Source organism: Streptomyces sp. NPDC088706, assembly GCF_044752765.1.
Classification (GTDB): Bacteria; Actinomycetota; Actinomycetes; order Streptomycetales; family Streptomycetaceae; genus Streptomyces.
The window spans coordinates 57,672-114,996 of record NZ_JBIVLW010000010.1 but is presented as its reverse complement, the minus strand read 5'-3'; the positions used below and the strand labels follow the sequence as shown (position 1 = coordinate 114,996).

Genomic DNA, 57,325 nt, shown 5'->3' with positions numbered 1-57,325 from the left:
AGGAGCCCTCGTACCCCTGGCTGCGCCCGACCATCCGGATACGGCTCACGCTGCTCTACGGCGGGATGTTCCTGATCGCGGGCATCCTGCTGCTCTCGATCATCTACATGCTGGCCGCGCAGGCCCTCCAGGTGGGCAGCAAACTGCCCTTCGAGATCGTGAGCGGACGGGTCGCCAGCGACATCTGCGACCTGCCGAACGGACCCTCCCCGGAGGCCTTCAACGCCGCGATGAACGCCTGCGTCAACGAGCAGCGCAGGCAGGCGCTGGAGACCCTGCTGAACCGCTCGCTGCTGGCCCTGGTCGGGCTCAGCATCATCGCGTTCGCCTTCGGCTACGCCATGGCCGGACGCGTCCTGTCCCCGCTCGGCCGGATCACCCGGACCGCGCGCAGGGTGGCGGGCACGGACCTCACCCGCCGGATCGAGCTGGACGGCCCCGACGACGAGCTCAAGGAGCTCGCGGACACCTTCGACGACATGCTGGACCGGCTGGAGCGGGCGTTCACCGCGCAGCAGCGGTTCGTCGGCAACGCCTCGCACGAACTGCGCACCCCGCTGGCGATCAACCGCACGCTGCTGGAGGTCCACCTCTCCGATCCGCAGGCCCCGCCCGAACTCCAGCAGCTCGGGAAGACGCTGCTGGCCACCAATGAACGCAGCGAGCAGCTGGTCGAGGGGCTGCTGCTGCTCGCCCGCAGTGACAACCAGATCGTGGAGCGCAAACCGGTCGACCTGGCCGAGGTCGCCGACCGCGCCATCGACCAGATCCGGGCGGAGGCGGTGGAGCGGAAGGTCGAGATCCGCGGCGAGCGGGCCGCCGCCGTCGTCCAGGGCAACGGCGTCCTGCTGGAGCGGATCGCCCTGAACCTCGTACAGAACGCCGTGCGGTACAACGTGGCCGAGGACGGCTGGGTGGAGGTCGCCACCTCCGTGCAGCCCGGCCAGGCCCTGTTGGTCGTCTCGAACACGGGCCCTGTGGTGCCGGCGTACGAGATCGACAACCTCTTCGAGCCGTTCCGACGGCTGCGTACGGAGCGCACCGGCAGCGACAAGGGGGTCGGACTCGGCCTGTCGATCGCGCGCTCCGTCGCGCGGGCCCACGGAGGCCGTATCATCGCGGAGCCCCGCGAAGGCGGCGGTCTCCTGATGCGCGTCACCCTGCCGGTCTGAGAGGCTGCACGGTGTGACTCCGCACCGAATCTTCATGTTCGCTTTGGGCGGAATTTTCAGGACCCGCGCTCGGGCGGTTCGTGTGTGATCGATCACAGAGGCCGTTTCCGGGCCATCTACTCTCCGTGATCACATCCCGTTCGGAAAGCCGGTAATCGTCCGGGTTTTCGGAGGGGGTTATCACGGGAAGTACACGGGGTGGCGCCTGTGAACTGCGCAGCCGGGACCGTGTACGGTCCCCATCGCCACCCAAGCCGAGCCTCGCCGAGGCGGCCGGGCGGGTGTCGATTGAGTAACAGACCTTGATGTGAGGCAAAATCTCCGCCTCAGGTCGGGCACAAGTCCGGCCTCTCACGCGTTACGTGCGCTGAGACACCCGCAGACACCCAAGAGGGGGAGAGCGACATGGCAACGGATTACGACACCCCACGCAAGACCGACGACGACGTGGACCAGGACAGCCTCGAAGAGCTCAAGGCTCGTCGGAGCGACAAGACGGCATCCGCCGTCGACGTCGACGAATTCGACGCGGCCGAAGGCCTCGAGCTGCCCGGTGCCGACCTCTCCAACGAGGAGCTGGCCGTCCGGGTCCTGCCCAAGCAGGCCGACGAGTTCACCTGCATGAGCTGCTTCCTGGTGCACCACCGCAGCCAGCTGGCCCGCGAGAAGAACGGCCAGCCCATCTGCCGCGACTGCGACTGAGGTCGGGTCGGCGTGGCAGGCGACACACCGTTCCGGAAGCGGCGCCCCTGGCGCCGGCACGGACCGGAGGCGAATCAGGGCGGCACAGGCCCGGCGGCAGGCGTCAGCCCGTCTGCCGAGCGGTCCGCCGCCCTGCCGGACCCCTCCGGTGTCTCCAAGACCGGTGATTCCGGCACGTCCTCCGGTACCTCCGACGACGAGCGGGGCCGTTCGGCCTCGCTCGAAGTGGCGGGTCCGGCAGACCTGCCGGAGCGGAGCGGAGAGACGGACCAGGCGGAGCCCACGACCGGGGCAGGCCGCCTGCACGCAGTGAAACGGGGGGTGCGCAGGAGCGGGGAGAGCGCCCGTGCCCTGGCCGGCCAGCTGGCCGACCGGATCATCGAAACGGCTCCCCGCGTCCCGGTGCGCGATCTCGCCACCTTGCGCAAGCAGTTCCCCGGGCTGGGGCCCGAGGAACTCGCCGACAAGCTCGTGGCCGGCGCGAGCCGGGCCAGCGCCACCGTCGGCGCGGGCATCGGCGCGGCCGCCATGATGCCCGTACCGCCCGCCATGCTCGCCGAGCTGGCGGCGGAGGTCACCGGCGTCGCCGCGATCGAGATGAAGCTCGTCGCCGAGCTCCACGAGGTCTACGGCCGCCGCCCGCCGGGCAATCTGGGCCAGCGCAGCAGCGCGTATCTGACGTCGTGGACGGAGGAGCGCGGCATCGACGTCACCCGCCCCACCACCCTCAACGCGGCCCTGGGCGGCCAGATGAAGCGCGAGCTGCGCCAGCAGATCATGAAGCGCATGGCCCGCACCCTGCCCAACCTGATCCCGTTCATGATCGGCGCCGCCGTCGGCGCCACGATGAACCGCCGCGACACCCGCAAGCTCGCCGACCGGATCAGGGAAGACCTGCGCAAGCAGCAGATCCCCTGGGACCGGCTGGCCGAGCTGCCCCCGTTGGAGCGGCCCGCCGTGCCGGTCGTGCTGCCCAAGGAGATCGAGGGGGGCTGACCTCGCGGGAACGGATCAGGCCGCCGGAACGGCCGTCAGCGCCGCCGCCAGGCCCCGTGGGTCCCGGGTGGAGAGGAAGACGTACGGAGTCGGGTCGTCCGGATCCGTGATCTCCACCCGCACCGCCGTCCCCACATAGCTGCGCAGCAGCATGAACGCGCGCGCGTCCGCCTTGTGCGTGCGCCAGGCGCGCGCCTCCTCGGCGTCCAGCACCTCGGGCTCCCCGAGCGCGGAGAGCGGGATACGGGCGTCACCCGCCACCAGCGCCCCGGCCACCACCCGGATCCGGGCGGAGCCGTAACTGCTCACCGCGGCCGCGGCGGCGGCCGTGCCGCCGACCAGCCCCGCGAGCAGCGGCAGGGTGCCGAGCGGCAGAAGCATCAGCGCGCAGGCGACACCGACCCCGAAGGCGATGAACCACCAGGAACGGGGCGCGGTGAGACGTTCGTCGTAGGGCGGTGCGGAAGGCTGCATGGAACCAAGCTTGGCACGGCGAGACCGGCGTGCCGCCGCGCGGGTAAGGTCTGCGCCTGTGAGTGGAACATCAGCAGCTCTGACACCCCCGGCCGACGCCGTCGCGCCGGTCCGGCACCCTGACGCCCCCGCCCCCGGGGAGCTCCTCGGCGCGCACTACGAGCACTGTTTCGGCTGCGGTGAGGGACAGCCGCACGGCCTGCACCTGATGGCGCGGGCCGGCGAGGGCGTGAGCGTGAGCGCCGAGTTCACCGTCAAGCCCGCCCACCAGGGCGCCCCCGGCCTCGCCCACGGCGGTGTGCTCGCTACGGCGCTGGACGAGACGCTCGGCTCGCTGAACTGGCTGCTGCGCACGATCGCGGTGACCGGACGGCTGGAGACCGACTTCGTGCGCCCCGTCCCCGTGGACACCGTGCTGCACCTCGACGCCCGCATCACCGCCGTGCACGGCCGGAAGATCTACTCCACGGCCACCGGCCGGATCGGCGGTCCCGAGGGCCCCGTCGCGGTCCGCGCCGACGCCCTGTTCATCGAGGTCAAGGTGGACCACTTCATCGAGAACGGGCGGCCCGCCGAGATCCAGGCGGCCATGGCCGACCCGGACCAGGTCAAGCGCGCCCGAGCCTTCGAGGTGAACCCCTGATGCGCGGCCCCGTCGACGTACTGATCCGCCTGCTCGACCCGGACGTACCGATTCCGGCGTACGGACACCCGGGGGACGCCGGGACCGACCTGGTGACCACCGAGGCCGCCGAACTGGCCCCCGGCGAGCGCGCGGTGCTGCCCACCGGGGTCTCCATCGCCCTGCCCGACGGGTACGCCGCCTTCGTACACCCCCGCTCGGGCCTCGCGGCCCGCTGCGGAGTGGCTCTCGTGAATGCCCCGGGGACGGTGGATGCCGGGTACCGTGGGGAGATCAAGGTGATCGTGGTCAACCTCGATCCGCGCGAGAGCGTGCGGTTCGAACGGTTCGACCGGATTGCCCAACTGGTCGTCCAGCAGGTCGAGAAGGTGCGCTTCCACGAGGTGGCGGAACTTCCCGGCTCGGCGCGGGCCGAAGGGGGCTTCGGGTCCACCGGCGGTCACGCGTCGGTGGACGTCGCCGAGGGCGGGATCACCCACGGTGGGAACAGCTACGCTTCGGTCGTATCCGACCGGGAAGGACAGTGACGTGTTCGGACGTCGCAAGAAGAGTGGTTCCGCCGAGGACGCGGCGGACGAGGTGCGCGAGGCCGAGCAGGTCGCCGACGAGAGCACCGGCGGGGCCGCACCGAGCGCCCGGCGGACGAATCTTCCGCCGGCCCCCCGGCCGGACGGACCCTGGGACAGCACCGAGGTCTCCCAGCCCGGCGAGGGCCGGGTCGACCTGGGCGGCATCTTCGTGCCCGGCGTCGAGGGCATGGAGCTGCGCGTGGAGGTGGCCGGGGACGCGATCGTCGCCGCCACCGTGGTGCTGCGCGACAGCGCGGTCCAGCTGCAGGCCTTCGCGGCCCCCAAGCGGGAGGGCATCTGGGGCGAGGTCCGCGAGGAGATCGCCTCCGGCATCACCCAGCAGGGCGGCGTCATCGACGAGGTCGAGGGCCCGCTGGGCTGGGAGCTGCGCGCCCAGGTCCCCGTACAGCTGCCGGACGGGGCCAACGGTGTCCAGCTGGTGCGCTTCGTCGGCGTCGACGGCCCCCGCTGGTTCCTGCGCGGTGTCATCTCCGGCCAGGGCGCCGTCCAGCCGGAGGCCGCCGGGCTGCTGGAGACGATCTTCCGGGACACCGTGGTGGTCCGCGGGGAGGGCCCGATGGCTCCGCGCGACCCGATCGTCCTGAAGCTCCCCAACGACGCCCAGATGGTGCCCGAGGGTGTCCAGCAGGAGGACCAGGAGGGCTCGAAGTTCTCCGGCGGCATGGGCCAGCTCCAGCGCGGACCGGAGATCACCGAGGTCCGCTAGCCAGGACCCGTACGAGCGAATCGGCCGGTGGGCCGCACCCCTGTCCCGGGGTGCGGCCCACCGGCCGATTCCGCGCTTCACCCCTTTCACGGGGTGCGGTCACCGGCCTGCTCCGCGCTTCCACCGGCCCTGGGGCACGCGTCCGGCCGCCGAGCATTGCCCGGCCGTGTGCCGCACGCACATACTGGCGGCCGAAGGCGCGGGCCACATACGTACGGGGGAGCAGCATGACCGAGAGCACCAGCGGGAAGTCCGGCACGGTTGTCGCCGAGGACCCGGCCCGTACGGTCATGGTCAGGGTCGAGGACCTGCACCGCTCGTACGGGAACGGAGCGGCCGCCGTGCACGCCCTGCGCGGGGTCTCCTTCGACATCCCGCGCGGTGAGCTGGTCGCCCTCAAGGGCCGTTCCGGCTCGGGCAAGACCACTCTGCTCAACCTGGTCGGCGGCCTGGACACCCCGGACAGCGGCCGGATCACCGTCGACTCCACCGAGCTGGCGGGTCTCGGCGAGAAGGGCCTGCTGGAGCTGCGCCGGGAGCGGGTCGGCTTCATCTTCCAGTCCTTCGGCCTCATCCCGATCCTGACCGCCGCCGAGAACGTCGGCGTTCCGCTGCGGCTGCGCAAGGCCGACCCGGCCGAGCGCGAGGAGCGCGTAGCGCTGCTGCTCTCCCTGGTCGGCCTCGCCGACCACGCCGAGCAGCGCCCCGGCGAGCTCTCCGGCGGCCAGCAGCAGCGCGTCGCCATCGCCCGCGCCCTCGCCAACCGCCCCGCCCTCCTGATCGCCGACGAGCCCACCGGACAGCTGGACGCCGAGACCGGGCTGGCCGTGATGGAACTGCTCCGCGCGGTCGTGCGCAGCGAGAACGTCACCGCCCTCGTCGCCACCCACGACCCCCAGCTGCTCGGCCTCGCCGACCGGGTCCTGGAGCTGAGCGACGGCCACATCGTCGAACACGCCTGACGCACCCCCTCCCCACCAGGCCCTTCCCCCGGCGCTGCGAACATCAGAGTTCCGTCAATACGCGTCCCGCCCCCGCTCCCGGCCCCGGATGCCCACCCCGCGCGGAGTAGCGTCGAGGGCGGCAGCCGCACCGGGCGCCACCGGCCGTGGACAGAGACGGCCGGACGGAAGAAGACAATGGGGTCATGGGACGCGGCACACTCCGGATCTACCTGGGCGCGGCACCGGGCGTCGGCAAGACGTACGCGATGCTCTCCGAGGCCCACCGCAGGGTCGAGCGCGGCACCGACTGCGTGGTGGCCTTCGTGGAGCACCACGGCCGGCCGCGTACCGAGGTGCTGCTGCACGGCCTGGAGCAGGTCCCGCGCAGCGAGATCACCTACCGCTCGGCCTCCTCCACCGAGATGGACGTCGACGCCGTCCTGCAGCGCGCCCCCGCCGTCGCCCTGGTGGACGAGCTGGCCCACGCCAACGTGCCCGGGTCCCGCAACGCCAAGCGCTGGCAGGACGTCGAGGAGCTCCTCAAGGCCGGGATCGACGTCATATCGACGGTCAACATCCAGCACCTGGAGTCACTCGGCGACGTCGTCGAGTCGATCACCGGGGTACGCCAGCAGGAGACGGTCCCCGACGAGGTGGTGCGCCGGGCCGACCAGATCGAGCTGGTCGACATGTCGCCCCAGGCGCTGCGCCGCCGGATGGCGCACGGCAACATCTACCAGCCCGACGAGCTGGACGCCGCCCTGTCGAACTACTTCCGCCCCGGCAACCTCACCGCCCTGCGCGAGCTGGCCCTGCTGTGGACCGCGGACCGGGTGGACGAGTACCTCCAGCAGTACCGGGGCGAGCACAACATCCGCACCACCTGGCAGGCCCGGGAACGCATCGTCGTCGGCCTCACCGGCGGGCCCGAGGGCCGCACCCTCATCCGCCGCGCCTCCCGGATGGCCGCCAAGGGTTCGGGCAGCGAGATCCTCGCCGTCTACATCGCGCGCAGCGACGGGCTGACCTCCGCGTCGCCCAAGGAGCTCGCCGTCCAGCGCACCCTGGTCGAGGACGTCGGCGGAACGTTCCACCACGTCATCGGCGACGACATACCCGCCGCCCTCCTGGAGTTCGCCCGCGGGGTCAACGCCACCCAGATCGTGCTGGGCTCCAGCCGCCGCAAGACCTGGCAGTACATCTACGGCCCCGGGGTCGGCGCCACCGTCGCCCGGGAGTCCGGACCCGACCTGGACGTCCACATCGTCACCCACGAAGAGGTAGCCAAGGGCCGCGGGCTGCCCATCGCCCGCGGCGGCCGGCTCGGGCGGGTCCGGATCATCTGGGGCTGGCTCGTCGGCGTCGTCGGCTCCGTCCTGCTCTCCGTGCTGCTGCGGAGCCTGGAGAACGGCCCCGGCCTCGCCAACGACGTCCTGCTCTTCCTCTCCCTGACCGTCGCCGCGGCCCTCCTCGGGGGCCTGCGACCCGCTCTCGCCTCAGCCGCCGTCGGCGTCATGCTCCTGAACTACTGGTTCACCCCGCCGACCCGGACCCTCACCGTCCAGGACCCGGAGAACTTCGTCGCCATCGTGATCTTCTTCGCGGTGGCGGTGGCGGTCTCCTCGGTGGTGGACCTGGCGGCCCGGCGCACCCACCAGGCCGCCCGGCTGCGCGCCGAGTCGGAGATCCTCTCCTTCCTGGCGGGCAGCGTGCTGCGCGGCGAGACCGCCCTGGACGCCCTGCTGGAACGGGTCCGCGAGACCTTCGCCATGGAGTCCGTCGCCCTGCTGGAGCGTGCCGGCGACGTCGAGCCGTGGACCTGTGCCGGATCGGTCGGGCCCGCGCCGGTCGCCCGCCCCGATGACGCGGACGTGGACATGCCGGTCGGCGACAACATGGCGCTCGCGCTGTCGGGCCGGGTGCTGCCCGCCGAGGACCGCCGGGTGCTCGGTGCCTTCGCGGCCCAGGCGGCCGTCGTGCTGGACCGCCAGCGCCTGGTCTGGGAGGCCGAGCAGGCCCGCAGGCTGGCCGAGGGCAACCGGATCAGGACCGCGCTGCTCGCCGCCGTCAGCCACGACCTGCGGACCCCGCTCGCCGGGATCAAGGCCGCCGTCAGCTCGCTGCGCTCGGACGACGTCGCCTGGTCGCCCGAGGACGAGGCGGAGCTCCTCGAAGGCATCGAGGACGGCGCCGACCGGCTCGACCACCTGGTGGGCAACCTGCTGGACATGTCCCGCCTCCAGACCGGCACCGTCACGCCGCTGATCCGCGAGATCGACCTTGACGAAGTGGTGCCGATGGCGCTCGGCGGGGTCCCCGAGGGCAGCGTCGACCTGGACATCCCCGAGACGCTGCCCATGGTCGCCGTCGACCCCGGGCTGCTGGAGCGGGTCGTCGCCAACGTCGTCGAGAACGCCGTCAAGTACAGCCCCGGCGGGGAGCCCATCGTGGTGGCCGCCAGCGCGCTCGGCGGACGCGTCGAGCTGCGGGTCGTCGACCGCGGGCGCGGTGTCCCCGACGAGGCCAAGGAGCGGATCTTCGAGCCCTTCCAGCGGTACGGTGACGCCCCGTGCGGCGCCGGGGTGGGCCTCGGCCTCGCCGTCTCCCGGGGCTTCGCCGAGGCCATGGGCGGCACCCTGGACGCGGAGGACACCCCCGGCGGCGGGCTGACCATGGTCCTGACGCTCGCAGCGGCCCCGGGACGGGCCGAGGCCCGGGCGGCGCTCCCGGCCGAGGCCGCCTCATGACGGACCCGCCGGCCCCGTCCCCGTACGAAGACGTGCACCCCGCCCACGTGCACCCCACCCACTCCCCGTACAGCCAGCACAGTCAGCACAGCCAGCACAGCCCGTACAGCAGAAAGGCAGGTCCGCGATGACCCGGGTGCTTGTGGTCGACGACGAGCCGCAGATCGTACGCGCCCTCGTGATCAACCTGAAGGCGCGCAAGTACGAGGTCGACGCGGCGCCCGACGGGGCGACCGCCCTCCAGCTCGCCGCGGCCCTCCACCCCGACGTCGTCGTGCTCGACCTCGGGCTGCCCGACATGGACGGGGTCGAGGTGATCAAGGGCCTGCGCGGCTGGACCCGGGTCCCGATCCTCGTCCTCTCCGCGCGCCACACCTCCGACGAGAAGGTGGAGGCGCTGGACGCGGGCGCCGACGACTACGTCACCAAGCCGTTCGGCATGGACGAGCTGCTGGCCCGGCTGCGCGCCTCGGTACGCCGCTCGGAACCGGTCGGGCAGGACGTCACCGCGGACGTGGCGATCGTGGAGACGGCCGGCTTCACCGTCGACCTGGCGGCGAAGAAGGTGCACCGCGGAGGCCGTGACGTACGGCTCACCCCCACGGAGTGGCACCTGCTGGAGGTCCTCGTCCGCAACGGCGGCCGCCTGGTCGGCCAGAAACAGCTCCTCCAGGAGGTCTGGGGCCCCTCCTACGGCACCGAGACCAACTATCTGCGGGTCTACATGGCCCAGCTGCGCCGCAAGCTGGAGGCGGACCCCTCACACCCCCGGCACTTCGTCACCGAGCCGGGCATGGGCTACCGCTTCGAGCGCGGCTAGGACGCGCCCGGCCGCGTGCCGCCCGCCCGGCGCGTCATCCTTTCGAGTGGTCCTCCGGGACCTCCGTCAGCGCCGCCGACGACCGGTACCCTTCGGGTATGAGTGCTGTTCCTCGACACGAGAAGGCCGGCAGGGCGGAGAGGCCCACCGGGCGCTTCCGCCGTATGCTCGACCGGCTCTCCAGCTCCCAGGAGGACCTGGAGTCCCAGGAGCTGCGGGAGGACGCCCAGGCCACCGGATGCACCCGTATCTCCGAGTGCACCGACCGGCAGATCGTGAAAGTGGCTGGTACGTTGCGGACCGTCACCCTCCGTCCCCGGGCCGGAGTGCCCGCCCTGGAGGCGGAGCTCTTCGACGGCACCGAGCCGCTGGACGTGGTCTGGCTGGGCCGGCGCTCCATCGTCGGCATAGAGCCCGGCCGCAGGATCATCGCCTCGGGCCGGGTCGCCATGAGCCACGGGCGCCGGGTGCTGTTCAACCCCACATACGAACTCCGACCGCTCGGCAAGGAGTAGCCGGTGACGTCTCTCGACAAGCCGACGTCCGAAACGGACCAGCCCCACCACACCGGCCCCCACCACACCGGCCCCCACCACACCGGCCCGCAGAACGCCGGCCCGCAGAACGCCGGTCAGCAGGACCCCGCGTCGAAGGCGGTCACCGAAGCCGCCCTCTTCGAAGCCTTCGGCGGCGTGCGGGGCATGGTGGAGACGGTCCTACCCGGGCTGCTCTTCGTCACGATCTTCACCATCAACAAGGACCTGCACATCTCGGCCATCGCGGCCCTGGCGGTGTCCCTGGCCCTGGTCGCCGTACGGCTGATCCGCCGGGACACCGTGAAGCACGCCTTCAGCGGCGTCTTCGGCGTGGCCTTCGGTGTGGTCTTCGCGATGATGACGGGCAACGCCAAGGACTTCTACCTGCCGGGCATGCTCTACACGCTGGGGCTGGCGGTCGCCTACCTGGGCACCGCCGCCGCCGGGGTGCCGCTGATCGGTCTGATCCTCGGCCCGGTCTTCAAGGAGAACCTCTCCTGGCGGACCCGCAACCCGGGCCGCAAGAAGGCGTACACCAAGGCCAGTTACGCCTGGGGGCTCATCCTCCTCGCCAAGTGCGCGATCCTCTTCCCGCTCTACTGGTGGGCCGACACCACCCAGTTCGGCTGGGTGCTGATCGCGCTGAAGATCCCGCCGTTCCTGCTCGCGGTCTACCTGACCTGGGTCTTCCTCGCCAAGGCTCCGCCGCCCATCGACCTCTTCGCCGAGATGGAGGCCGAGGAGCAGGCGGAGAAGGACCGCAAGGCCGAGCAGGCCGCGGCAGCCTTGCGCAACCCGGAGGCGTAAGAACGCGTAAAAGAGGGCCCGTGACCGCCGCTGTGCGGTCACGGGCCCCTCCTGTGCTCACGCGTCAGCTGTCGGAGTGCTCACGCACCACTTTCCACATGCTCACGCACCACTTTCCACATGCTCACGCGTCGCTGTCGGACGACGGGTCGCGGCGGACCGACAACAGGTCCTCCAACTGCTCCTCACGCGCCTGGGCGGCCACGAACAGCAGCTCGTCACCGGCCTCCAGCGACTCCTCGGCGCTCGGCGTGAGCACCCGCGTCCCGCGGATGATGGTGACCAGTGAGGTGTCCTCGGGCCACGCCACGTCACCGACCCGGGTGCCGGCCAGCGCCGACTCCGGCGGCAGCGTCAGCTCCACCAGGTTGGCGTCGCCGTGGCTGAAGCGCAGCAGCCGGACCAGGTCGCCGACGCTCACCGCCTCCTCCACCAGGGCCGACATCAGGCGCGGGGTCGAGACCGCGACATCCACGCCCCAGGACTCGTTGAACAGCCACTCGTTCTTCGGGTGGTTGACCCGCGCCACCACCCGCGGCACGCCGTACTCGGTCTTCGCCAGCAGCGAGACGACCAGGTTCACCTTGTCGTCGCCCGTCGCCGCGATCACCACGTTGCACCGCTGCAACGCCGCCTCGTCGAGCGACGTGATCTCACAGGCGTCCGCGAGCAGCCACTCGGCCGACGGGACCCGCTCCACCGAGATGGCGCTTGGCGCCTTGTCGATGAGCAGCACCTCGTGCCCGTTCTCCAGCAGCTCGGCGGCGATGGAACGGCCCACCGCGCCCGCCCCGGCAATCGACACACGCATCAGTGACCGCCCTCCTCGGGGCCCTCGGCGAAGGCCGCTTCGACCTTGGCGATCTCGTCCGTACGCATCATCACGTGGACGAGGTCGCCCTCCTGCAGGACGGTCTGCGACGTCGGCAGAATGGCCTCGCCCAGCCGGGTGAGGAAGGCGACGCGGACGCCGGTCTCCTCCTGGAGCGTGCTGATCCGGTGGCCGATCCAGGACGGCGTGGTGTGCACCTCGGCGAGCTGCACACCCCCGCTCGGATCACGCCACAGCGGCTCCGCGCCCGACGGCAGCAGCCGCCGCAGCATCTGGTCCGCCGTCCAGCGGACCGTCGCCACGGTGGGGATGCCCAGCCGCTGGTAGACCTCGGCCCGCTTGGGGTCATAGATACGGGCCGCGACGTTCTCGATGGAGAACATCTCGCGGGCCACCCGGGCCGCGATGATGTTGGAGTTGTCGCCGCTGCTGACCGCGGCGAACGCCCCGGCCTCCTCGATGCCCGCCTCGCGGAGGGTGTCCTGATCGAAGCCGACCCCGGTGACCCGGCGACCGCCGAACCCGGACCCGAGGCGGCGGAAGGCCGTCGGGTCCTGGTCGATCACCGCGACCGTGTGCCCCTGCTGCTCAAGGGTCTGTGCGAGAGCGGCTCCGACGCGCCCGCAGCCCATGATGACGATGTGCACTGTGCGCCTACCTCGCCGTCCTGGTCGTCCGGCTGACCTGCGAAAACACGCTGCTCACACTTCTCTCTCAGCTTGCCGGGCAAACAACGGGGCAACCACCTTCGGCGTTGCCCGGAGACGAGCTTATGCCGCACCGAGGCCATTGCCTCATCCGCGTGTGCGTTCGCCTCGACACGCGGGCAAAGGGGGAGTAAAAGCGCTGCGTGGATCGCAAGGATTGCGTTAAGGATTACAGCCGGTTTCTGCTCCCACCGCAGAAGACAGGCGGGCCACGGCGATCAGGCGTCCTCGACCGGTGCGGGCTGCGCTTACGATCCTCAGCGTGTCCAAACTGACCGACGTGCCCAAAAGGATTCTGATCGGCCGGGCGCTGCGCAGCGACAAGCTGGGGGAGACCCTCCTCCCCAAGCGCATCGCGCTCCCCGTCTTCGCATCCGACCCGCTGTCCTCGGTGGCGTACGCGCCCGGAGAAGTCCTCCTCGTCCTGTCCATCGCGGGCGTGTCGGCGTACCACTTCAGCCCCTGGATCGCGCTGGCCGTCGTGGTCCTGATGTTCACGGTCGTCACCTCCTACCGGCAGAACGTCCGCGCGTACCCGAGCGGCGGCGGCGACTACGAGGTCGCCACCACCAACCTGGGCCCCAAGGCCGGACTGACCGTCGCCAGTGCCCTGCTGGTCGACTACGTCCTCACCGTGGCCGTGTCGATCTCCGCCGGCGTGGAGAACCTGGGCTCCGCGATCCACTTCGTCATCGAGCACAAGACGCTCTGCGCGATCGGCGCGATCGTCCTGCTCACCCTGATGAACCTGCGCGGGGTCAGGGAGTCCGGGAAGCTGTTCGCCGTTCCCACCTACCTCTTCGTGGCCGGCGTCTTCCTGATGCTGCTGTGGGGCGCGTTCCGGGGCCTGGTCCTCGGTGACCCGATGCACGCGCCGACCTCCGAGCTGGAGATCGAGCCCGAGCACCAGGGACTCGCCGGTTTCGCGCTCGTCTTCCTCCTCCTGCGGGCCTTCTCCTCCGGCTGCGCCGCCCTCACCGGCGTGGAGGCGATCAGCAACGGGGTCCCCGCCTTCCGCAAGCCGAAGAGCAAGAACGCCGCGACCACGCTCGCCATGATGGGCCTGCTCGCCGTCACCATGTTCTGCGGGATCATCGGCCTGGCCATGGCCACCGACGTCAAGATGGCCGAGAACCCGGCGAAGGACCTGCTCCGCGACGGCGTACCGGTCGGCGAGGGCTTCACCCAGGACCCGGTGATCGCCCAGGTCGCGGAGGCGGTCTTCGGCCACGGTTCGTTCCTCTTCATGCTCCTGGCCGCGGCCACCGCGCTGGTCCTCTTCCTGGCCGCGAACACCGCGTACAACGGCTTCCCGCTGCTCGGCTCGATCCTCGCCCAGGACCGCTACCTGCCGCGCCAGCTCCACACCCGCGGCGACCGGCTCGCCTTCTCCAACGGCATCGTGCTGCTGGCCGGCGCCGCCATCCTGCTGGTCTGGATCTACGGGGCCGACTCCACGCGCCTGATCCAGCTGTACATCGTCGGCGTCTTCGTCTCCTTCACCCTCAGCCAGACCGGGATGGTGCGGCACTGGAACCGCCTGCTGGCCGACGAGCGGGACGAGGCCAAGCGCCGCCACATGATCCGATCCCGCGCCATCAACGCCTTCGGCGCCTTCTTCACCGGCCTGGTCCTGGTCGTGGTCCTGGCCACCAAGTTCACCCACGGCGCCTGGGTCGCCCTGCTCGGCATGGTGATCTTCTACGGCACGATGACCGCGATCCGGAAGCACTACGACCGGGTCGCCGCCGAGATCGCCGCCGACGAGACCCCCTCGGACGAGAGCGTCCGCCCCTCCCGCGTCCACGCGATCGTCCTGGTCTCCAAGCTCCACCGCCCCACCCTGCGCGCCCTCGCCTACGCCAAGCTGATCCGCACCGACCACCTGGAGGCGCTCTCCATCAGCGTCGACCCGGACGAGACGAAGGCGCTGCGCGAGGACTGGGAGCGGCGCGGCATCAACGTACCGCTCAAGATCCTGGACTCGCCCTACCGCGAGGTGACGCGCCCGGTCATCGAGTACGTCAAGGGCCTGCGCCGCCAGAGCCCGCGCGACGTGATCAGCGTCTACATCCCGGAGTACGTGGTCGGGCACTGGTACGAGCACCTGCTCCACAACCAGAGCGCCCTGCGCCTCAAGGGCCGCCTGCTCTTCACCCCCGGCGTCATGGTCACCTCCGTCCCGTACCAGCTCCAGTCCTCCGAAGCGGCGAAGAAGCGGGCGAGGAAGCGCGCGGACTGGAACCCTCCGGGGGCGGTGCGCCGGGGCCCGGTGGAGCGCCGGTCCAAGGAGCCGAACCGGAAGGGGTGAGCCGCGCGAAGGCGTCCAGGGCCGACCCGGACGTACGCGGCTCCTGGTAAGCACCCCGAGCACACCCACGTAGACTGGTGGGCTGTCGTCCGGCCGCACGCCCGCCCTGCCCTCTTCCTCCCTGGAGCCTCCCCTCATGCAGAACGCACCCACGTCGTCGCTGGTCGGGGAGGAGTACGAGGTCGAGGTCGGGCCCGTCGCACACGGCGGCCACTGCATCGCCCGTACCGCCGAGAACCAGGTCCTCTTCGTCCGGCACACGCTCCCCGGAGAGAAGATCGTCGCCAGGGTCACCGAGGGCGACACGGACTCCCGCTTCCTGCGGGCCGACGCGGTACGCATCCTCGAGCCGTCCAAGGACCGGGTCGAGGCCCCGTGTCCGTACGCCGGCCCCGGCATGTGCGGCGGCTGCGACTGGCAGCACGCCAAGCCGGGCGCCCAGCGCCGCCTCAAGGGCGAGGTGATCGCCGAGCAGCTCCAGCGCCTGGCGGGCCTGACGCCCGAGGAGGCCGGCTGGGACGGCACGGTCATGCCCGCCGAGGGCGACAAGCTCCCGCCGGGCGAGGTCCCCGCCTGGCGCACCCGTGTGCAGTACACCGTCGATGCGGAGGGCCGGGCGGGCCTGCGCAAGCACCGCTCGCACGACGTCCAGCCGATCGACCGCTGCCTGATCGCCGCACCCGGGGTCTCCGAGCTCGGTGTCGAGAAGCGCGAGTGGCCGCAGATCGCCGCGGTGGAGGCCATCACGGCCACGGGCTCCAACGACCGCCAGGTCATCCTCACCCCGAAGCCCGGCGGCCGCCTCCCCCTGGTCGAGCTGGACAAGCCGGTCTCCGTACTCCGCGTCGAGGAGCACGACGCCGGCGTCCACCGCGTCCACGGCCGAGCCTTCGTCCGCGAGCGCGCCGACGACCGCACGTACCGCGTCGGCTCCGGCGGCTTCTGGCAGGTCCACCCGCAGGCCGCCAACACCCTGGTCCGCGCGGTCATGCAGGGCCTGCTGCCCCGCAAGAACGACACGGCCCTCGACCTCTACTGCGGCGTCGGCCTCTTCGCCGGCGCCATCGGCCAGCGCATCGGCGAGAAGGGTGCGGTGCTCGGCATCGAGTCCGGCAAGCGCGCGGTCGAGGACGCCCGCCACAACCTGAAGGACCTGGACCGGGTCCGCATCGAACAGGGCAAGGTCGACCAGGTCCTGCCCCGCACGGGCATCACGGAGTGCGACCTGATCGTCCTGGACCCGCCACGCGCGGGCGCGGGCAAGCAGGTCGTCAAGCACCTGTCGGGGCTGGGCGCCCGCAAGATCGCGTACGTGGCCTGCGACCCGGCGGCGCTGGCCCGGGACCTGGCGTACTTCGCGGAGGGCGGGTACAGGGTGCGGACGTTGCGGGCGTTCGATCTGTTTCCGATGACGCATCATGTGGAGTGTGTGGCGATCCTCGAACCCGTGGCTAAGGGTGCCTGACCTGCGGATTTGTGGTCCGGGTGGGTTGCTCGACCTGTTTCCCTCGGTGCGGCGGGTCGAGGGGACGGATCGCCCCTCGTGCATTCCTGACCTGCGAATCCATCAGGGAGGTGCTTGCGTCGGCGATGTCTTCAGGGTCTCGATCGGAGAGTCTTGACGCTCTATGACGCTCGCATAGGAAGTCTTGACCGCCCGGAACTCTCTCTGGCTGGGGTCCTGCGGACCGGACCATCGGCAGGGCAAGGTCTTCCGGTGTGGGCGTCTCGCTGCACCGATAGTGTGCTGTGGAGAGGTGCAGCAGATCTTGGCGGAGGTGTCCGCCCTGTTCTGAGTCGTCGTGTGCATCGGCTGTTTGCAGGGAACGCGGTCAGCCGCCGTGCGCCTGTTTGGGGAACCGGCAGTCGACCCAAGGGGATGCACGGAGGTCTCTGTCCCGACGTGGCCGGCTTCGCCTGCGTGAGTCACTACATCCGGCGGACGGTCTCGAACTCGTCAGGGGGGTCGCCGAGCGGCTGTTGCAGTCGGTGGTCGAGGCCACCGTGCAGATCGCTACCGTCGTGGAACGATCGCGCTTCCACTCGGGCGATTACCGCAACGGGCTTCTGCCCGCAACGTCGACGGCTTGGTCGAGGCGCTCGGCTCGGACACCGGCAAATCGAAGAGCGAGGTCTCCCGGATCTGCGGCGATCTCGAGGAACGGCTCGAGATGAAGGCCGTGCCATGGAGGCCGAGGCAAGCGAGCGTAGCTTTTGGACTGGGGCCCCCGTCGCCTGTGCTAGCGCGCTGACCCGGGATCACCTTGAGAGCTGGGTCAAAGGCCCACCGACCCCTTGCCTGCGGCATATGATTGCCGCAGGCAACGGGCCTGTCGCCTGACGACGTTCTGCGGGTGCTTTGACCGGTCAGTTCAGAAGAGGTCGAGCTCTGCAGACTCGACTGCACCCAGTAGTCGGCATTCTCCGGTATTTCCGTCAACGCGCAAGTAGCCCGTACCTACAACTATGGCCCGGGGGTCTCCGTCACGGAGATAGGCAGCTGACTGGCAGCCGAAAAAGAAGTCGCCTCCCACTTGGGCGCGTTCCCCTCCGACGAGCGCGAGGGCCAGGCCTTCGTGGCTGACCTGCTGGTCCAGGAAGTTCTGGGCCAGCACGGCAGCGTCTTCGACGTTCAGCATCAGTCTGTCCTCAGGAGAGAGAAGTTCCGCCATGGCGAGAGGTCGGCATGTCCCGTCTGGCCGTCCAGGAACACGACGCCAGCACGTTCGAGCCGATGCTGGTCAAGAACAGCAGCGACGTCTGGGCGGCATAGGGGAGATGGTCCTGTCGCTGTCGCTGTCGCTGTCGCTGTCGGTGAAGGGCTCGGCCCATGAGGCCAGCGTCCGGCCACCTGATTGAGGTGGCCGGACGCTGCGTCTCCCGCCTGGATCTCGCGACCTGCGGATTGCCTTCCCCTGGAGCTAGTCAGCCAAGACCAGCTCGCCACGGCCATCCATCCCAGCCGTCCTGACTACCGCCCGGCAGAACTCCACGGGGGGGCAGTAGCGGTGCTCCGTGATGTAGTGGATGACGAGGTTGGGGGCCGAGTAGACAGTGCCGTCGGTGTCCTGAGCCCGGATCTCAGCAGAGCCGAGCCACACCTGGGTGTCGAAGGCCGGACCACCAAGGATGACGGGCCGCTCGGTCGAGCAGAACTCGCAGTCGTGAACACCGCGCGTCTGGTTGTCGTAGGCGCTGCTGAGGGCCTTCATTGCATCGATCACACGGTCGTCCACGATCCCGGTGCGGTAAGCACAATCGGGCGCCAACCAGCCGACGTTGAGCATCTCCTGGTCCGATGTGTCGTACACGTAGGCGGTCATGTCGGGGTAGTGGGGCATAACCACTCCTCAGCGTGGGTTGCAGTGTTCTCGGCAGAAGGCCATGTGCACGGGTCCCATGTTGGGTTTGAGGATATCGCTGAGCAGCGTGGGCTTGCTCACCGTGATCGACCCCGACATCATCCTCAGGTCGGTCCCCGGGAACACGGTGTAGTTCGGAATGTCCTTGCCGGGTCCGAAGATCTCCGTGGGCTTCACTTTCTTGCCCTGCTCGACGGCAAGTCCGACGGGCTGTCCGAGCATTTTCCCGTCCTCGACATAGAGGTAGCCCCAGGTGCCGCTAGGCATCTGAGTGTCCCCCGTGCCTCGGACGTATGCCCCGTGGCCCGCGATGACGGCTTGGCCGTCCGGCCGCCCGCCAGGGATTCGAACGCGGGCCGGGCCGACGCCCTTACCGTGAGAGGGAATGCTGTGTCCGCGCAACTCGGGTGCCACGGCTGCCTTGCGCCACCCGGTCAGTCCTCCGAGTCCGGTGACGGCGACCTGTTGGGTGAGTTCGTCGGCTGCTTCGGCGTAGAGGTCGGCGAGTGCGTCGCAGCCTTGTTGGCGGAGCATGTATTCGGCGCGGTAGAGGCGGTAGGCGGGACGGACCGGGAGGTACTTGTCGAGGAAGGCACCAGCGCCGCCGTTCTCGCCGGTGAAGGCATCCTGTGCGTCCCCGAGGAACACGAAGGGCGACTTGACGACGTCGGCGAAAGCGTCGCCGAAGATGCCCAGTACGTCGCCGATGCCGTCGACGCTGCCGTTCGGGTCGTCGGGGGTTCGGCCGCTCGGGTCGGTGAGCAGGGTGGGCTGGTTGTCGGCGTAGGCGTACGGGGACACGTAAGGGGTTGAGGCGCTGCGGGCAGCCGGGTCGGTGCTGGTGAAGCGGCCGGTGGGCGGGGTGTATTGGCGGGCGTGGAGGTCGAGGTTGCCGGTGGTTGTTTCGTAGCGGGCGCCGGTGTAGGAGGGGGTGCTTGAGGGGGCGCCTCCGGTGACGGTGCCCAGGACGCGGGTGCCGTAGGGGTCGTAGGCCCAGCGCTGGTGGAGGGTGCCGGTGCTGCTGGTGACGTCGAGCGGGGAGCCCTGGGTGTCGTGGTGGTAGTAGAAGACCGCGCCTGTGCCGGTTTTCGTGGCTGCGGGCTGGCCGATGGGGTCGTAGCGGTAGGACTGCTTGACGGTCCAGGCGTTGTCGTACTCGGTGGCCAGGATCGGCAGGGGGGCGTTGGGGTCCCACTGGGTCCGGCTGGTGACCGTGCCGTCCTGGAGCGTGGCGACCTGATTACCGCTGGCGTCGTGGTCGTAGGCGTAGCCGGTGCCCGCGACGGTGGCGGAGGAGATCTGTCCGGCCAGGTCGTAGGTGAAGGTGTTGGCGCCGGCCTTTGTCTGGTTGCCTTCCGCGTCGTAGTCGTATGTGGTGGTGATGGCCCCGGCGGTGGTGGAGGTGAGCTGGTCGGCGTCGTCGTAGGCGTAGCTGGTGGACGTGGTGCCCAGGGTGGAGGTCAGGCGGTTGCCGACCTTGTCGTAGGTGTAGGACGTGGCGCGTGTCGCGGCGCAGCCGGTGATCCAGGGCTGGGGGTAGCAGCCGGAGGTGAGACGGCCCGCGGTGTCGTAGGTCTGGTCGTAACCGCCGGTGCCGACTCCGGCCCGGGTGACGTCGACGCGGGTGGGCAGGCCGGCCGCTGACAAGGTCAGGGCGGTCTTGGTGACCGTAGTGCCAGCCTTGGCGGAGGTGACGGCGGTGACGCGGCCCGCCCGGTCGTAGGTGCGTTCCTCGGTCTCCGTGTTGGGCAGCGCCGTCCTGGTGAGGTTGCCCGCCGCGTCCGAGGTGTAGGTGGTGGTGGTGCCGTCGGCCGTCATCGTGGCGGTGCGGCCGTCGTTGTCGTACGTGTAGCCGATGGTGCTGCCGTCGGAGTACTTACGGGTGAGCATCTGCCCGGCGGCGTCGTAGGTGTAGGCGAAGCCGCGGGTCTTGGTGAGGTCACCGACCGCGTTGTAGACGAAGTCCTCGGACATCTTCGCGTTGGCACGGGCCGTCATCTGTCCGGCGTCGTCGTAGCCGAGGGTGACGTCGGGCGTGGCGTCCGAGTAGTCGATCTTCGTGACCAGACCACGGACGTCGTACGTCCGAGTGGTGGAGCCGCGGGGCGTCGTCACCCCGACCGGATTGCTGTCCGCGTCGTACGCGTACGTCGTCGCCCGGTCCAACGGGTCGGTGACCGACGTCAGGCGGTGCGCCGCGTCGTAACCGTAGATGGTGACGTGGTCGTTGGCGTCGGTGCGACCGGTCATGTTGCCGACCGCGTCGTAGCCGTAGGTGGTGGCCGCGCCGCCGGGGGCGGTGACGGTGGTCAGCTGGTCGAGCTCGTCGAACCGGTAGGTGGTTGCGCGCTGGTCGGCGTCCGTGCTCCGGGTGACGTTCCCGACGGCGTCGTACTCGGTTCTGGTCACGTTGCCGAGCGGGTCGGTGACGGCGGTCGTATTGCCCGACGGGTCGTAGTCGTAGGTGGTGGTGTACTGGGCGGGAGAGGCGCCGGTGACGTTGCCTCGCGGGTCGACGGCCGTGGCCTGGCGGCCGTCGTCGTCGTAGGTCCAGCTCTCCTTGTTGCCCAGGGGCGAAGTGCTGCTGAGCAGGTGCCCGTCGGCGTCGTAGGTGTAGGTGCTGGTCTTGCTCAGCTGGTTGGTGCTGCTGGTGAGTTGGTTGTTCTTGTCGTAGACGGAGAGGGTCGTCCTGTCCGCGGCATCGGTGACCTTGGTGACGTTGTCGTTGGCGTCGTACGTGTACGCGGTGGTGCGGCCCAGCTGGTCGGTGTTCACCAGAGGCCGGTTGATCGCGTCGTAGGTCGTGGTGGTGAACGCGCCGGTGGGACCGGTGACCTTGGTACTGTTCCCTGCGGCGTCGTAGGCGTAGCTCGTGGTGTAGGCGGCCGGATCATTGCCTGTGACGTTGCCGCGCGGGGAGACGCTGCTGAGCAAGCGTCCCACCTTGTCGTAGGCGTAGATGGTCTTGTTGCCGGCGGCGTCCGTCTCGGAGGCGAGGTGCCCGGCGGCGCTGTAGGCGCGGGTGACGAACTTGCCCGCCGCGTCCGTCGTTCGGGTCAGGTTCCCGGCATCGTCGTAGGCGAATGCCGTGGTGTCGCCCTTGGGGTTCTTCGCGGTGAGGAGTTGTTCCGCGCCGTTGTACGTGTAGGTCGTGGTGCGGTCCAGCGGGTCGGTGGCCGAGCTGAGCAGCCCTCGCCCGTCGTAGGCGTACGTCGTTGTGTAGGCGTCGGGGTCGGCGCCGGTGACGTTGCCACGCGGGTCCGTCCTGGTCAGAATCCGCCCGGCCGCGTCGTAGGTGAACGTCGCCTTCTCACCCAGGGGTGTGGTCACCGACGTGCGGTTCCCGGCTGTGTCGTAGCCGTAGGTGGTGACCTTGCCGCGTGGTGTCTTCACCGTCTGGATGGCGCCGAGTGCCGTGTACGTGTAGGAGGTGGTGCCGGCGAGCGGGTCGGTGGTCGTCGTCAGCTGGTTGGACGTGTTGTACGCGTACGCGGTCTTGTGGCTGCGGCCGTCGGTGTGGCTGGTGATGTTGCCCGACGTGTCGTAGGTCCAGATCTCCTTGTAGCCGAGCCCCGACGGCGAACTGCGCGTGAGCATCCGGCCGGCGCTGTCGTACGTCATCGACGTGGTGTTGCCGCGCTGGTCGGTGATGCCAACAGGCCGCAGATTGCGGTCATAGTCGTAGGTGATGCTCTTGCCGTACGGGTCGATGGTCGACATGAGGACGTTGCCGGAGTACACGTCGGTCCACACGCCGCCGTCGGGCGCCGTGGTGTGCGCCTCGCGGCTGCCGTCCCAGGTGAACGTGGTCGTCTTGGTGTTCTGGTCGGTCTGGGAAGTGATCCGGCCTGCGGTGTCGTAGGTGTTGCGCACCCTGCCGCCTGCGGGGTCGGTGTAGGACGACAGCCGCTTGTTTGCGTCATATGTGTAGGAAGAGGTCTTTCCGGCGGGATTGGTCGCCGAGGTCAGCAAACCACCGGTGTAGCCGTAGGACACCGACGTCGTGTCCGGCAGGGCCACCTTGGTCAGCAGCCCGTCGGCGCCGACCGTGAACGTCGTCGTGCGTCCGGAGGCGTCCTTGACGGAGGCGAGCTTGCCGGACACGTACGTCAGGTTCAGCCCCTTTCCTGCCTTGTCCACGACGGAAACGAGCTGACCAACGCTGGTGAAGGTCCGCTTGGTGTGGTCGGGCGTGGTCAGGATGTAGTCACTGGTGCCTTTGACCAGCTTGGCTGTAGAACCGGCCGGGGCTTTGTATGTCCCGTCGCTGTTCTGCGTGAACACGAACGACGCCCCGTCGTCCGCCCGGTAGGTGACCTTTCCCGTCGCGACCGTGAGCCACGAGTCGAACGGTGTCGCCCAGCCGCGGCCCAGCAGGCCCGCCGTGGCCGAGTCGGAACGGTACGTCCGCTCCAGAGCAAGGGGCACACCTGGGCCGATCAGGGAGGCGTCGGTAAGCTGCTCGAAGAACATGCCGGTCGCCGTGTTGACCGGGTCCGCACGGTGAGCCTGCGCGTAGCAGGTGCAGATGCCCGCCTGTGCTCCGGGAATGTCAGGCGTGTAGAAGGCTTCCACCAGGGGAGAGGTGGTTCCGCCCGGACTTGAAGACCCGTCCGTGCCGGTCAGGAAGATCCAGGCGTAGTACTTCTTGCCATCCTCGAGATGCCCCCCGAGCGTGCTGCCGCTCCACCAGAAGCACTGGTCGGCGGGGTAGGCGTTGCTCGGCCACCACCCGTAGCACCAGGCGCCGTTGTCGAGGTAGCGGTCCGAAGGATCACCGGTGGTGCGTTTGATCTCCTGCTGGTGGACGTAGTTCCCCGCCTCGTCGCGGACGTAGAGCCACATCCCGGACACCTTGGATGCGGACATACCCGCAGGCAACTGCAGTTGCCCGCCGAGCGACAGCATCGCCGGGTAGGCGGTGGCGTACGCGCTGACCCATGTCGGATTGCCTGTTGCCTGCGCGCCGAAGGGCGATGCCGATTTGCCGCCGGCCGGGCCCCGGTCGGCGGGTTCCGTGGGACGGGGGTGCGGTGTGCCGGAGGGCTTTTCTGCGCGCGGGTCGATGTAGTTGTGCATGGGCGACAGCTCGCCCCGGTCCCGCTTCACCTGCTGGCGTCTCTCGGCCAGCGTCATGGCCTTGGGCGGCTTCGGGAGGTCCGAAGCGGTTCTCGCCGCGGCCGTCCGTATGGCAGCCGATGGGGGTATGGAGGTCTGTTGGCCTCCGGGGGAGGCCCAGGAGGGGATGACCCCTGCGACGGCCAGGAGAGCCAGAGCCAGGAGTGTTGTGAGAAGTCTTCGCGCTCGTGTGCGCACAGTGCATCACCCGTGGGTAAGTCGTGAACAGAGTCGGGGTAATGCTTGATCCAAAAGTGGATCGAACTAACGCACGGCGGCGGATGGGGCTGGATCCAGACGTGTCGCGCCGAACGAATGCCCGGAGTGCCCCTGGTCGCAGGGTCAATCAGCCGCCCCTTTATAGACGATTGGCGTGAACACGCCGTCCTGTCCTGGAGGCGGTAGTTGAACACCCGAAGAGCGGCCGGCCAAGCCTGGGTTTCTGTTCGGGGACTGGCGTGGTTGTGGCGACTGGTGGGGGAATGAAAGGTGCGCCTCGTTCGCGGACCTCGTGCTGTCGACGTGCGGGAGTGGAGCTTTTAGTGGCGCTGTGGCTTCGCGGACCATGATCGGCCGGGTGCTGGCGACTGTCGTAGGTGACGCCCTCGACCGGACGGTCGTTGCCTACCACGCGGGCCGGCGCGAGGCCGCCGGGGACAGGGCCGGACCGCGCCGAGCGATCGCCGCCGACGGCAAGGTGCTGAAGGGATCAACCCAGCTGGCCGCCACCCACAGGCGCCTGCTCTCCGCGGTCACCCACCATCGCGCCGTAACCCCCGCCCAAGCGGAGGCCGGGTCGGTGATGGGGTTCTCCCAGTGCAGCGCGAAGTCGTTGGCGTCAGTGCCGAGGAGTTCCTCCGCACGGGTGCGGGGTGTCGTCGGCCGGCGGGCATGGCCCATGATGTTGGTCGGACAGATGGTGCGGGGCATGACAGGTGAGCTGGCGTCCGGAGCCGGTTCGGACTGCGGATCGCCTGCGTCTCCTCCGGGTTGCGCTGTTGAGGCCCTGGCGATGTTCTCAAGGACTGCGGTCACCGGCCGGACGGACCTTCAGGTTGGGTCTCGCGAGGGCTCGGCCCTGAGGTGCTGTCCATGTTCGTGCCGTCTTGCGGCTGTGGAGCGCCCGTTCCGCGACCGCTCAGCCGGATCAGATACCGGAGAGCGTCGCTGCCAGCGACTGGAACCAGGCGCCGTGGGAGAACGGTTCCGGCGGGCTCACCTCCATGCCGAGTTCGGCGGCAGCCAGGGCGTAGTCCCCGTCGTCCAGGGGGAGGGCGAGCAACTCGTGCAGTTCCCCCACGAGGTGGGCGACCAACTGTGGGTTTGTGGTTTCGGCGTAGTCGGTGACTGCGGCGTCGTGGCCGCGAAACTCGTCAACGATGTCCTGAGAGAACCAGCCCCCCAGCAGTTGAGCGGTCTCCGGAAAACGCGCGTGCCACTCCCAGTGAGTCTGCGGGGACGATCGCCGGTCGTGTTCGAGGGGCTTCATGGACATGTGCGTGTGACCCCTACAGGTAGAACGGGACGGTCGTGTGGACGACGAAGCCGAGCGGACTCGTCGCCTCGCGGCGCAGCACCACGCGCGCCGCGCGCACGTCGACGGGGCCGCGCCCGGCCATCAGGTCGCCCTCCAGCTGGACCCGGCCCACGGGTTCCTCACGGGACGGCCAGGCTGCCTCAATGGTGAGGCGGACCCGGGTGTTCTGGGCGAGCCAGCGGTGGACGGCCTGTTCGTTGGCGGTCACCACCTGCTGGGTGGCCCACTGGGCGGTCTCCCGGTCGGGATAGGAGGCGGAACGGGTCAGCACGGGGCATCCTTTCAAATCACCTGGTCGGATCCTGCGCTCGTACGAGCGGCAAATGGTTCAGTAGTCGGAGAAGTTCCAGAACATGCCGACCTCAGTGTCCGAGACGACGATCAGGCCGCAGTCCTCCGAGTACACGCTCAGGGGGTTGTACCCCCAGTGCGACGTCGTGAAGTCGAGTGCTCCGGGCACAGGGCCGGGCCGGCTGACGTTGGTGTGATAAGTGGCCTCGTCGCCGTAACGTGCGAGGATCGTCCTCGCCATCGCCCGCAATTCTCCTTCGCTCTCCGTGAAGCGCTTCAGGTTGGACAGGGTGCAGCAGTCGTCCGTGAGGGCCAGCAGCAGGTTCTCGGCGCTGGCCCGATCGATCTCGCGGAGACGCTGCGCGATGTACTCCGGGGGGTGCACAGCGAACGGATACGTGGCAAACCCCTCGCGCTCCGGGTCCTGCGCCGAATCGTCGAGACCCGTCCAGCCCCGGGGGTCCGGGACGGCCCGAGCCATCAGCTTGAGGACATCAAGGACCCAGTCCTCGTGCCGGCGTGGGCCGGTGGCGTCGTACGGGTACGCGTCCTCGAACAGGTGGCGTACGGCGGCTTCCCAAGAGTTCTGTTCGAGGGGCATGTGGTGCTGGCCTTTCTCGGCGTGCGCTAGGACTTGGAGGGCATCGACGTCATGACGGTGAACGGCGGGGTGCGGCTGCTGTCGTACCGGAGCCGCGTGTCGATACCTGTGGCGTCGTAAGACCTGGCATTCATGCCGCCCTGTTTGTAGCCGGACAGCGGGTCGTTGAGGTCCACCGGCTGTTTGCTCACACTGCGGCCGCTGGTCTCGCCGTTCGGCGCGGTCGAGTGGAAGTCTCTGACTTCGCCCTCCCCCGGCGGGGGAGGGCCCTTGACCCAAAGCTCGATAGCGGACGTGTTTTTGTTGAGGTTGTACTCGGTCAGCTCCTCTGCCCGCCGGTAGTTCGGGAAGGCCGAGGAGGCGCTGGGCTTCGGTTTGCCGTGCGGCCAGGCGGGGGTAGGACCATTCCCCTGCTGATCACGCAGGCGCTGCGCCAACTGCTCGTCCGTCTTGCCTACGTGCTTGTCCAAAGTGTGGCCGTCTGCCATGTATTCGTTGGCGGCGAGGTTCAGGTCGTAGTCGCCGTTCGAATCGACCTTCAGCCAGACCTTCGAGTCCTTGAACTCCTCCAGGGCCCTGGTGCCGAAGCCGTGGGCACGGGCGACGCCGGCCTCGAACTTGGGTGCGCTCCGGAATGCCTCGTCCAGCGGCTCCCTCAGCGCCTCCATGCGCGTGGTGAGGCCCTCCAGGATGCCGGTGTACTTGTCGACGATCCCGTTCAGCTTGCTCGTGTCGATGTTCAGTACTGTCTTGACGTCGAACGACAGGATCAGGCCCGCGCCCTTGCCGATCACGGAGGTGACGGTGCCGAGGATGCTCTTGGGGTCCTTGGGCTTGGCGAGATCTTCGATGATCTCCCTGGCGGCTTTCCACATGGCGCGGTGGAGCTCGTCCTCGACATCGCGGTTGAGGTCGACGGCGGCCTCGGCGTACTCGCGCAGAATAGTGGCAATTTTGTCCGCAGTTTCCTTCAGCACGGCCAGAACCGGCTGACTGCCCGTGGGAACCCGCGGCGTGCCCGGACCTGAGTTGGCGGTCTGCCCCCATTGGTAGCCGTGCCGCTGCTGCCCCCACGCCGTCCCTCCCCACAGGGCGCTGCAGAAGGTCCGCATCGCGGCTTCCCATTCCGCCTGCTGGTGGTTGGTGATGGCACCCACCGCCTGGGTGAGCTGGTCCGCCCCCAACGTCGCGGTGATGGATACGTTCATCCAGCTGTGACAGAGCGAGTTGAGGTAGTGCTGTTGCGGGAAGGGGTGGACGTCCGCCACCCTTCCGATCCGGAACACGTTCTTGCACAGTGGCTGGAGGAGGTCCCGGACGATTTCCGGTATTCCCTCCATCAGGCTGCGCAGGATGTCGTCGCCGCCGTCGTCGTCGCCCCACTTGATATCTGGTACCGAGTCGAAGTTCGGGGCCTTGTCGATGACCGCGGGCCGCGGGCGCTGCTCGGCCATCTTCCCCGGCTTGGGGTGGGCCGCCACGTCTGCCCTGGTGTAGGCGTTGGCCGTCTCGGTGAACCCAACTGCGACACCGCCGACGCTGAGTACGGACCGGCCCCAGACCTCCAGTCAGCGATTGCCGATCTTCTTGTACGCCCGGGCGAACTTCTCGGCCTCTGTGCCGGCACCGCCTGCGTCGGGGTACTTGCCCAGCTCCTCGAGAAGCGTCTTGGCACCCCGTACCAGAAAGTCCTGCTGCGCGGCGACCCGGCCGGAGACCGACCAGAGGTCGCTCGGCTTGACGTCGATGGTGCCGCTACCACCCGGCGGCTGGGCGGGTGAGGAAGGGCCGGCCATCAGGCACCGCCTCCCCAGCCTTCGAGTACGGACCTGTTGGCCGCGGCGTAGTTCAGGTGCCCCTTCACCACGACCTCGTGGAGCCAAGCCTGGGTTGCCTTGAGGTCGCCGGCGGAGTGGCTCCACTTGTCCAGCTCGTCGATGAACGCTTCGCGTGCCTCACCGTCCCAGCTCAGCACGGCTTTGGCGGTCCGCTCGTACAACGTGTCCAGCTTCTCGTTGAGGACGCGGAGGATGCCCTCCAGGTCACCCGAAAGCTGTTGCAGAGTTGCGAAATTGACGGTGATGCCGTCTTCGTCCGGCACGGTGATGATCCCCCTAGAAGCAGTCACCAATGATGCTACTCATCACCTGAGCGGAGTCCGGTGCGGGTACCGGGTCGCATGTCGGCCACATGTCTGCCCAATTCGAAGCCTGGCCCCTCAATGGCAGGGGTGATAGAGGTGTGCGTGTGCGTGACACCCCATGCCTGTGAAGTTGTGTCCGTGTTGCTAGGGTTGGTCGGCTTGCAACGCAGGTTCGAACGTGGGGGACCGACATGGGTGATGAGCCCAAACTCGCCTATACATCGTCGCAGTTGAAAAAGCTGGCTGACGATCTGGATGACATGCACGAGTATCTCGACAAGCAGTTCAAGCGCATGGACGAGATCGTCGACGGCATCGAGACCGGCTGGCAGGGCCCCACTGCCACGTCCTATCGATCGCTCCACCGCGGCGCCGCGGAGGATGCCGTTCGCATCGGGCAGACCGTTCAATTCCTGGCGGAGGCCATTCGTCTGAGCGAAGGAGGCTTCACGGACCAGGAGCTCGAAACCCTTGAACAGTTCCGCAGAGTCCAGGTCGACGTCGATATGGAAGCAGCCGCAGACGCCCTGTCCACGCCGTCGAACCAGCAGCCTCGCAGTCGCCTGCAAGACCTCTGAAGCACAGGGGCCGTTCCCTCGACATGGCCGGAGGTCATCCACGGTGCCGTCTCCGGACGAGGTCGCCCGGGTGTGATCGCCTGTGCCGCGCACCGGCCACTCGTGGGCGCGTACGCCGGGACGGCGTACGCGCGTCGCACCTGGTTGCGGGTACTGAGCGCCGCCGCCGTGGGCGGATAACTGCACCGTCCGCTCCCACGACCGGCCATGCGTAACCCCTCGCGGCTGTGTTTCTCCAGCGGTTCAGCTCCGCCCGGCGAGCGTGGCGCGCTCCTCGCCCGTCGGCTCTTGCTGCACCAGCTCGACGCATGGGGCGTGCCGCACGGCAGCGAGGCATCCGACACCGCCGCGCTGCTCGTCGCGGAAGTCGCAGCCAACGCCGCCCCCCACGGCCGCGTTCCGGCCGGTACATCGAGGTCGCCGCCGAGGTCCTCGGCCGGACACTCTTCCCGCGCGTTACCCCGGCCCTACGTGCTGATTCGGCGCAGGGCGAGGAGCGTCGCGTCGTCGGTGCGGGTCGTCCAGGCGGGCCGCGAGGTGGTCGACGTAGTCCTGGAGTCCGGCGTGGCCGGCGCCTGGGGCGGCTTCCCGGAAACAGCGTTGCGCAGCTACGAGAAGGCGGCGCGTGTCATGGTCCGGGTCGGACGGACGACGTTCGGTCAGGGCGGTCCGAGCACATCAGGACGAGGTCTCCGATCTCCTGCGGCGTCGCGATGGCGGTGCAGGTTGCGCCGGGACAGGACGCCCAGAGAGAGCCCGGGCCCGCCGCCGTGGGTCGGTAGCTGGGTGGCGTGACCATCGTGCACCAGGACGGGGCGAGGTCTCTCGCGCAGGCCCACCAAGGTACGGGAGACCGTCTCGCCCACCGAGGTGGGACGCATCTACTTCGCCCTCGATTCCGAGGAGAAGCGGTTCATCGTGAACCATGTGGGACTGCACCTGTAGCCGGCCCCGGCGGGCACTTTGGCGGCCTGTTCACCGACTGTCGGCTGTGACGCTCGTTTGACGCTCCAGGTCCCCCCACGCAGGATGGCGAGCTGAGAAATGGGTGTCTGACCTGGGCTTTTCCGTGACTCGCCCAGGCCAACGTCTTTCCGATGACGCACCGCGTGGAGTGCGTCGCCATCCTCGAACCGGCCGCGAAGGCCCCTGACCTGCGATTTTTGCGTGCGCATGTTGTGCGGTGTGGGCGTCACGGGCGATATCCTGACGCTCGTTCTGATGGGATATCAGCAAATCAATTGGTCAGATCAGACCCGTCGAGGTGACGTATCCCGGCGGGATGCCGAGGGCGGGCGGCGCTGAGCGCTGGCCCGCTGAGTCCTGCTGGTCAGATGTCCCGGAAGAGACCAGTCGGCGTGTTGACCCACCACCATGGGGGCCTTTGGCTGCTGACCTGCGCGCATGGTCTTTCGGTTGTTTCATGCTCGCGCCGGTTGATGGAGTTGGAATCCCGGAGAAGTCCCAGAGAACTCCTGCGGTCGGCGAACGCCCTTTCGGTTCTACTCAACGGAGGGCAGCGCGACGGGGCCGGGATGTGTGCTGGAGATCGGCCTTGTTGCTCTGCGGCAGTGGGTGGTTCATTTCCGAGCGGAGGTGAGCCGCCGTTCGCGACCTCGGAGACGGACATGGTGGCGTGCCGTCCGCGCAAGCGACGAGCGTGACCGCAGGGATGGCCGTAAGCCCATGCAGAGCGCGATCACGGGGCACCCGCGTTCGATGCCCCTGGGCAGCCCCGCAGACGCGACGGCCAGACAAGGCCGCGCCCACCAGACAGGGGGCGCGGTGGAAGTAGCGGCGGGCCGACCCTCCCCGGACACGGGCGTCGTTGAGGCGCTGCCATGGAGCTCCGTCAGTGGTAGTTCATACGCCTGGTAGGCCAGCCAGGCGTTCACGACGGCAGCCTTCGCGTTATGTACCTCGGCCTCGTTCGTACCGATCACGTTGCGACGCTGCCAAAATTGCAGTGGGTGCTCCCAGCGCCACCGGCGGTCTGATCAACCTCACCGCTCTTCACGGCGAACACCAACGCCCCGTCGAGCAACTGCAAGGAATGCTGCAACGCGCCGGTTCCACAACACCTTGGCCCGGTGGACATGACCGCGCCCCGCGTTGGTGTGGAAGGAGGCGTCGCGGCTCGGAGGTGCGGACATCGTCCTGGTGGCGCCCTCCCACTTCCCGCGCGTGCAAACCGCCCTACCTGCGGCTGATCCCGCGAGCGGTGAGCTGTTCCAGCTGCCACGGGGGCGGCCTCCCGGCTTGGCACGGAACACGGCAAGTCGGTCAGCACGGCGCTCAACATGGCATTGCCGGGCGGGCTGTTCGGGGCGGCGGGGGTCTGAGCGGGCCAGCCCCGCCCCGGTCGTGAGGGCGGCCGGTACCTCGCCCCCGAGGTACCGGCCGAGCTTGACCGCGGCGTTCAGGCCGCCTTCTTCAGCGACGTGAGGTGGGCGAAGACCACCACGTTCGCCGAATAGCCTGCCTTCTCGTTGAAACGCCCGCCGCAGGTCAGCAACCGGAGTTCGGGCCGCCCGGTCTCCCCGTACACCTTGTCGTCGGGGAACTTGTCCTTCGTATACGTCTTCACCGCATCCACCGTGAACACCGCGATTTTGCGGTCCGCGCGCACCACCTCGACCTTGTCGCCCCGGTGCAGAGCGTTGAGGTTGAGGAAGATGGCGGGGCCGGTCCTGGTGTCCCGGTGACCCACAAGCAGGGCCGTGCCGTCCTCGCCGGGCGACGGCCCCTTCTCGTACCAGCCCGTCAGCTTGGGCTTGCTCAACGGCGGGGCTTCGAGCCGGCCCTTGGTGTCGAGGCCGAGTCCGGTGACCGCCGCCTCGATGAAGATGGCGGGAATGGCGACCTTCAGGGGTCGGGAGGGCACCAGGGGGGCGTGCGAGGCGGGCACGTGTTTCTCCGGTTTGTGCGGTGCCCGTCGGAACGGCGCAGGCCCGCCGCCCGCGGCGTCGCTGCCGCGGGCGGCGGTGACCGTCCGGGTGTCCTCGGAGGAATCCGAGGACACCCGGACGATGCCGGCCACCAGAGTGAACGTCACGCACAGCGTCATGGTGAGACGGCAGGCGCGCGTCGGTCCCCGTCGGCGCCGTCGACAGCGGACGTTACGCGTCGCCACGGGCGCGGCGACGCGCGGACCGGCGCATCATGATCAGGCCCGCGGCTCCTGCGGCCCCGGCGACCAACGCGGCGGCGGCGGTTCCGGCGTTCGAGTCGCTCTCGGAGCTGACGGGCTCCACGTCCGGGACACCGCCGCCGCCCGCGGGGACCGCGCCGATGGGCTGCTGCGGCTTGTGAGGCTTGCTGCCGCCGTGACCGCGGTTGGGGCACTCGACCTTGAAGCTCTTCTGCTTCGGGCCCGCCGGGACGACCCACACCAGCTGGTACGTGCCCTCCGGGAGCAGGTACTGCTCACTGCGCGCACTGCCGTTGATGAGCGGAAGGGTGTCCAGCAGGGTGGTACCCGGCGGCACGGTCGGGGGCTGCTCGGTGATCGTCCAGGGGACCGAGGGGAACGACTCGAAGTTGCTCGCCGCCAGCACGAACTTGCAGACCTCGACCCCGTCGCGGTCACCGCGCGAGTGCCAGCTGACCGAGCGGATGTCGATGTCACCGCTGTCGCCGGGGACGGCATAGGCGGCGGGTGCCCCGGCCAGGGTGGCACCGGCGACGGCGACGGCGACGGCCACCTTGGCGCCCGTGCGGCCGGCGCGGGAGCGGACAGAACTGGAGATGCGCATGAAGGCTCCTTCAAGCCGAGATGATTGTCGTACTGATCACCTGATTGCCTAAGAGATGCCATAAGTCGTGTCAAAAGTCAGATAAGACACGAGAACACCCCAGAAGTGCCCTGTTCGGCGGACAGCACGCGGGTGGAATCCGGCACACGGACCAGATCGCGGGCCGCGAAGCAGCAGCGTGACGGAGCCGGACGCTACGGCCCCGTCATCCACATGTGGGGTGCCCGGGCCCGGCATGACCGTCCTTTCGTCTCCGGCGCGCGGGCCTGTGCTCAGCTGCCGCGGCTGCCAGGCGAGGAAATCCCGGGCGATCCGGGACTCTTCCAGACGGGATATCCCACCGGACCCACACGCCGAGGTCAGATCGACTCGGTGTCAGGAGCCCGGTTCTGGTGCTTCAGCACGTCTCTTCGGCCACGTCGACGGACGTTTCGAACCCGACGAACGAGTAATGGGCGAGCACCGCGCTAGTGAGCACGGCCCCCGCGGGCCCCTTGCGTGAGGGGCCCAGCGGTAGCGCGGGAAGGGAAATGCACTCGGATGGATAGTCGCCGCCGACCCCCCGGCAAGAGCGGCCACCGACACGATGCCGGCCGTGGCGGGGAGTCGTGTGAAGTGGTTTCACGGGGCACCTCGTACCCGCCTGCCGCCCAGCAGACGGCGAACCCCTCGTATGCCTGCGAAAGTGGACGCGTAGGGCAGACGATGCCGGGTACGGGAGGGTCGGCGGATTCGGCGAGAGGTGGAGAAACCGATGGCTGTACGACACCGATTGATCGAACGTCCCGTCGAGGCTGTGTGGGCAGTTCTCGCGGATCCCAGGCGCTACGGCGACTGGGTCGTGGGTACGTCCGAGTCGACGCCCGACGAAGGCACCTGGCCCGAGCTCGGCGCCGGCATCACCTACACGGTCCAGCTGGGCTGGTGGTCCGCCCGGGGCCGCACCGTCGTCCGACGCTGTGAGGCCCCGCACGTGCTGGAGCTGGAGGCCGAGAGCGGATGGCTGGGCACCGCCCGGATCGCGCTGAAGGTACGTCGTTGGGGAAGGAACACGCTGGTGATCATCGATGAGCACCCCTTGCGAGGGCCCGCCGCGAAGCTCCACAACACTGCCATCGACGCTTTCGTTCAGCTGCGTCATCGCACCATGCTCGCCCGCCTGGCGGAAGTGGTCGAAAGGACCCCGAGGGGCGAACATCAGGTCGCGTGACCGTCGCATCCGCCCGTAGGACGACAGAGTGGCTGCGCAGTAGTGGCTCGGCGTGAACATGAGGAGGCAGCGATGCCGGATGCGGTGGTCATCGGCGCGGGACCCAACGGCCTCGTCGCGGCGAATCTTCTGGCCGGCGAGGGGTGGAGTGTAGAGGTGCTGGAGGCGCAGCCGGAACCGGGTGGTGCGGTCCGCAGCGATCGTGGAGTCCATCCGGACTACGTGAGTGACCTCTTCAGCGCCTTCTACCCACTGGCCGCGGCGTCTCCCGTCCTCGGCGGACTGGAGCTCCAGGAGGAAGGACTCAAGTGGAGTCGCGCCCCTCGGGTGCTGGCCCACCCGCTGCCGGACGGCCGGTGCGCCGTGCTCGAACGGGGTGCGCGGGAAACGGCGGCGGGGCTGGATACGTTCGCGGCGGGTGACGGGGCCGCCTGGCTCGATCTGTACGGTACCTGGGCCCGTCTGGGCCCCGACATCCTGCGCGCTCTCTTCACCCCCTTCCCGCCCGTACGGGCCGCCGTCCAGCTGGCCGCCAAGCTCACGGCCGCCGGGGGGCTTCGTCTGGCGCGGACGATGATCCTGCCTGTGCGTCGCCTCGGCGAGGAGGAGTTCCGCGGCGAAGGGGCACGACTCCTCCTCGCGGGGAACGCGCTGCACGCGGACCTCGGCCCCGAGGCGGCGGGCAGCGGAGGTTTCGGCTGGCTGATGTCCATGCTCGGCCAGACCTACGGCTTTCCTGTACCGGTCGGAGGCGCTGGGGCGCTCACCACGGCTCTCGTGCGGCGACTGGAGCGGCACGGCGGTGTCGTCCGGTGCGGAGAGCGTGTGGACGAGATCGTCGTACGCGCAGGACGCGCCGTCGGCGTACGCACCGCGAGCGGTGAATCCGTTCCGGCCTCCCGTGCCGTGCTCGCCGATGTCTCCGCACCGGCGCTCTACGGCGGACTGGTCGACGCCCGATTCCTCCCTGATCAGCTGCTGAACGATGTGCGTCGCTTCCAATGGGACTTCGCGACCTTCAAGGTCGACTGGGCGCTGAACGGGCCGGTGCCGTGGACCGCCGGTGAGGCATCCACGGCGGGAACGGTCCATCTGGCCGACGGCGTCGACGGTCTCACCCGGTTCGCCGCGCAGATCGCCACCGGCCAGGTACCCGACCGCCCCTTCCTCCTCTTCGGGCAGATGACCACGGCGGACGCCACGCGCTCACCCGCCGGCACGGAGTCGGCCTGGGCCTACACCCACGTTCCGCACCGCATCAAGGGCGACGCCGGCGAGGACGGCCTCACGGGACGGTGGGACCGGCGCGAACAGGAAGCCATGGCCGACCGGATGGAGCACGAGATCGAGCGCTGGGCGCCGGGGTTCCGATCGCGCGTCATCTCCCGCCGGGTTCTCGCTCCACCGACCATCGAGTCCATGAACGCCAATCTGCTCGACGGCGCGATCAACGGCGGCACCGCCGCCGCGCACCAGCAGCTGGTGTTCCGCCCCACACCGGGCACGGGACGGCCCGAGACACCGGTGAAAAACCTCTACCTCGCCTCCGCATCCGCACATCCCGGTGGCGGCGTCCACGGAGCCCCCGGCGCGAACGCGGCCCGCGCCGCGCTGCGTGGCGGGAGCGTATACCGCCTGCACACCCCATCACTGCCGTGGGCCAACCGCACTGGGCCGACCGGCAAGTAGCCGTCTCCACTCCTGCCCACAACCGTTGGTATTCTCGCCGGAAGGCTCCGACGACGGGGGGCTACGGCTCAGTCACGATGGCAACCATCCCGGCACGTATACGGAGGACACACGTCGCTCCATGCCGAGTAGCGGTCGGCGTCGCGGATCATACTCGTGTCGATGCAGTTCACATACGCGATACCGACGCTGACACTGTAGTGGGCCATCTCGGTATGTAGAGAATGGACGAGAGACTACACTCCGGCTTTGGGTGCGCAGTAGGTGCTCATCATTGGCACCGCCCCGAGAGGCGCGAGTGAGGCGATTTGTAGATAATGGCCGTGAGTGTCGAGCAGTTGCGGCATAGATGACCGTGCCGTCACTGCGCCGTTGATCAGGTTGATCTCAATCACACGTCACCAACTAGCCGGATCCGAGTTGAGGAATGGGCCAGCTTCGGCCACTCCCGCGTTGGCCATGACGATCGAAATCGGCCCATAAGCCGGGGCACTTCCTTAGCGACGCGAGCCATCGCGGGGGCATGGGTGAGGTCCGCACCCCAGCACCGCGAAGTCGTCGGTAGTTCGGTCGCCACCTCGACGAGGGCGTTCTCCTTCAGGCCGAGCAGAGCTACGTCGACGCCACGGGCAGCCAGTTCCTTGGCGGTGAATTCGCCGAGCCCGGGTGCGGCACCCGTCACGACGACCGTGCGACCGCTCTGTAGCCGCTTCTGATTGGTCATGTGCTCCGACAGCGTGTATGCAGTACGGGTGGTCGACGTGTCGCTGCCTTAAAGCTTGATGGAATCAGCTGGGGTGATCGTCGCCTGCATATTGCGCTCCATCATGCGCAGTGCCGCCTCGGCGAGGTCGCGGTGGATATGGGCGACGGCCTCCTTGGGAATGGTTACGTGCACATGGCGGATGTGTGCATCAAGAGCGGAGTAGAGGATGGACTGTTCGGTGACCTGGCCGCAGAGAATCACCCGGTCCACGTTGATTTGCGACAGCAGGTAGCTGAGTGGGGTTTCGAAAAATATCGAGTGTCTCGCCTTGACCACAAATAGCGAATTCTTATCCGGCCGTACCGGACTGACCAGCTCGGACTCAGGCCCGGCCAGTGCGGCATGGAGGATCTCTCCGTGATGGGATCGCCATTTACCGAAGTTGTCGTTGACATAAATGACTGGGACACCCTGGGTGCGCGCTCGTTCCAAGAGCCGGACAATATGCGGTAGCGCCTGGCGTACGGAAGGAATCAGAAGTTCCGCATCCGCGTGCTCATATGTGTTGATCATGTCGATCAGGATCAGAGCATTTCTTCCCATGACGCCATGATCCCACCTTCACCCGCGTGCGCGCGTCCCCAAAGGGCATAGGGAGCCGCGTACACTGGCGGATGACTACACCGGCGACAGCGGGGCCAGGTGCCGGCATTCCTTCTCAAGTGCCTCTCTCTCATCGTTTCTCGTCTTCTACGTGGGTCCGCCGACCTGGACCACCAACGATTTTCGTAGTGGACGCGCTGAGGGCGTACCACGCGCGAAACCTGGTGCTGTTCACACCGCTCGGCCGCAGGAAAGAGCGGGGGCTGATCCCGATTTCCGGGCAATCTCGGGCTGCGCTGTCTGCGCCGCGGACAGCGTGGCCATGTCCGGTCGGACGACCGTCAGATCTCCCGAGGAGACAGCGGGCGCAGGGCCGGTCCGTGAAGGACCTCTCCGTCAATGCCAAACCGGGAACCGTGGCAAGGGCACTCCCACGCCGTTTCCGCTTCGTTGAAGGAAACCAGGCACCCGAGATGCGTACAGCGCGCCGACACGGCGTGGGCGGTACCGTCCTCGTCGCGATAGACGGCACAGCGGCGGCCCTCGACCCGGACGACGGCGCCCGATCCCGGGGCGATCTCGGCGACCGAATCCACATGAGTGGTCTTCACCCTGTCGCCCACGAAGTGCCGAGCCACCTCCACCTGCTGCTTGAGCAGGGCCGGTGCCTCCCGGAGGGTGCTCCACAGACGGCGTGGGTCATACAGCCCGGCCCACTCGGGTTGTGCGCCGGTGACCAGCGACGCCAGCAGCTGTCCTGCCATGGCGCCCGTGCTCATGCCCCAGCCACCGAATCCGGTGGCCACATACACATGCCGGGCACCCGGGTGGAAGGGGCCGACCAGCGGCACACCGTCGCTCACATCGTTGTCCTGAGCGGCCCATCGGTAAGCCGTCTCGCCTACCGGGAAGTGGTCGTGCATCCATCGGTCCAGTCGCAGGAATCGCCCGTGGCTGTCACCGGTGCCGGGGGTGAAGCTCTCACCGGTGACGATGAGCAGTCGTCGGCTGTCGTCGAAAGGCGCGGTACGGACGGAGCGCTTACCCATGTCGTCGGTGACGTACATGTGCTCCGGTGCCTGGTCGGCGGGAATGGGTGCGGCCACCACCAGTTCCCGGCGTGGTGACAAGCGGGCGAAATGGAGTGCTCGGTCGAAGACCGGGTAGTGCGTGGCGACGACGACATCCTTCGCGGTGATCGTCACGCCCCCCTCGGTGGTCACCTTGCACGGACTGCCCTCGTTCAGGCCGGTCACGCGAGTCCGTTCGTGGATGACGCCGCCTCGTGCGGTGATGTCGTCTGCCAAGGCCAGAAGGTACTTGCGCGGGTGAAACTGTGCCTGGTGGGCGACCTTGACGGCTGCGCGGACAGGGAACGGCAGGTCCGCCTCCGTCACGAAGTGAGCGTCGAGGCCCGCTTCGGCGGCTGCGTGGGCCTCCGCTTCGAAGGTGGCCCGCTGCCGCGGATCGGTGGTGAACGTCAGGGCCGAGGACCGCTCGACTTCGCAGTCGACGCCGAGTTCCTCCGCGACCGATACAACGCGTTCCACCGCCGCTTGCTGGGACTGGGCGTAATGGCGTGCGCCTTCACCCCCGCGCGTTCGGTTCAGCCGTTCATAGATCAGCGAGTGCGCCGCTGTGAGCTTCGCCGTCGTGTAGCCCGATACGCCGGCGGCGATACGGTCCGCCTCCAGCACGACCACGCTCCGCCCGGCCCTGGCCAGCTCCCAAGCGGTGCTCAGGCCGGCCATTCCCGCGCCGATCACCACGACGTCTGCCGCCGCGTCCGTGTCCGGGCTGGGCTTGTCGGTGCCCGGGGTCGTCGCCATCCAGTAGGACTCGGCCGTGCCGGGCAGTTCATCGTGTGAGGTCATGCAACTAGGTGTTCCCCCAACAGTACGAAGGAGACGGGGCGAGGTGACTCTTCCCCTGAGCGGCCCTGTCTCCAGACCAGACCTGTACACCCGGACGGGTGATGAGAAGCGAGGAGACGCAGAGGGGCGCCGCGGGCGCGGGCAGGAACCCGGGTCCACCGGCACCACCAGGGCCCGAGGGCGACCGGGTGACACGGCTCGATGACCCCCGTCCCTGCGGGGCTCCAAGAAGTCGCCCTGCCGGCCAGGCTCCTGGGAACCCAGACCGCCGTCGTGGCGATGCGGGGCGAGCGCACGGACCCACCGCATCGAACCGCCTACGACCTGGCCAAACTGCTTCTCACCCCGTGGCCTCGGCTCCGCCGGAGGCCGGTTGGCCGCGACACCGGCGGGCCAAGACGGTCCACACCGAAGCGTTCTCCCGCTTCGACGGCCGCGCCCCCGCCCAGGAGCGCGGGGAGGGGGAGGGCCCTCGGCGGGTGCTCCCGCGCACCTCTTCAGCCACGGGCCGGTGACTGGGCCACGCTCCTCGAACAGGCCCACGTCCATGGCCGAGAACGTCGGCCCCCGTGGGTGCCCGGTGACGGCGCCGCCCGTGCCGCCCACGCCCTGGCCGACACACCGAGAGGCACCAGTGCCTGGGACGTCCTTGGGAACACCAGGCAGTTTCCCGGGCGTCCTGCACCCAGCCCGCGCGTCATCGAACCGATGAGGAGGGCGAGATCGTCGTGGACGACTGGCGGCACGCGCTTCTACAGGGGCCCGGCCGGATTACGCCGACCACGGGAGGGATGGGCCGGGGCTTTCGGGACAGACGGAGGAAGCCCGGCCGGCTCCGGCAGCACGCAACGCACCAGGACTGGTCGGTACCCGGCGATAGCTGTGTGAGTCGGTTTCGACGATCCACGAGAAAGGCGGGCTGAGGACGGTGCTTTCCTTACTGCTCTGCCTACGTCAGGACTGCGCTGCACGTGCAGTGCGGCGGCGGCCGGCCAATCCTTGCCCGTCGAGAGGCTACTCGTGGGCGGGCGGACGATGGCCGTTCGGGTCGGGGGCCGCGAGTTGCGGACCCAACCCGACGTACACCGGTGAAACCGTCTTCACGGGCGCTGTCAACCCGACCTCTGAGCACGGGAGTGCGCTGGGCATCGGATCGGCGCGCTCGAACGGCCGCATTCTGTCGCAGCCGACCGTGCTTTCCCCGTCGACGGGCCGTCTGCTTGGTCTGCGTCTGCGCCGCAGCGCAGACGCAGACCTGCGGAATACGTTCCGTAATCGTTTGAATGGCGGTCCTCTTATCAGCGATACATCCTGGATGGGCGGCGGACAGTCGTCGCCACCGAGAGGGCGAGAAGCAGAGATGGCGGAGAGACTTCGCAGCAGGCCGCGGCGGATGCTTACGCTCCCGGGCGTTTATGCCCCGCAGCATGACACGCACCTCCTGATGCGCGCTGTCGGCCGAGAACTCGCCGATCCTGGTAAGCGTGTGCTGGAACTCGGCACAGGCAGTGGAGCCTTGGCGGTCCACGCGGCCCGGCTGGGCGCTCGGGTCACCGCTGTGGACATCTCTCGCAGGGCGGTGTTGTGCGCCAAATTGAACGCCGCCCTCCACCGCCAGCGCGTCAGTGTCCGCCATCGCGATCTGTCCACCTTCGGCAGGGGCGGATTCGACCTGGTGATCAGTAATCCGCCCTATGTGCCGGCTCCGGTTGCCTTGCCGCCTGTGCGCGGGAAGGCTCGTGCGTGGGACGGCGGCCTGGATGGCCGTGCGGTCGTCGACCAGGTCTGCGTGACCGCCGCAACCGTTCTGGGGCCGGGCGGAACGTTGCTCATGGTGCACTCGGCAATGTGCGGCGTCGATGTCACGATCGACGCTCTCTACGGCCTGGGTCTCGACGCGCAGGTCATCGACCGCGAGCTCGTCCCCTTCGGCCCAGTGCTGCGCTCCCGTCTGTTGTGGTTGCGTGACCAGGGATTGATGGACGACGAGCAGCAGGACAAGGAAGAACTGGTGGTCTTCCGTGCGCGACAACGCTGACGTTCGCCGCCTCCGTCTCGAACGCAGCGGGCCGCTGCTGGTGGAGGGTCCCGTTACTGTCACCGGGGACGACGGGACCACTGCAACGGCTCAGCGATTCATGGTGGCGGTGTGGACGTGTCGTCGCAGTCGCTCTTATCCCTGGTGCGACACTGGCCATCGCCGCCGCACGGCCTTGTCCGCCGCTACTTCGAGGGACGCGACCACTGATGCGATTCCGGGTGGGACGATATGAATGTCATTGCCCACCGTGAAGCACGTGACACCATCCCAGTGCTACCGGTCCCAAGGGGTGTCGTATCCGACGCGGTCATCTCCACGTCACGCGATCGCCAAGCACCTTGGGTGAGCCCTCAAGCGGTTGCCCGAACGGAGCCGTACAGCGACGGGGGATCGAAGGCGTCGGCGACGCCCGTGCATGGGTTGCGGACCTGTTGCGCATGCGCGGAGCAGCGGAGTGCCGCTTCCTGCGAGCACCGCGGGCGGATGTGCCACAGCGGGCGAACACCCATGACGCCTTGGGCTCGGCGCATATCCCTGGCGACGACTGCACAGCACCCTGCCAGACCCTGGAACCGGAAGAGACAGGGGTAAGCGGGAGCTCTGATACTTCACCCGCTGTCCCAGCGCGTACCTCGTCGGGGTCCGCTCCGGATGCGCCACCTCAGCTATCTCCTCACCACCTGTGCCACGATCGATGACAAACGACACTCTCCGCAACGATGGGAACTCCATGAGTGAGAAGAAGAACCCCGTGAAGGCCGCCGCCGAAAAGGTGGTCGAGAAGGTCCAGGACGCCGTTGGGCCCGCGAACGAGATCCCCGGTGCGCCTGCGCCGGTGCCGCCGACGGTGGACGAGCCCACCGAGCCGACCGGTCCGCTGCCGCCCAAGCCCGACCAGCGGGGCCCGGACACGTACAGCCCGACCGGCCAGGAGACCGGAGTCCCCCAGAAGAAGGTGGCGCAGGGCGGGGACCGCCTGACGACCGCGCAGGGCGCCCGGCTGTACGACACCGACCACTCGTTGAAGGCGGGTCCGCGTGGGCCGGTCCTGCTGCAGGACCACCACCTGCGGGAGAAGATCACCCACTTCGACCACGAGCGTATCCCGGAGAGGGTCGTGCACGCCCGGGGCGCAGCCGCGCACGGGGTCTTCCAGGGCTACGGCACTGCCGCGCAGATCTGCAAGTCAGCGTTCCTGGCCAAGGACGTCGAGACACCGGTGTTCGTCCGCTTCTCGACCGTTCTCGGTTCGCGGGGCTCGGCCGACACGGTGCGCGACACCCGGGGGTTCGCCACGAAGTTCTACACCGACGAAGGGGTCTTCGACCTGGTCGGCAACAACATCCCGGTGTTCTTCATCCAGGACGCGATCAAGTTCCCCGACGTCATCCACGCCGGCAAGCCGCACCCGGACCGGGAGATCCCGCAGGCGCAGAGCGCCCACGATACGTTCTGGGACTTCGTCACCCTGCACACCGAGGCGACCCACCACACCCTGTGGAACATGTCCGACCGCGGCATTCCGCGTTCCTACCGGATGATGGAGGGCTTCGGCGTCCACACCTTCCGCCTCGTCAACGCGGAGGGCGCCACGACGCTGGTGAAGTTCCACTGGAAGCCCAAGCTCGGCGTGCACTCCCTGGTGTGGGAGGAAGCGCAGATCACCGCCGGAGTCGACCCGGACTTCCACCGCCGGGACCTCGCCGACGCGATCGAAGCGGGCGCCTTCCCCCAGTGGGAGCTGGGGGTACAGACCTTCCCGGACACCGAGGACCAGACGTTCGAAGGCATCGACCTGCTGGACCCGACGAAGATCGTGCCCGAGGAACTGGCCCCGGTCCAGCCGATCGGTCTGCTCACCCTGAACGCCAACCCGTCGAACTACTTCGCCGAGACCGAACAGGTCGCCTTCCACCTCGGCCACCTGGTTCCCGGCATCGACGTCACCGACGACCCGCTGCTCCAGGGCCGCCTCTTCTCCTATCTCGACACCCAGATCAGCCGGCTCGGCGGCCCCAACTTCGGGCAGCTGCCGATCAACCGCACCCACGCTCCGGTCAACGACATGCTGCGCGACGGCATGCACCAGACCGCGGTCCACCGGGGTGTGGCCCCCTACCGGCCCAACTCCCTCGACGGCGGCTGCCCGTTCCTCGCGGGGGAGGACACCGGTGCCTACATCGAGGTGCCCGCCGAAGTACCCGCGGCCCGCAAGGTCCGCGACGCGCCTGCGTCCTTCGACGACCACTTCAGCCAGCCCCGGCTGTTCTGGCTGAGCATGACCCCTACCGAGCGCGAGCACATCGTCGCTGCGTACACCTTCGAGCTCGGCAAATGCTACGAGCAGGCGATCAAGGAACGTGCCCTGCTCGTCCTGGCGAACATCGACAGCGTGCTGTGCGAACAGGTGGCCGCCGGCCTCGGCCTGCCCGTCCCGCAGGCAACCGTGCCTCTGGGCGAGCCGGTGCCGAGCCCGGCCCTGTCGCAACTGGGCGACAGGTGGCCGGCGGACGGCCGGATCATCGGCATCGTCACCGCCGGCGACCAGGATCTGGGCGGCGTTCGGTCGGTCCGCCAAGCGGTGCTGGACGCCGGAATGGTTCCGTTGGTCATCGCTCCGACCGGTGGGAAACTCGACCAGGACGGCGAACCCGTCACCGTCCAGCGCACCTTCACCACCGCACGATCCGTCGAGTTCGACGCCATCCTGCTCGCCGGGGCACCGGCCCCCGGCCTCGACGCGAGCGGTGCCCGCGACGCCAAGGTCGATGACGACGCGGTGGTGACCGCCGGGGTCGACCCGCGGGTCCTGCTGTTGATCACCGAGGCATACCGGCACGGCAAGGCCATCGGCGCCTGGGCCGATGGTCTCGACGCCCTGGAGACCGCCGGCATCGCCCCCGACGCTCCCGGTGTGGTCACCGCCACCGAGCCGACCTCGGTCCTGGAGGGCCTCACCGGAATGCTGGCTCACCACCGAGCCTGGGACCGGTTCACCCCGGCTGTCTGATCCCCGCCCCGTCGGCTCCCGGCACCTTGCCCGGGGGCCGACGGGCCGAAGGGCCGTGACCACGTGACGCGGAAGGCGAAGAACCATGATCGGCGAGCACGAAGGTCCGGGCACTCTCGTCATCCTGGCCAACTTCGTCTCCCCGCTGGCAGTCGACCTCGCCGAGGAATCTGTCCTGCGCCAGTGGGCGGAGCAGGCTCCCCGCAAGCTGTGGCTCACCCGCCCCGGCGACGTGCTGATCACCCCGGTCCCTCTCAGCGCGCCCTTCCGAAGCTACGTCTTTCACCGGCTCGGCGTGCCGGAGAACTCGGTGGACGTCGTCACCGTGCCCGACACACCGCACCTGCCGATGGCCCAGGCGCTGGCCGCACACAACCTGTTGGAGCCTGTGCGCACCCTCATCGGCGAGCGCCCGACCGCGCGGCTGCTCCCCACCGCGCTGGACGAAGCCTCCGCCGCCCTGGCCGCGGATCTCCGCATCCCCGTCGTCCCCTACGAAACGGGCGTCCCGAACCCCCACACCCTGCGGGCGGTCGCCGCCATGAACACGAAGACAGGGTTCCGTACGGCCGCACAAGCCCTCGGTCTGCGCCTGCCGCACGGCCAGGCCTGCACGGGTGCGGAACTCGGTCAGGTGACCATTGCGCTGCTGGCCTCCCACCCACGGGTGGTCCTCAAGCCGGACCGCTCCGCCGGCGGCCACGGCCTGCACTTCGTCAGCCGCGGCGACCAGCCGCCACAGTCACCGCCGCACCCTCAGAGCCGTTGGGTGGTGGAGGGATACGTGGAACACACCCGCGCCATCAGTGCCCAGGGGCACGCCACGGCTACCCGGGTAGAGGTGGCATACGACGGCGAGATGCGCATGAGCAGCGGCTCGTTCGCCGGATACTGCTCGCCCCTGAAGGACCTGACCCCGGGAGCGCGCGCGGAGCTGACCGACTGGACCCTCACGCTGGGCGGTCATCTGGCCGCCGAAGGCTACCGCGGGCCGTTCAGCCTCGATCTGGTGTGCACGCAGGACGGCACGCTGTACGCCCTGGAGTGCAACGTACGACGCACCGCGACCACCACAGCCCACGCCATGGTGAGCCGCCTGGCCGGCGCAGACCGGCCCGTCTGGTCCACCGGCACGGCCACCACCCTCGCGCCCGTCTCCTTCGACGAGGCGGTCGGGCACCTGACCGAAGCAGGGCTGGACTTCCAGCCCGGCGACTCCGAGGGCGTCCTCCTCTATGCCGACCGTCCCCTCGACGGGCGGGGCTGGCGGTACACGGCCCTGGCCCCCACTCACACCCGGCTCACCGAACTCGAAGTCCGACTCGCCGCAGCTTTCGGGCACGAGGGGATCTAGCGCGGCCGTTCGGAGAACTCCAGGGCGTGGTCGACGAGTTCGGCTGTGGCGCCGGGCAGTTCGCCCTGCTCGCGCGGGAAGCGTCACCACCCCGGTCCTGCACACCGGGTCCGCTGCTCGGAGCCGTCCAAACCGGACGGCACGGTCTGCTGGAGAAGGGCGTGGCGCAGAGCGGTCCGGTCGTCGAAGGGGTGCGAGCCACTGCCGGAGGTCTGTCGCTGGTCCGCGCCGCGCCCGGTGATCATGACGACGTCGCCGGGGCGGGCGGTGGACACGGCCAGGAGGAGCGCGCGCCGTCGGTCCGGCTGGACGGGGAGACGACCTGCCGCTGCGACGACGACCTGCCGCTGCGCCGGGCACCGGCCGCGACAGCATCACGCAGCACGGCGGGGTGCTCGCTGTAGGCACTTCCATCGGTGACGATCACGACGCACAACCACGTGCGGGTTCACGCCACCAGTGGCCAGGGCCACGAGAGCGGCCACCGCGTTATCGGCCTTTCGGGCGCCGAGCAGCCGCAACCGCACCTCCCGGTCGACACCCGGCCCGCAGGGGCCGAAGCAGGTACCGCCGGCATCTGCCGAGCTGCGGCGGGCGCTCCGATCGGCCGCTCCGGACCCGTGGTGAACGTGCTGAGGGGACAGCGGGTCTCGGCAACCAGACGGCGGCCACGAGGGTCACCGATGTTGACGACGGCGTGTTCGCGCAGATGCGCGGTGCTCGTCTTCCCGTTGATCCCCGTGACCTCGTACACGGGCAGAGCACGGCAGGGGGCGCCGTACAGCCGGGCGCTAAGGATGCCAAGGACCCGGCGGGGACCCTCGACGACCAGGGAGGGCCGCCCCTGGGGTCCGATCGGTCACTGAGCAGCGCGACAGCGCCGGCGTCGGCTGCCCGCCCAGCGAAAGTCGGCCCGTGCCGGAGCCGTCCGGGCAACCCGGCGACCAGGTCCCAGGGGGCGACATCGGCGCTGGCGAGCGTGGCCCCGTGCACCCGAACCCGCTCGTATCCCGGCCGGAAGATCAGCCGCGCCTGCGGGGCCACACCGCGCAGAACATGCAGGAGATCGCCCAGGCACATAGAGATCACGACGGGGTCTTCCTGGAAAGCACTGACCACCGTCCACCTCCACGATTCCAGGCCCTGCCTCTGGAGATGCGCGCCGCTGGGCGCATGAGAACATCTCGCTGCCACAGCTTGCGCAGGGCGAGGCCCCTACCAGAATTACTCGAACGGCTGCTGTTCGTCTTCCTCTCGACGCAGGACGGCCGCCGCCGGGGCACGGATCTGTCATGCCCTGTAGCTCAGTGCCCAATCGACGGAGCCGAGTGATCTGACCTTATGCTTCAGGACTCCGTCGAGAGCTGGGGGTGGACGGAAGATCCCAGCGTTGGCGTCCAGCTGCCGATGATCTATCCATCGGGCCTGTCAGCTGTGCCTTCATCATCCAGGGGTTCCTCGTCACGAATGCCCATGATGCGATAGCGGCGACCCTGCACCCAAATATAGCCCTCGATTCGGTGTTCCTCGAGACGCAGATGAAGATCCATGTCGGGTTGGTCGGTCAACTTGTGCAGCTTGCGGCGCGTGTCCTGTTCCAACTCTTCGTCCATAGGGCATTTCCTCAGCAGAGCCGCTCACGGATGGTGCAGGTATGAGTAGCCCGATAGTTCTGCCCCAAACCGGATGGGATTCGGCGGTCCCCGCTCCTCGGACTCCTCCGCCCTGACGAGCGGACATCAGGAGCAGGGGCCGGGACGACCTCGCGCCGATCTGCAGACCGTTCGGCGCGAGCGTCACGGGGTAGAGCTCTCTGCTGTCAGCAGCGCAATTCCCAGCGCCGACATCAGCAAGCTTTCCTGGGTTGACTGGACCGGCCCGCCCCTCGCGGAGGGCTGTACGAGGTCACTGTCTCAAGGCTCAGCCGCTGTTCTTCTGTACGAGGCAGTCGTAACCCAACTGCATGGTGTCAGCCACCGCCAAGGCGGTAATGCCTCCTGTGACGATGCGTGTAGCTCGGGGCCACAGCAGGTGAGCACCGGTGAAGGTGGTGGTCAACCAGACGCTGAGGCAGAACGGACAGGTGGCGAGCTCACCTACGGTCGACCTGACGCGGCCCCCGCGAGGACTTTCCTTCACTTCGGCGGGGCCCGCCGACTCCTCGTATCGCGTGAACGGCGCCCGGAGCGGGCTCGTGACGGAACCCTTGCTGAGCAGTCGACCGAGTCGGAACACTGCGGCTGCTGTCAACAGGAGATCCAACGGTTGGTGACGGTCCGGTAGTTCAGTCTTTCGCACGCCTACGACGGCGCCCCAGGCGGCGGTGTACGCACCGAAAGCGGCCAGGGCACCAAGATGCCCGGCGAGGGAATGTTCCCCCGGCGGCGAGTAGGCCCTGTTCACTCGCCGAAAGGCTTCCCCCGCCCTCGGTAGGAAGGTGCCCTTCTTGCCTACGTTCTGATCCATGACGGAAACCTCCGGTATGACGCGGGATGTGAAATCGGTTTCGCTTCGAACAAAGAGCAGCCCTCCCCGTCGAGGTGTACCTTCGTCCTCTCTCTGAAAAAGAGGGCGTCCGGTCATGCCTCGGCGTGCCTGTCAACGACCAGTTGAGAACGGTCCAGCGTCCCCAAACAGGAAGAGCCTTTACGTCACGGACGCTTGCGCTGCGATTCTGGCGCGTCCCCTTCGAGAACAGCGGGCCGCTCATTCATATGGCGGCTCGGCCAGGACGCTCATTCGGTCTTCGGCCTGTCGAATGCCGGCACGCCCGTCGTTGATTCACTGCCGGTCGGGTCCCACGGCGAGGCAGCTCTGTGTCGCGTGTCATCGTAGCGTGATAATTTCGCTCATGGGTCGGCGTGCCCATACCCAAATTCTGCCGACCAACCGAACCGCCGACATTTTCCCGTCCAGGCCGACGAATCTCAGGGAATTTGCAGAGCAGTGAGAACTCGTGCTCATGAAATGTGGAGCACTTTTCGACCGCGACTTGCCGACGTCTACGAAGTTTCGTCGTCACCGTCGGGTTCCCGCTCCCCTTCGGCTTGGGAGGGGGTAGTACGTTCGGGCTTTGCAGGCCGGTGCTCCGTGGCCCGCCTGGCTTCGTCGTCCGGGCGCTCACCTTCGGCCTGGGACGGTGTGTTGCCCTGCATGGGTTGGCTCTTTTCCTTGTCGTGGGTGGGCGCTCAGGCATCGCCGCACGCGCCTAAGAGAGGAGTGCCCGTTCTGGGCCGTGGTAGACCCTCGCTCGACGATCGTGCTGCCGCATGGGCCAACGTGCGATCTGCACCCGGGGACATGGGCGATGGGGAGGCAAGTAGCGATCCGACCCGCGCACGGGGCACGGCGCCTGTCGGGCGCCGGGGAAACGGACCACGGAGTGAGGCCCCGCCTTCGCACGCAGGCACGCCCATGCGCGCCGTCACGAACGTCGCCGCCATGGCCAGGACCATCAAGGCGGCCGAGGCGACGGTCCCGAGACGGCCCTGTCTATCCCGGCCTCGAATCGGCCACGGCGAACACGGCCGGCGGCCCAGTCGCCGCACGGATGGATCATCCTGAGACCGCATGTTGGGGTCCAGCCAGGCGGTGGGGCGTGCCCTCCGGCCCGGAAAGCGGCGTACGCGGCGACACGCAGGGTGCGCATGCGGTCCGGGGAGCGGAGGCCGGGGAGAAAATTGCGGTAGCGGTTGAACGTCGCCCCTTCCTGGGCCGGCGCGGCGGGATCCTCGTTCAGCGGGATGAGCTGGGCCAAGGGTCGCCAGGCCGCGCCCGTCCCGAGACAGAGTCTGAAGGCGAGGGGCCGCACTGCGGCGGCGGCCCCCACCGCCACCGGGTCGCTGGGGCAGGTGGTGCCACCAGCGGCCGCGGCCGCTGGTGGTCAGAGGCAGGTCCAGAGGGCGGCGCGGTCCGTCGGCATCCGCCACCCGAAGCGCCAGTCCCGCCGCGTCCGGCATGGGCCGTGGGAGCCCGGCGGCGCGGGACCAGCGCGCCATCACCGCGTATGAACCGGGGGCGTCCAGCCATGACACCATTCAGCGGGTCGCTCGCGCGGGCATGTGAAGGCGGTCGGCAGGATCGCTCCGTTGGGGTGCAGGGCCGGCCGACTGCCCCGCCGACGGGCTGCGGTGGGGGCCATCCGGGATGCGAGACGGTCGGGACGGTTCATCCAGCTGTCCGTTCCTGGTGTCGACGGCGATGCGGGCGGCCCCCGTCCCGTGGCAGCGGGTGCCCGTTTCCACGCGTTTCTCGTGGTCCGGCGCCGACCCGGTGTGTGGAGCGCCGGAAACGGGCTACCCCAGAGGTCTACCGAAGGACGCCGCACGAGAAGGGCACCATCATGTCTTCGACGGATACGCCGGTGCAGGTCCAGTTCGTCGGCAACGCGACCCTGCTGCTGCGGTACGGGCCGCTGACCCTGCTCACCGACCCGAACTTCCTCCACCGCGGGCAGCACGCCCACCTGGGATACGGACTGCTGACGAAGCGGCTGAAGGAACCGGCTCTCACAGTAGACGAGCTCCCCGGCCTCGACGCCGTGGTCCTGTCCCATCTGCATGGTGACCACTGGGACCGGGTGGCCCGCAAGAACCTGGACCGCGCCCTGCCCGTCCTAACGACCCCGCAGGCGGCGCGGGTCCTGCGGACCCTCCAGGGCTTCAGCCGTGCCACGGGGCTGCGGGACTGGGAGCACCGCTCCCTCGTCAAGGACGGCCACCGGATGCGCCTGACGGCGATGCCCGGCCGTCACGCCCTCGGTCCCCTGCGCGGCCTGCTGCCGCGTGTCATGGGAAGCATGCTCGAGTTCGGCCCCGCGGGCGGACCGGTGCGGCTGCGGGTCTACATCTCCGGCGACACGCTCCTCTTCGACGGAGTGGACGAGATCGCCCGGCGCTACCCGGACACCGACATGGCAGTCCTGCATCTGGGCGGCACCCGGTTGCCGGGCGGCCTCGTGGTCACCATGGACGGACGGCAGGGGACGGAACTCGTCCGGCGACTGGGCCCCCGGCATGCGCTCCCCGTGCACTACGACGACTACAGCGTGATGAAGTCTCCGCTGAGCGCATTCCTGGACGCGATGGACCGGCGCGGCCTCGGGGGGCGGATCGTGCACTGCGACCGCGGCCAGGTGGCGACGCTCATACCCGGCGACCTGCAGGTCCACGTGGGCTGATCCGCCCCACTGCCCGCTGACCGCTGCTCCACGGCAGGCGGTCAGCGCCTGGGCAGGCGGTGCAGGACGACCTCGCCGAGCACTCCGTCCGCCACCGTGCACGTCATGTACGTGCAGTACGACTGCCGTCTGCGGTCCGTCGGCGAGCCGGGGTGCAGCAGGCGTAGCCGCCCAGCGCCTCGGTGTCCCAGCGGATGTGGCTGTGGCCGAAGACCAGGACGTCCAGGTCCGGGTGGAGCGCGGCGCAGCGTACCTCCCGTCCGCGGGCCGCCCCCGTCTCGTGGACGGCACCGAACCACAGGCCCCCCAGTTGGACGCGGGCCACCTCCGGCAGCCGGGCACGCAGTTCCGGGCCGTCGTTGTTGCCGTACACCCCGGCCAGACGTCGCGCGCCCCCCTCCAACAGGTCCAGAGTGGCCACGTCGACCCAGTCCCCGGCATGAAAGTGGTCCAGGCCGGCGTCCGGGCGTCGCGCCCGGCCGTCCTCGGACCCACCTTGCCGCTCCGCACGAGGCGCTCGGCGCTCCCCATCGTTCTCCGACTGGCACTGGTCGACACCGTGGCGTTGTGGCTGTTGGCGAACGCCCTTCGGTTGTACTCGACGTAGGGCGGCACGGCGGGGCCGGGGATGTGCGCTGGAGGTCGGCCTTGTCGCTCTGCGGCATGGGCGGCTCACCTTTGCTCGCGCGGAGAGCACAGGCCGGCTTCGTTCACGAGCAGTGGTTCCGGCTCAACTTCTGTGACGTCAGCAGTCACGCCGGTTCAGGACCGGAGGCGCGGAGTTACCCGCCCGTTATCTGGCGGTGAGGGCGGCCGATGGGCCGGGGCGATGACTGAGGGACGTGACGGGGGATTTCCCCCGGTCACGTCGACCGGGTGGCCCGATGTTCCCAGGTCACGCGAGCCTCTAGCGTCATACGGGTACCTCTCACTCGATCCGAGGAGCACGATGCGCGTCATTCGTCTGGTCACGGCGGGGCTCGGCCTGACTTGTTTACTCGCGGGCGGCATGCCCGCGTCCGCCTCATCCGCCCCGCCCCGTGCGTCCGCCGAGCCGGCGGGCCACCCCGTCGTCTGGGGGCCTTGTTCGGCGCAGCAGACGGAGCTGCGCGCCGCCGGCGCACGCTGCACGAAGGTGACCGTCCCCCTCGACTATGCCGATCCCGGCGGCCCGACGATCGAGATCGCCGTCTCGCGGATCGCGGCGACGGGCGCGCACGGGAAGCGCCGGGGCATCCTGCTGTCCAATCCGGGCGGCCCCGGCGGCCCGGGCCTGGCCAACACGCTCTATCTGCGGCCCGCGTTGAAGGACGCGGCCGACCGTTACGACCTGATCGGCTTCGACCCGCGCTTCCTCGGCGAGTCCACGCCCGTCGCCTGCGCACCCGCCGCCCCGGCACCCCTTCCCGGTCCCACCACGACCCGCCGTGCGGAGTTCGACCGGGCGGTGCGCGACGCCCGGGACACCGCGCGCCGCTGCCAGGAGCACGGCGACAACGCCCGGCTCCTGCCCCACGCCACGTCCCGGAACGTCGCCCGTGACATGGACGCGATCCGCGCCGCGCTGGGCGAGCGCAGACTCTCGTACTACGGCGTTTCGTACGGCGCCGACCTGGGCGCCGTCTACACCCAGATGTTCCCCCGCCGCTCCGACCGGATCGTCCTCGACTCGTCGACTGATCCCGCCGCCACCCAGTACCAGCTCTTCCAGCGGGCGGGTCCGCCCCTTGAGGAGGCACTGGACGCCTGGGCCGGATGGGCCGCCCGGCACGACGGGACGTACCAACTCGGCAGCACGCCCGCCCGCGTCCGCGCACGGGTCCAGGAGTTGCTCGACGGGGCGGAACTGCGGCCGGTCGTGGTCTCCGGCGTCCGGCTCACGGCACCGGTGCTGCGGCTGGTACTGAGGCAGTTCATCCAGCACGAGGAGCACGATCCGGCGCTCGCCTCCACGGTGCGCGACCTGGTCGACGCCGCCGCGGGCCGGCCGGTCGAGCCCGGTCCGGCGCTCGCCTCCATGCTGGAACTACTTTCCTCCCCCGAACTGGCGGACAGCATGCTGGGCGGGGCGGTCTACATGTGCGGGGACAGCGGCTGGCCCGCCGGAGGCTGGCCGAAGGACCCGGAGACGTACTGGCGGAACATGGAAAGCAGCCGCGTGAGCCAGCCGGTGTTCGGTCCGCTCGTGAACGGCATGACCGCGCCATGCGCGTTCTGGACGAGCACCTCCCGCGAGCCCGCCCCGGTGATCGGCAACCGCGTGCCCGCGCTGATGCTCCAGGCCCGACGCGACAACAACGTCCCGTACGAGGGGGCCCTGGCCCTGCACCGCCGTCTGACCGGTTCACGGCTGTTGACGGCGGACATCCGGGCCCACGGGGTGTTCGGGCGCGGGCTGGATGGCCTCACGCCCGTCCCCTGTGCCGACCGGGCCGTCGTCGACTACCTGCGTACCGGCACACTTCCCGCCGCCGACGTGACCTGCCGCCGGACCGAGGTGGTCCGGTGATCAGCCGACGCGGAAGTCTGGCGACCGCGGCCGCGGCCGTGCTCACCGGGGTGTCCGCCACCACCGCGACCGCCGCTGCCCCTTCCCGAGCCACGGGGCCGCACGAGGATGCCGGATCACGCGCACACCTCCAGCACGATGTGGACGCGATCCTGGCCACCGGCGCCACCGGTGTACTGGCCGAGGTACAGACCGCCGGCGGCCGGACGACAGCCCGGGCGGGCCGCACCGACCTGTCCGCCCCGTCGCGTCCGGTCCCCTGGGACGCGTACTACCGACTGGGCAGCGACACCAAGACGTACACGGCCGTGCTCCTCCTCCAACTGGCCGGAGAGGGGCGGCTCGCGCTCACCGACACCGTCGAGCGGTGGCTGCCCGGTGCGGTGCGGGGTGCGGGAAACGACGGCCGCAGGATCACGGTCGCCAATCTGCTGCGGCATACCAGCGGGCTGAACGACTATCTCGCCGTCTCACCCGACGCGGCCGACGCCTTCACCCCGGCCGGGTACCGCCGCTCGCGCTTCCGGTACACGGCCCCCGAGGACCAATTGAAGGCCGCCGTGGCCCACCCCCCGCTCTGGCTGCCGAACGTCGGACATCCCGAGCAAGAACGGCGCTTCGGCTACTCCAACACCGACTACGTGGTGGCCGGCCTGATCGTCGAACAGGTCACGGGCCATTCCTGGGCGCAGGAGATCCACGACCGGATCATCGAGCCACTGGGCCTGCGCCACACCCTCACACCGGGCACCTCGCCGTACGTACCGGCGCCCACCGCCCGTGCGTACACCTGGTTCCCGGACGTCGCCCGGCCGACCGACACGACGCTGGCGGCCGGCGGCGGGGCGGACGGCTCGCTCATCAGCACCACCCACGACCACGGAGTCTTCCTGCGCGCGCTGATGAGCGGACGCTTGCTGGGCCCGGCCCAGCTCGCCGCGATGAAGGAGACCGTGGCGGCCGACGACTGGATCGCGGTCCCTGGGGTCCGCTACGGCCTGGGTATCGCCTGGCGGCCGGTACCCGGGAGCCGTGACGGGATCTGGTTCCACGGCGGTACCCACCTGGGGACCGTCTCCGAGAGCGGGGTGACGCCGGACGGTGCACGGGCCGCGACCAGTGCGACCTTCAGCCTGCGCATGGGCGCCCCTGCCCAGGACGCCCAGGACGCCGCCGGACGGCGTCTGATCGACCGGGCGCTGACGGGCCGGTGAGCCGCGCAGGGCTCCTGGCGGCTGAGGAACGCCGGGACACGTGCCCGATGTTCCGATGACTCCGGCCTCCGATCATCCCCACCCCGGGTACATGGCCTGGACGACGGCGAGGCGGTGGGCGTCGTCGGCCCAGGCCCGGGTCTGGCGTTCGAGCCGGAGGATGGTGAGGGATTCGAGGACGGCGGCGGAATGGCAGCCACAACTCGCCCGTTGCGGTCGCCGCCGGTTTGGTCGTGGTGATCTCCCGGGCGTCACCGTCCCGGCCGCCGGGTCAGCGCGCACCCGCGACGGAGCGGGGAGACACCACCTGGTCGACCAGCCCGAACTCCAGGGCCTGTTCGGCGGTGAGGACCTGGGCCCGGTCGACGTCCTGGTGGATCTGCGCGGCGTCCCGGCCGGTGTGCTCGGCGAGGAGCCCTTCGATCAGCTCCCGCTGGCGCTGCACCTCACGGCCCTGGATCTCCAGGTCGGAGACCTGGCCCTGGGTGCCGTCGGTGGAGGGCTGCTGGAGGAGGACCCGCCCGCTCGGCAGGGCCATGCGCTTGCCCGGGGTGCCCGCTGCCAGGATCACGGCGGCCACCGAGTTGGCCTGGCCGAGGCAGACCGTCCGGATGTCGGGCCGCACGAACTGCATCGTGTCGTACACCGCGGTGAGCGGGGTGAGCTTGCCACCGGGCGAGTTGATGTACAGGAATATGTCCCGATCCGGGTCCTGCGACTCCAGGCACAGCAACTGAGCCATGATGTCGTTCGCCACGATGTCGTCGACAGGCGCGCCGAGGAAGACCACGCGCTCCTCGAAGAGCTTCGCGTAGGGGTCGTACTCCCTGGTCCCTTGCGAGGTGCGTTCCACGAAACGCGGTACGACATAGCGGCTCTCCGGACGCAGGGAGCCGGATCCGGACGATCCGGACGAGGGCGTTGCTGAGGCGCGCAGGAACGTGCTCACGGGGTGTGGTCCTCCCGAGGTGGATGGGGTGCTGGTCCGTGGGGAAGGGAGAACTAGCTGACCGGGCCGACCGCGCTCAGGTCCGGAAGGTCCGCCGTCGATCTCATGACCTCGTCGATCAGGCCGTACTCCTTGGCCTCCTGAGCGGTGAACCAGCGGTCCCGGTCGGAGTCACGGGTGATCGTCTCGGTGTCCTGGCCGGAGTGCTGTCCGATGAGCTCGGCCATCTCCCGCTTGGTGCGGACCAATTGGTCCACGTAGATCTTGATGTCCGAGGCCGAGCCGGCGAAGCCGGCCGAGGGCTGGTGCATCAGGATCTTGGTGTGCGGCAGCGCGAAGCGCTTGCCCTTCGCGCCGGCGGTGAGGAGGAACTGGCCCATGGAGGCACAGAAACCCATCGCAATCGTCACGACGTCATTCTTGATGTATTGCATGGTGTCGTAGACCGCCATGCCTGCGGTGACCGAGCCGCCCGGTGAGTGGATGTACAGGTAAATGTCGCGGGTCGGATCCGTGGCGAGCATCAGCATCTGCGCCGTGACGCGATTGGCGATGTCGTCGTCGACTTCCTTGCCGAGAAAAATGATGCGGTCGTCGAGAAGGCGGTTGTAGACCGCGTCCGCGCTGGCTCCTTCACCGGAACTGCCACGGGCGTAAGGCATCGTCCGTCCTGCTTCGACAGCCAACTGATCAGGGATCATGCGATTCCACTCCTCTGTCCTGTGTGGTCCCTGGAGGGGCCTGGACTGTGTCCGTTCATTCGGCGCGCAACTCGTCGGAGATAGGGAGCGTTCCACTCCCGCCCTCACGCATGACGAAGCTAACACGCATTCCTGCCCGCACCAGGGGGAGTTGGGAGGCCTTTCGCAGAAATTCGCTGAAAGCTAAGGTCGTGACCGGCGGTCAAAGTCACTGGAGGATAAATGCAGTCCATCGTGTTGAGGGGTGGGGGAGCGGGGCGCTCGGATGGCATCCGCAGGGAATGGATGCAGAAGGAAGTAATGGGCGCGTGAATGCGGCTATGGGGGAAGGGGGCACCTCGGCGCGCGGGACGGTGATCCGGGCGGGACGGTGATCCGGGCGCGATCGTGGCATGATCCGGACGGCAGGCACTACAAGCACTCCGGTAGCGCGGGGCGTTCGGTCGCGCGTACGGCGGGGAGCCACGCCGTGGGGGGCTCGGAGCCGGCCGGAAGGCGGACGCGGAACCAGCGGGTGGACCGCCGGTCCTCCTCGTCGATGATGGGCTCCCCGTCGGGCACCTCGCAGTCGACGGCGAGAAGATCGCCGTGCCACACCCTGGTCGGTACGACGTTCTCCGCGATGTAGGGCCGCGCGGGATCGATCGCCAGACCCAGGCTGCACCGCGGGTCGCGGTCGGCCAGATCCCGGCAGTACCGCTTCGCGTTGTACACCTGGACCGTGCCGGACGCCAGGGTGCCCGCACGGCCGTGCGGCGCCGCCGGGGTCTCCCGTACCGCGTCCGAATACAGGGTCGCGTCGGCGATCCCGCACAGCGCGGTGGCCGGGACGGCGGTGCGGGCCCGGCCGCCCGGCCGCCCCGGCCCCGCCCCGGGCGTCTCCTGGTGGGCGCCGATACGGGCGAGCAGGCTCTCGGCGGTGTGGGGGACGCGGGCCTCGTGGGCCGGGGCGAGGCAGTCGGCGGCCAGCGCGCGCCAGAACGGCGGTACGGCGTGGTCCATGCGCAGCGGCGCACGCCCCTGGCCGTACTCCTGGACGGCGGCGCCCCGCGCCATGGGGGTGGCCCCGGGGAAGGGTGACCCGCCGGAAACGAACATCTCGTGGATGACGATGCCCAGCGCCCAGATGTCCGCGGTCGGCCGGACCCGTACGCCGAGTCCGCCCAGCGGCGCCCGCCAGCGCTCGGGCGGGAAGTAGTCCAGGGTGCCCATGGGAGGCACGTATCCGTGGGTCCCGGTCAGTTCCGTGGCGAGGCCGAAGTCCGAGAGCCTCACGGAGCCGTCCCCGGCCAGCAGGACGTTCTCCGGCTTGAGATCCGCGTCGACCCAGCCCGACCGGTGGAGATGGGCGAGCCCCTCGCAGATGCCCGCGATCAGCCGGCCGCGATCGGCCTCGGGCGCCCCCGCGTCGATCAGTTCCCGCAGACTGCCGGTGGCCCGTTCCATGACCAGGACGATCGCACCCTCCAGGGAAGGACGGTCGGTCGCGTTGAGAACGAACGACTCCAGGACGCCGATCAGCCGGGGATGACCGGCCCTGCGCCCGAGTTCGACCTCGCGGCCGGCGGACTCCACGATCCTGCGGGCCTGGCGCGGGGCCAGTCCGGCGGTCGGCATGATCTTGAGGGCGACATCGGTCCCGCTGGTTCCTTTCGGGGAGTCGCCCGCCGGCCGCGCCGCGTACACCGTCGACCAGCCGCCGGACCCGATCAGCCGGGTGACCACCCAGTCCCCGACCCGGCAGCCGGGTGGGAGCAGGTGTGCCCCGTCGCACTCCGTGGTGTCCCCCGGGCCGTGCGGCGGTCTCATCGTGCGGCCTGCCGCTCCCGCCCACGGGCCCCCGCCAGGGACGGCAGCAGCGCCAGATGCTCCTCCCGTACGAGTCCGAACCGCAGCGCCAGTCCGACGATCTCC

General features: G+C 69.1%; 47 protein-coding genes and 4 pseudogenes (2 of these 51 only partly in view). 26 read left to right on the top strand and 25 right to left on the bottom strand.

Annotation, left to right across the window (positions count from 1 at the left end; translation table 11 throughout):
• The 3 genes from ACIQAK_RS22425 to ACIQAK_RS22415 form a co-directional block, all read left to right on the top strand.
• Positions 1-1,172, top strand: partial view of an ATP-binding protein gene (locus ACIQAK_RS22425; protein ID WP_366390665.1) — the 3' portion only. Its footprint begins 61 nt before the window's first position; the window shows 1,172 of its 1,233 coding nt (coding positions 62-1,233); its start codon lies off the left edge, out of view; its stop codon occupies positions 1,170-1,172.
• Between the two features lie 405 nt (positions 1,173-1,577).
• Positions 1,578-1,874 carry a DUF4193 domain-containing protein gene (locus tag ACIQAK_RS22420; RefSeq protein WP_003965732.1) on the top strand — a complete coding sequence of 99 codons (297 nt, stop codon included), beginning with the start codon at positions 1,578-1,580 and terminating at the stop codon, positions 1,872-1,874.
• 12 nt (positions 1,875-1,886) lie between these two features.
• Positions 1,887-2,870, top strand: coding sequence for a hypothetical protein (locus ACIQAK_RS22415; protein WP_366390664.1), 984 nt, complete (start codon positions 1,887-1,889; stop codon positions 2,868-2,870).
• Between the two features lie 15 nt (positions 2,871-2,885).
• On the opposite strand, the gene ACIQAK_RS22410 is transcribed toward ACIQAK_RS22415, so the two are convergent.
• On the bottom strand, positions 2,886-3,344 hold the full coding sequence (locus ACIQAK_RS22410; RefSeq protein WP_366390663.1) for a DUF3093 domain-containing protein: 459 nt from the start codon (positions 3,342-3,344) through the stop codon (positions 2,886-2,888).
• Between the two features lie 58 nt (positions 3,345-3,402).
• Here ACIQAK_RS22410 and ACIQAK_RS22405 point away from each other — a divergent pair, with 58 nt between their 5' ends.
• The 8 genes from ACIQAK_RS22405 to ACIQAK_RS22370 all read left to right on the top strand — a co-directional run bounded on the left by ACIQAK_RS22405 (position 3,403) and on the right by ACIQAK_RS22370 (position 11,137).
• The gene (locus ACIQAK_RS22405) at positions 3,403-3,987 is read left to right on the top strand and encodes a PaaI family thioesterase (RefSeq protein ID WP_366390662.1); all 585 of its coding nucleotides are present in this window, start codon (positions 3,403-3,405) and stop codon (positions 3,985-3,987) included.
• On the top strand, positions 3,987-4,514 hold the full coding sequence (gene dut, locus ACIQAK_RS22400) for a dUTP diphosphatase (protein WP_366390661.1): 528 nt from the start codon (positions 3,987-3,989) through the stop codon (positions 4,512-4,514). The genes ACIQAK_RS22405 and dut overlap by 1 nt, the downstream gene beginning before the upstream one ends.
• Before the next feature lies 1 nt (position 4,515).
• The gene (locus ACIQAK_RS22395; RefSeq protein WP_366390660.1) at positions 4,516-5,283 is read left to right on the top strand and encodes a DUF3710 domain-containing protein; all 768 of its coding nucleotides are present in this window, start codon (positions 4,516-4,518) and stop codon (positions 5,281-5,283) included.
• 227 nt (positions 5,284-5,510) lie between these two features.
• Positions 5,511-6,245 (top strand): ABC transporter ATP-binding protein, encoded by a 735-nt coding sequence (locus tag ACIQAK_RS22390; protein WP_366390659.1) that lies wholly within the window; start codon positions 5,511-5,513, stop codon positions 6,243-6,245.
• A 185-nt stretch (positions 6,246-6,430) separates the two neighbouring features.
• Entirely contained in the window at positions 6,431-8,974 is a 2,544-nt protein-coding gene (locus ACIQAK_RS22385; protein WP_366390658.1) for a sensor histidine kinase KdpD, read from the top strand.
• A 127-nt stretch (positions 8,975-9,101) separates the two neighbouring features.
• The gene (locus tag ACIQAK_RS22380) at positions 9,102-9,794 is read left to right on the top strand and encodes a response regulator (RefSeq protein ID WP_366390657.1); all 693 of its coding nucleotides are present in this window, start codon (positions 9,102-9,104) and stop codon (positions 9,792-9,794) included.
• A gap of 98 nt (positions 9,795-9,892) precedes the next feature.
• Positions 9,893-10,309, top strand: a complete 417-nt coding sequence (locus tag ACIQAK_RS22375) for an OB-fold nucleic acid binding domain-containing protein (protein WP_366390656.1) — start codon at positions 9,893-9,895, stop codon at positions 10,307-10,309.
• Positions 10,310-10,312: 3 nt separating this feature from the next.
• Positions 10,313-11,137, top strand: a complete 825-nt coding sequence (locus ACIQAK_RS22370) for a DUF3159 domain-containing protein (protein ID WP_366390655.1) — start codon at positions 10,313-10,315, stop codon at positions 11,135-11,137.
• A gap of 124 nt (positions 11,138-11,261) precedes the next feature.
• Here ACIQAK_RS22370 and ACIQAK_RS22365 read toward each other — a convergent pair whose 3' ends face one another.
• Positions 11,262-11,948 carry a TrkA family potassium uptake protein gene (locus ACIQAK_RS22365; protein WP_366390654.1) on the bottom strand — a complete coding sequence of 229 codons (687 nt, stop codon included), beginning with the start codon at positions 11,946-11,948 and terminating at the stop codon, positions 11,262-11,264.
• A complete protein-coding gene (locus ACIQAK_RS22360; protein ID WP_366390653.1) occupies positions 11,948-12,616 on the bottom strand; it encodes a TrkA family potassium uptake protein in 669 nt (222 codons plus the stop codon). The genes ACIQAK_RS22365 and ACIQAK_RS22360 overlap by 1 nt, the downstream gene beginning before the upstream one ends.
• Positions 12,617-12,938: 322 nt before the next feature.
• On the opposite strand from ACIQAK_RS22360, the gene ACIQAK_RS22355 reads away from it, so the two are divergent.
• A complete protein-coding gene (locus ACIQAK_RS22355; protein ID WP_366390652.1) occupies positions 12,939-14,987 on the top strand; it encodes an APC family permease in 2,049 nt (682 codons plus the stop codon).
• A 136-nt stretch (positions 14,988-15,123) separates the two neighbouring features.
• Positions 15,124-16,452 carry a class I SAM-dependent RNA methyltransferase gene (locus ACIQAK_RS22350; protein ID WP_366390651.1) on the top strand — a complete coding sequence of 443 codons (1,329 nt, stop codon included), beginning with the start codon at positions 15,124-15,126 and terminating at the stop codon, positions 16,450-16,452.
• Positions 16,453-17,359: 907 nt separating this feature from the next.
• Here ACIQAK_RS22350 and ACIQAK_RS22345 read toward each other — a convergent pair.
• The 10 genes from ACIQAK_RS22345 to ACIQAK_RS22300 all read right to left on the bottom strand — a co-directional run bounded on the left by ACIQAK_RS22345 (position 17,360) and on the right by ACIQAK_RS22300 (position 27,997).
• Positions 17,360-17,659: a hypothetical protein gene (locus ACIQAK_RS22345; RefSeq protein ID WP_366390650.1), complete on the bottom strand. Its 300-nt coding sequence runs from the start codon at positions 17,657-17,659 to the stop codon at positions 17,360-17,362.
• A 249-nt stretch (positions 17,660-17,908) separates the two neighbouring features.
• Entirely contained in the window at positions 17,909-18,328 is a 420-nt protein-coding gene (locus ACIQAK_RS22340; RefSeq protein WP_366390649.1) for a hypothetical protein, read from the bottom strand.
• A 9-nt stretch (positions 18,329-18,337) separates the two neighbouring features.
• Positions 18,338-23,485, bottom strand: coding sequence for a putative adhesin (locus ACIQAK_RS22335; protein ID WP_366390648.1), 5,148 nt, complete (start codon positions 23,483-23,485; stop codon positions 18,338-18,340).
• Positions 23,486-24,091: 606 nt separating this feature from the next.
• Positions 24,092-24,397 (bottom strand): hypothetical protein, encoded by a 306-nt coding sequence (locus tag ACIQAK_RS22330; protein WP_366390647.1) that lies wholly within the window; start codon positions 24,395-24,397, stop codon positions 24,092-24,094.
• A gap of 217 nt (positions 24,398-24,614) precedes the next feature.
• The gene (locus ACIQAK_RS22325; RefSeq protein ID WP_401848755.1) at positions 24,615-24,956 is read right to left on the bottom strand and encodes a contact-dependent growth inhibition system immunity protein; all 342 of its coding nucleotides are present in this window, start codon (positions 24,954-24,956) and stop codon (positions 24,615-24,617) included.
• Between the two features lie 19 nt (positions 24,957-24,975).
• On the bottom strand, positions 24,976-25,275 hold the full coding sequence (locus ACIQAK_RS22320) for an RNase A-like domain-containing protein (protein ID WP_366390646.1): 300 nt from the start codon (positions 25,273-25,275) through the stop codon (positions 24,976-24,978).
• A 57-nt stretch (positions 25,276-25,332) separates the two neighbouring features.
• Complete coding sequence (locus ACIQAK_RS22315; protein ID WP_366390645.1) at positions 25,333-25,896, bottom strand: hypothetical protein; 564 nt, start codon at positions 25,894-25,896, stop codon at positions 25,333-25,335.
• 26 nt (positions 25,897-25,922) lie between these two features.
• Entirely contained in the window at positions 25,923-27,350 is a 1,428-nt protein-coding gene (locus ACIQAK_RS22310) for an RNase A-like domain-containing protein (protein WP_366390644.1), read from the bottom strand.
• 114 nt (positions 27,351-27,464) lie between these two features.
• Positions 27,465-27,692 carry a hypothetical protein gene (locus ACIQAK_RS22305; protein WP_366390643.1) on the bottom strand — a complete coding sequence of 76 codons (228 nt, stop codon included), beginning with the start codon at positions 27,690-27,692 and terminating at the stop codon, positions 27,465-27,467.
• Positions 27,692-27,997 (bottom strand): WXG100 family type VII secretion target, encoded by a 306-nt coding sequence (locus ACIQAK_RS22300; protein ID WP_366390642.1) that lies wholly within the window; start codon positions 27,995-27,997, stop codon positions 27,692-27,694. Before ACIQAK_RS22300 ends, ACIQAK_RS22305 begins: the two co-directional genes overlap by 1 nt.
• Before the next feature lie 233 nt (positions 27,998-28,230).
• Here ACIQAK_RS22300 and ACIQAK_RS22295 point away from each other — a divergent pair, with 233 nt between their 5' ends.
• The 3 genes and pseudogenes from ACIQAK_RS22295 to ACIQAK_RS22285 form a co-directional block, all read left to right on the top strand.
• Positions 28,231-28,617 (top strand): WXG100 family type VII secretion target, encoded by a 387-nt coding sequence (locus ACIQAK_RS22295; protein WP_366390641.1) that lies wholly within the window; start codon positions 28,231-28,233, stop codon positions 28,615-28,617.
• Positions 28,618-28,844: 227 nt separating this feature from the next.
• A pseudogene (locus ACIQAK_RS22290) lies at positions 28,845-29,019 on the top strand (ATP-binding protein); the annotation flags it as partial.
• 1,725 nt (positions 29,020-30,744) lie between these two features.
• Positions 30,745-30,959: pseudogene (locus ACIQAK_RS22285) on the top strand (histidine phosphatase family protein); the annotation flags it as partial.
• Positions 30,960-31,036: 77 nt separating this feature from the next.
• Here ACIQAK_RS22285 and ACIQAK_RS22280 read toward each other — a convergent pair.
• Together ACIQAK_RS22280 and ACIQAK_RS22275 are read right to left on the bottom strand one after the other, a co-directional pair.
• Positions 31,037-31,684: a class F sortase gene (locus ACIQAK_RS22280; protein ID WP_366390640.1), complete on the bottom strand. Its 648-nt coding sequence runs from the start codon at positions 31,682-31,684 to the stop codon at positions 31,037-31,039.
• A gap of 52 nt (positions 31,685-31,736) precedes the next feature.
• The gene (locus ACIQAK_RS22275) at positions 31,737-32,372 is read right to left on the bottom strand and encodes a hypothetical protein (RefSeq protein WP_366390639.1); all 636 of its coding nucleotides are present in this window, start codon (positions 32,370-32,372) and stop codon (positions 31,737-31,739) included.
• Positions 32,373-33,126: 754 nt separating this feature from the next.
• Here ACIQAK_RS22275 and ACIQAK_RS22270 point away from each other — a divergent pair.
• Positions 33,127-33,582 carry an SRPBCC family protein gene (locus ACIQAK_RS22270; protein ID WP_366390750.1) on the top strand — a complete coding sequence of 152 codons (456 nt, stop codon included), beginning with the start codon at positions 33,127-33,129 and terminating at the stop codon, positions 33,580-33,582.
• Between the two features lie 72 nt (positions 33,583-33,654).
• Positions 33,655-35,271: an NAD(P)/FAD-dependent oxidoreductase gene (locus ACIQAK_RS22265; protein ID WP_366390638.1), complete on the top strand. Its 1,617-nt coding sequence runs from the start codon at positions 33,655-33,657 to the stop codon at positions 35,269-35,271.
• 391 nt (positions 35,272-35,662) lie between these two features.
• On the opposite strand, the gene ACIQAK_RS22260 is transcribed toward ACIQAK_RS22265, so the two are convergent.
• The 3 genes from ACIQAK_RS22260 to ACIQAK_RS22250 form a co-directional block, all read right to left on the bottom strand.
• Positions 35,663-35,995: an SDR family NAD(P)-dependent oxidoreductase gene (locus tag ACIQAK_RS22260; RefSeq protein WP_366390637.1), complete on the bottom strand. Its 333-nt coding sequence runs from the start codon at positions 35,993-35,995 to the stop codon at positions 35,663-35,665.
• A gap of 48 nt (positions 35,996-36,043) precedes the next feature.
• Positions 36,044-36,580 (bottom strand): isochorismatase family cysteine hydrolase, encoded by a 537-nt coding sequence (locus tag ACIQAK_RS22255; protein ID WP_366390636.1) that lies wholly within the window; start codon positions 36,578-36,580, stop codon positions 36,044-36,046.
• A 341-nt stretch (positions 36,581-36,921) separates the two neighbouring features.
• Positions 36,922-38,454, bottom strand: coding sequence for an FAD-dependent oxidoreductase (locus tag ACIQAK_RS22250; protein WP_366390749.1), 1,533 nt, complete (start codon positions 38,452-38,454; stop codon positions 36,922-36,924).
• A gap of 1,360 nt (positions 38,455-39,814) precedes the next feature.
• On the opposite strand from ACIQAK_RS22250, the gene ACIQAK_RS22245 reads away from it, so the two are divergent.
• From ACIQAK_RS22245 to ACIQAK_RS22225, 5 genes are all read left to right on the top strand, one after another.
• Positions 39,815-40,492 carry a HemK2/MTQ2 family protein methyltransferase gene (locus ACIQAK_RS22245; RefSeq protein WP_366390635.1) on the top strand — a complete coding sequence of 226 codons (678 nt, stop codon included), beginning with the start codon at positions 39,815-39,817 and terminating at the stop codon, positions 40,490-40,492.
• Complete coding sequence (locus ACIQAK_RS22240; RefSeq protein ID WP_366390634.1) at positions 40,476-40,727, top strand: CDGSH iron-sulfur domain-containing protein; 252 nt, start codon at positions 40,476-40,478, stop codon at positions 40,725-40,727. The genes ACIQAK_RS22245 and ACIQAK_RS22240 overlap by 17 nt, the downstream gene beginning before the upstream one ends.
• A gap of 498 nt (positions 40,728-41,225) precedes the next feature.
• Positions 41,226-43,505, top strand: a complete 2,280-nt coding sequence (locus tag ACIQAK_RS22235; RefSeq protein WP_366390633.1) for a catalase — start codon at positions 41,226-41,228, stop codon at positions 43,503-43,505.
• A gap of 85 nt (positions 43,506-43,590) precedes the next feature.
• Positions 43,591-44,859 carry a peptide ligase PGM1-related protein gene (locus ACIQAK_RS22230; protein ID WP_366390632.1) on the top strand — a complete coding sequence of 423 codons (1,269 nt, stop codon included), beginning with the start codon at positions 43,591-43,593 and terminating at the stop codon, positions 44,857-44,859.
• Between the two features lie 26 nt (positions 44,860-44,885).
• Positions 44,886-45,263 carry a hypothetical protein gene (locus tag ACIQAK_RS22225; protein WP_366390631.1) on the top strand — a complete coding sequence of 126 codons (378 nt, stop codon included), beginning with the start codon at positions 44,886-44,888 and terminating at the stop codon, positions 45,261-45,263.
• 1,008 nt (positions 45,264-46,271) lie between these two features.
• Here the strand turns inward: ACIQAK_RS22225 and ACIQAK_RS22220 are convergent.
• The gene (locus ACIQAK_RS22220; protein WP_366390630.1) at positions 46,272-46,472 is read right to left on the bottom strand and encodes a hypothetical protein; all 201 of its coding nucleotides are present in this window, start codon (positions 46,470-46,472) and stop codon (positions 46,272-46,274) included.
• Between the two features lie 307 nt (positions 46,473-46,779).
• Complete coding sequence (locus tag ACIQAK_RS22215) at positions 46,780-47,325, bottom strand: DUF1360 domain-containing protein (RefSeq protein ID WP_366390629.1); 546 nt, start codon at positions 47,323-47,325, stop codon at positions 46,780-46,782.
• A gap of 1,876 nt (positions 47,326-49,201) precedes the next feature.
• On the opposite strand from ACIQAK_RS22215, the gene ACIQAK_RS22210 reads away from it, so the two are divergent.
• Positions 49,202-50,038 carry an MBL fold metallo-hydrolase gene (locus ACIQAK_RS22210; RefSeq protein WP_366390628.1) on the top strand — a complete coding sequence of 279 codons (837 nt, stop codon included), beginning with the start codon at positions 49,202-49,204 and terminating at the stop codon, positions 50,036-50,038.
• Positions 50,039-50,079: 41 nt separating this feature from the next.
• Here ACIQAK_RS22210 and ACIQAK_RS22205 read toward each other — a convergent pair.
• Positions 50,080-50,480, bottom strand: a pseudogene (locus ACIQAK_RS22205) (metallophosphoesterase family protein); the annotation flags it as partial.
• 507 nt (positions 50,481-50,987) lie between these two features.
• Here ACIQAK_RS22205 and ACIQAK_RS22200 point away from each other — a divergent pair.
• Together ACIQAK_RS22200 and ACIQAK_RS22195 are read left to right on the top strand one after the other, a co-directional pair.
• Positions 50,988-52,547, top strand: coding sequence for an alpha/beta hydrolase (locus tag ACIQAK_RS22200; RefSeq protein WP_366390627.1), 1,560 nt, complete (start codon positions 50,988-50,990; stop codon positions 52,545-52,547).
• Positions 52,544-53,761 (top strand): serine hydrolase domain-containing protein, encoded by a 1,218-nt coding sequence (locus ACIQAK_RS22195; RefSeq protein ID WP_366390626.1) that lies wholly within the window; start codon positions 52,544-52,546, stop codon positions 53,759-53,761. The genes ACIQAK_RS22200 and ACIQAK_RS22195 overlap by 4 nt, the downstream gene beginning before the upstream one ends.
• Before the next feature lie 271 nt (positions 53,762-54,032).
• Here ACIQAK_RS22195 and ACIQAK_RS22190 read toward each other — a convergent pair whose 3' ends face one another.
• The 4 genes and pseudogenes from ACIQAK_RS22190 to ACIQAK_RS22175 form a co-directional block, all read right to left on the bottom strand.
• Positions 54,033-54,710, bottom strand: coding sequence for an ATP-dependent Clp protease proteolytic subunit (locus ACIQAK_RS22190; RefSeq protein ID WP_401848743.1), 678 nt, complete (start codon positions 54,708-54,710; stop codon positions 54,033-54,035).
• A 53-nt stretch (positions 54,711-54,763) separates the two neighbouring features.
• On the bottom strand, positions 54,764-55,372 hold the full coding sequence (locus tag ACIQAK_RS22185; RefSeq protein ID WP_366390747.1) for an ATP-dependent Clp protease proteolytic subunit: 609 nt from the start codon (positions 55,370-55,372) through the stop codon (positions 54,764-54,766).
• A gap of 450 nt (positions 55,373-55,822) precedes the next feature.
• Positions 55,823-57,220 (bottom strand): serine/threonine-protein kinase, encoded by a 1,398-nt coding sequence (locus ACIQAK_RS22180; protein WP_366390625.1) that lies wholly within the window; start codon positions 57,218-57,220, stop codon positions 55,823-55,825.
• A pseudogene (locus ACIQAK_RS22175) lies at positions 57,217-57,325 on the bottom strand (FHA domain-containing protein); it runs 702 nt beyond the window's last position. Before ACIQAK_RS22175 ends, ACIQAK_RS22180 begins: the two are co-directional and overlap by 4 nt.

Bases quoted from the DNA above. Each gene is read 5' to 3' on its own strand.
- ACIQAK_RS22420 (WP_003965732.1), top strand. From the start codon at position 1,578: ATGGCAACGGATTACGACACCCCACGCAAGACCGACGACGACGTGGAC.
- ACIQAK_RS22410 (WP_366390663.1), bottom strand. From the start codon at position 3,344: ATGCAGCCTTCCGCACCGCCCTACGACGAACGTCTCACCGCGCCCCGT.
- dut (WP_366390661.1), top strand. From the start codon at position 3,987: ATGCGCGGCCCCGTCGACGTACTGATCCGCCTGCTCGACCCGGACGTA.
- ACIQAK_RS22390 (WP_366390659.1), top strand. From the start codon at position 5,511: ATGACCGAGAGCACCAGCGGGAAGTCCGGCACGGTTGTCGCCGAGGAC.
- ACIQAK_RS22385 (WP_366390658.1), top strand. From the start codon at position 6,431: ATGGGACGCGGCACACTCCGGATCTACCTGGGCGCGGCACCGGGCGTC.
- ACIQAK_RS22380 (WP_366390657.1), top strand. From the start codon at position 9,102: ATGACCCGGGTGCTTGTGGTCGACGACGAGCCGCAGATCGTACGCGCC.
- ACIQAK_RS22375 (WP_366390656.1), top strand. From the start codon at position 9,893: ATGAGTGCTGTTCCTCGACACGAGAAGGCCGGCAGGGCGGAGAGGCCC.
- ACIQAK_RS22365 (WP_366390654.1), bottom strand. From the start codon at position 11,948: ATGCGTGTGTCGATTGCCGGGGCGGGCGCGGTGGGCCGTTCCATCGCC.
- ACIQAK_RS22350 (WP_366390651.1), top strand. From the start codon at position 15,124: ATGCAGAACGCACCCACGTCGTCGCTGGTCGGGGAGGAGTACGAGGTC.
- ACIQAK_RS22345 (WP_366390650.1), bottom strand. From the start codon at position 17,659: ATGGCGGAACTTCTCTCTCCTGAGGACAGACTGATGCTGAACGTCGAA.
- ACIQAK_RS22340 (WP_366390649.1), bottom strand. From the start codon at position 18,328: ATGCCCCACTACCCCGACATGACCGCCTACGTGTACGACACATCGGAC.
- ACIQAK_RS22335 (WP_366390648.1), bottom strand. From the start codon at position 23,485: ATGACGCTGGCCGAGAGACGCCAGCAGGTGAAGCGGGACCGGGGCGAG.
- ACIQAK_RS22330 (WP_366390647.1), bottom strand. From the start codon at position 24,397: ATGCCCCGCACCATCTGTCCGACCAACATCATGGGCCATGCCCGCCGG.
- ACIQAK_RS22325 (WP_401848755.1), bottom strand. From the start codon at position 24,956: ATGAAGCCCCTCGAACACGACCGGCGATCGTCCCCGCAGACTCACTGG.
- ACIQAK_RS22315 (WP_366390645.1), bottom strand. From the start codon at position 25,896: ATGCCCCTCGAACAGAACTCTTGGGAAGCCGCCGTACGCCACCTGTTC.
- ACIQAK_RS22310 (WP_366390644.1), bottom strand. From the start codon at position 27,350: ATGGCCGAGCAGCGCCCGCGGCCCGCGGTCATCGACAAGGCCCCGAAC.
- ACIQAK_RS22305 (WP_366390643.1), bottom strand. From the start codon at position 27,692: ATGGCCGGCCCTTCCTCACCCGCCCAGCCGCCGGGTGGTAGCGGCACC.
- ACIQAK_RS22295 (WP_366390641.1), top strand. From the start codon at position 28,231: ATGGGTGATGAGCCCAAACTCGCCTATACATCGTCGCAGTTGAAAAAG.
- ACIQAK_RS22280 (WP_366390640.1), bottom strand. From the start codon at position 31,684: ATGACGCTGTGCGTGACGTTCACTCTGGTGGCCGGCATCGTCCGGGTG.
- ACIQAK_RS22275 (WP_366390639.1), bottom strand. From the start codon at position 32,372: ATGCGCATCTCCAGTTCTGTCCGCTCCCGCGCCGGCCGCACGGGCGCC.
- ACIQAK_RS22270 (WP_366390750.1), top strand. From the start codon at position 33,127: ATGGCTGTACGACACCGATTGATCGAACGTCCCGTCGAGGCTGTGTGG.
- ACIQAK_RS22265 (WP_366390638.1), top strand. From the start codon at position 33,655: ATGCCGGATGCGGTGGTCATCGGCGCGGGACCCAACGGCCTCGTCGCG.
- ACIQAK_RS22260 (WP_366390637.1), bottom strand. From the start codon at position 35,995: ATGACCAATCAGAAGCGGCTACAGAGCGGTCGCACGGTCGTCGTGACG.
- ACIQAK_RS22255 (WP_366390636.1), bottom strand. From the start codon at position 36,580: ATGGGAAGAAATGCTCTGATCCTGATCGACATGATCAACACATATGAG.
- ACIQAK_RS22250 (WP_366390749.1), bottom strand. From the start codon at position 38,454: ATGACCTCACACGATGAACTGCCCGGCACGGCCGAGTCCTACTGGATG.
- ACIQAK_RS22245 (WP_366390635.1), top strand. From the start codon at position 39,815: ATGGCGGAGAGACTTCGCAGCAGGCCGCGGCGGATGCTTACGCTCCCG.
- ACIQAK_RS22235 (WP_366390633.1), top strand. From the start codon at position 41,226: ATGAGTGAGAAGAAGAACCCCGTGAAGGCCGCCGCCGAAAAGGTGGTC.
- ACIQAK_RS22230 (WP_366390632.1), top strand. From the start codon at position 43,591: ATGATCGGCGAGCACGAAGGTCCGGGCACTCTCGTCATCCTGGCCAAC.
- ACIQAK_RS22220 (WP_366390630.1), bottom strand. From the start codon at position 46,472: ATGGACGAAGAGTTGGAACAGGACACGCGCCGCAAGCTGCACAAGTTG.
- ACIQAK_RS22215 (WP_366390629.1), bottom strand. From the start codon at position 47,325: ATGGATCAGAACGTAGGCAAGAAGGGCACCTTCCTACCGAGGGCGGGG.
- ACIQAK_RS22210 (WP_366390628.1), top strand. From the start codon at position 49,202: ATGTCTTCGACGGATACGCCGGTGCAGGTCCAGTTCGTCGGCAACGCG.
- ACIQAK_RS22200 (WP_366390627.1), top strand. From the start codon at position 50,988: ATGCGCGTCATTCGTCTGGTCACGGCGGGGCTCGGCCTGACTTGTTTA.
- ACIQAK_RS22185 (WP_366390747.1), bottom strand. From the start codon at position 55,372: ATGCCTTACGCCCGTGGCAGTTCCGGTGAAGGAGCCAGCGCGGACGCG.
- ACIQAK_RS22180 (WP_366390625.1), bottom strand. From the start codon at position 57,220: ATGAGACCGCCGCACGGCCCGGGGGACACCACGGAGTGCGACGGGGCA.